This is a genomic window from Streptomyces calvus (assembly GCF_006782915.1).
GTDB classification, from domain to species: domain Bacteria; phylum Actinomycetota; class Actinomycetes; order Streptomycetales; family Streptomycetaceae; genus Streptomyces; species Streptomyces calvus.
In genome coordinates, this window is the sequence record NZ_VCNP01000043.1 from 1 (window position 1) to 55,594 (window position 55,594).

Here is a 55,594-nt window from a genome sequence, read left to right on the forward strand (position 1 = left end):
CACACCGGCGGCGGGTACGGCTACGACGACGACCAGGCCACCCAGCCCCTCGACACGCCGTTCGTCGGCGCACCGCGACCCCCCGGCGACGGCCCCCTGCTGCCCCCGATGCGCACGGCCGGCAGCGCCTACGACGAACCCGCCTACGCCCCGGCCCACGACAGCGGCTACGACGACGACCCCGACGACGAGTTCGGGACCACCGACCGGCGCGGCAGGCGCAACGGCGACGACCCGGCCCGGCACGCCTACTACCCCGGTCGCCGGATGAACCTCGGCGTCGTCCTGCTCCCGCTGCGCGTCTTCCTCGGCGGCATCTCCGTCTACGCCGGCATGAGCAAGCTCTGCGACCCGCTCTACTTCGAGGGCGGCGAACGGGGCTCCATGGTCAAGTGGCTGCACACCCTGCACCCGTGGGACATCGCCGAGCCGCTGCGGCAGTTCGCCCTGGAGCACCCCATCGGATCCGGGCTGGCCATCGCGTTCACCCAGGTCGTCGTCGGCGTGCTGACCGTCCTCGGCTGCTGGCAGCGGCTCGCCGCCGTCATCGGCGCGGCCCTCTCGGCGGCCCTGCTGGTCACCGTCAGCTGGAAGAGCGTCCCCGCCTACGAGACGCCCGACATCATCTACCTCGCCGCCTGGTCATCGCTGATCATCGCGGGCGCGCCCGTCTACTCCGTCGACGGCCGCCTCGCGGGCAGCGCCTGGCGCCGCCTCGGCCCCCGCGCCGACCTGTGGGACCTGCGCCGCCACGTGCTGCGCCGCGGCGCCCTGGTGACCGCGGTGGTGTGCGGGCTCACCATGCTCGTCGGCTCGCTGCTCGGCGGCGCCGTCCGCGACGCCGACCGCGTCGTCGTCCCCGGCCCCGGCGAGGGCCCGCGCAACGAACTGCCCGGCTCCCCGCTCCCGGAGGAGTCCGGTGAGAACGGTCGGGAACAGCGCGACCCGTCCGCCTCGACCTCGCCCACCCAGGGTGCCTCGGGCTCGCCGAGCCCGTCCGCCGGCACCACCAGCACACCCGGGGCGACCCAGGGCGCCGGTGCCGTCACGGGCGCCCCCAGCCAGACCCAGGGCAGCACCGGCCAGTCCCCGCCCCAGCAGTCTTCCCCGGGCGGCCAGGCACCGAGCACCACCTCCGGCCCGACCACGGGCGGCGGCGCCTCCGGAAGCGGCACGCCCAGCGAGGACGGCTCCTCCGGCGAACCCGGCCTCGTGGGCGGCCTCCTGGGGTAGGAACGCCTCACGCGTACGACGGTGGGGTCCCGCACGGACGGCGTGCGGGACCCCACGTGCGTGCGCCTGCGCGCCTGCCCGCGCGCGTGCGAGTGCGCAGGTCACGGTGACGGCGCGTGTGGGTGCGTGTGTGGGTGCGCAGGTCACGCGACGGCAGGTGCGGGTGCGCTGGTCACGGTGACGGCGGATGCGCGTGTGCGTGCGCCGGTGACGGGCACGGCGGGTGCGCGGGATGACGAGGCGTCAGCGGCTCTGCGCCGCCAGCTCCTTCGCGGCCTCTGTCAGGTCCTTCGCGGTGTCGATGGCCCGCCAGTAGGAGCCCTGGGGGATCGGGAACCCGGCCAGCCGCCGCTCGCGCGCCAGCCGCGGGAACGTGGTGCGCTCGTGGTCGCCGCGCTCCGGCAGCAGGGCGGCGAACCCGGCGGAGAAGACGTACACACCCGCGTTGATCTCGAACGTCGACGGCGGGGCCTCGATGAAGTCGGTGATGTGGCCGAAGCCGTCCGTGCGCACCGCACCCCACGGGATGCGCGGGCGGGCCAGGGCGAGGGTCGCGACGGCGTCCCGCTCGGTGTGGAAGTCCGCCATGTCGCGCAGCGAGAAACGGGTCCAGATGTCGCCGTTGGTGGCGTACCAGGGCTGGTCCGGGTGCGGGAGCCGGGCGGCGGCGAACTTCAGGCCGCCACCGCGGCCGAGGGGCTCGGGCTCCACGACGGTGGTGACGGAGAGGGGCAGATCGGCGCTCTCCAGCCACTGTTGCAGCACTTCGGCGAGGTGGCCGCAGGAGACCACCACGTCCGTCACGCCTTCCTCGGCGAGCCAGGAGAGCTGATGGCCGATGATCGGCGTTCCCGTGCCCGGGATCTCGACCATCGGCTTGGGCCGGTCGTCGGTGTACGGACGCAGCCGGGAGCCCTGGCCACCGGCCAGGACGACGGCTTGCACGGGGCGGGACGCGGCACGCGGATCGGTCATGCCCGCACTTTACGCGGCGGCCCGGCGCAGGGCGGGGGAGTGGTTCCGCGGCCGGGAGCGGACGCGGGGAGCCCGCGGGCGTGAACGGGCGGGATACGGCCCCCGGTCGGTGCCGGGAGCCGGGGCGGGCCGGGCGGTTGTGTCACATTCCCGCCCGCCTCACGACGGTCTAGCGGGCGGCGGTGACGACGCCCGTGGCGAAGGAGGTGTCGCAGACCGGGCGCGAGAAGGACTGGGCCTTGGTGGGTCCGTAGACGCGGACCGCGGCCTTGCCGAGGGCGCGGGCGATGGACGCGCAGTGCTTCGCCAGGGACGGCCGGTCGTTCACCGCCTGCTGGAGGTGGGTGAGCGCCACACCCGGGTCCTTCTGCTGCAGTTCGACCAGCAGCGCGTCGCGCAGCACCTCGTGCGGGGCGCGGGCGGCGGCCCGGGACGAGGCGCCGGAGGCGGTGGTCTCCGCCGCGGTGAGCACGGGGCTCGACGGGGTCCCCGACCAGTTGACCCGGGCGACGGCGAGGGTCCCGGAGAGCACCAGGACGACGGGCAGGACGAGGGCGAGGGAGCGGCCGATCCGGCGGGCGGGGCCCCGGCCGCGTCGCGTCTGAGGGGGAGTGGAGTGCTTCACGCGAGTGAGGGTAGCGCCCGGTAGTGAGGAGAAAACATTCCGTCACCGTTACGGGGGACGCGGAACGCTGAATTCCTCGCGGCATGTTGACGCGGCCGCCCGAAATGCCGGGTGTGCCGGGGTATTTGTCGACAACGCGAAGGGCCCCGCAGCGATCTGCGGGGCCCCTTCGGAGAACTGCGTCAGTCGGACAGGCGCGCACCGGTCGACGTCGAGAACACGTGGGTCTCACCCGCGCGCGGCACGACGTGCAGCTGGCTGCCCTTCTCCGGGACGTCACGGCCGCCGACACGGACCACCAGGTCCTTCGACTCGCCGCCGACGGTGGCGGTGCCGTAGACGAAGGCGTCGGAGCCGAGCTCCTCGACCACGTTCACGGTGACCGCGACACCCTGGTCGGAGTCGGCGCCGGCCACGTCGAAGTGCTCGGGACGGACACCCACGGTGACCGTCTTGTCGGAGGTGGCGGAGAGCGCGTCACGCTGCACCGGCACCACCGAGTTGCCGAACTTCACACCGCCGTCGGCGATCGGCACCTCGATCAGGTTCATGGCCGGGGAGCCGATGAAGCCGGCGACGAAGAGGTTCGCGGGCTTGTCGTACATGTTGCGCGGCGTGTCGACCTGCTGGAGCAGACCGTCCTTGAGGACCGCGACGCGGTCGCCCATGGTGAGGGCCTCCACCTGGTCGTGCGTGACGTACACGGTGGTGATGCCCAGGCGGCGCTGGAGCGAGGCGATCTGCGTACGCGTCGACACACGGAGCTTGGCGTCCAGGTTGGACAGCGGCTCGTCCATGAGGAACACCTGCGGCTCACGCACGATGGCGCGGCCCATGGCGACACGCTGGCGCTGACCACCGGAGAGCGCCTTCGGCTTGCGGTCCAGGTACTCGGTGAGGTCGAGGATCTTCGCGGCCTCCTCGACCTTCTGCCGGATCTCCGCCTTGTTGACGCCGGCGATCTTGAGCGCGAAGCCCATGTTGTCGGCGACCGTCATGTGCGGGTAGAGCGCGTAGTTCTGGAACACCATGGCGATGTCCCGGTCCTTGGGCGGCAGGTGCGTGACGTCGCGGTCACCGATGCGGATGGCGCCGCCGTTGACGTCCTCGAGCCCCGCGAGCATGCGGAGCGAGGTGGACTTGCCGCAACCGGACGGGCCGACCAGGACGAGGAACTCGCCGTCCGCGATCTCGATGTCCAGGGCGTCGACGGCGGGCTTGGTGGAACCCGGGTAGATCCGGGTCGCCTTGTCGAACGTGACAGTGGCCATGGTGAATGGTCCCCTTCTACCGGCAGGAACGTGCCGGACGATCCGAGTAGGAAGGCGGTGCCACGACGGGTGTTCCGTTGTGGTGTGGTCCACAGGAGTGAACTGGCTCAGGACGGTACCCGGCGTTCACCTGGTTGTCAGTAGTTCCAGGGCTGTGAATTTCGCGGAAACTTTCGACGGCGGAGCGACCCCTCGCCGTCGGCACGGTCAGGATCCCGACGCGTACCGGTCCGCCAGTACCGCCACCGCCGCCGCGACCGCCCGCCGCAGTCCGACCGGTGCGAGCACCTCCGCCTCGACGCCGAGCCGCAGCAGGTCGCCCGTCGCCACCGCCTCGGACTCCACGGGCAGTTCGACCTCCACCCAGCCCTGCGCGTCGGGCGGCCCGGCCTCCGCGAGCGCCCGCGCCCCCGCCGCCCCGAACTGCATCGGCAGCAGCTTCCTGCCGCGCGGCGAGAGCCGCAGCCGGGCGGTGTCCTGCCGCAGCGCCGCCTCCAGCCGCCGGGAGGACTCCGTCCAGTAGGCGGCCAGGTCGAACCCGGCGGGCCGGGTGAACTCCTCACCGGTCTCCGTCACCGACCGGAAACGCGCCACCCGGTAGGTGCGCACCGCGTCGTCCGCGAGTGCCGCGAGGTACCAGATGCCGCCCTTCAGTACGAGCCCCAGCGGACGCAGCTCCCGCCGCACCTCGCCGCGCCAGCGCCGGTAGTCGGTCCGCAGCACCCGCTGCTCCCACACCGCCCGCGCGACCGTCTCCAGGTGCGGCACCGGATCGGCGTCACGGAACCAGGCCGGCGCGTCCAGGTGGAACCGCTCGCGCACCCGCCGCGCCTGCCCGGCCGGTCCGTCCGGCAGGGCGGCCTCCACCTTCAGCTGTGCGCTCGCCAGCACGGCCCCCAGACCCAGGTCCCGGGCCGGCCCCGGCAGTCCGGCCAGGAACAGCGAACCGGCCTCGGCGTCGGTCATCCCGGTCAGCCGGGTGCGGTAGCCCTCCATCAGGCGGTAGCCGCCCTCCGGCCCGCGCTCGGCCCGCACCGGCACCCCGGAGGCGCCGAGCGCCTCGATGTCCCGGTAGACGGTGCGTACCGACACCTCCAGCTCGGCCGCGAGTTCGGGCGCGGTCATCCGGCCGCGGTTCTGCAGCAGCAGGAGCAGGGCGAGGAGCCGGTCGGCGCGCATGCGCGGCATTGTCCCGCGTACCTGACAGGAGGTGTCAGGTACGGCGGAAACGATGGCCGGACCAGGTCGGCGGCGGGACCGTCCGCGCCGACGGCCCGACGTGCCGCACACAAGCGACGAAACGCAAGGAAAGGGGACGCCCGTGCCCGCGATCACCGGTCACTTCACCTTCACCGACTGGAAGGAGAACCCCGTCACCGAGGAGGGCACCGTGCCCCGCCTCGCGCACGCCACGGTGACCAACACCTTCTCGGGCGGCATCGAGGCCGAGTCCACCACCTGCGACTACGCGATCGCCTACCTGACCGGGACGACCGGCGCCTTCACCGGCGCGGAGCTGGTCGGCGGCCGGGTCGACGGCCGCCCGGGCACCTTCGTGCTGGAGGAACGCGGGCGCTTCGAGGCCGACGGGAGCGTGCACTGCTCCTTCGAGGTGGTCGAGGGCTCGGGCACCGGGGAGCTGACGGGACTGCGCGGCAGCGGCGGGTTCACCTACCGGCACGGGCAGACGGAGGTGCCGTACACCTTCACGTACGAGCTGGAGTGAACGGGCGGTGAGCGCCCGGGGGCGACTCCGGTGCGCTCCCACAAGTGCGTGGCTCGGCACGAGCGGCTCTGTGTACAGTGGACCAGCCTTTGCGCGTGCCTCCTTAGCTCAGCCGGCCAGAGCAGGTCACTTGTAATGATCAGGTCGTCGGTTCGAATCCGACAGGGGGCTCCGGTGGATCCCGGGTCGGACCGTTTCCGGCCCGGGATTTCTCATGCCGTGCGGGCGCGCAGGCGGCGGGCGATCTCCAGGTCCGCCTCGTCCAGCGGGCGGCCGTCCTCGATCTCCCACAGGCAGTTCTGCAGCACCCGCCCGTACGTCCACGCGCGGGCCCGCGCGCGGTCGAGGCCGAGGACGTCGGTCATGGCGTCGAAGCGCCAGCCGATGTCGTCGGCGTCGAAGTTGTTGGCCAGGGCGGGCCACAGGTCGAACCCGGGGTCGCCGGCCAGTGGCTTGGGGTCGATGGCGAGCCAGGGTGCGCGGTCGGCGGCGAGGACGTTCTCGTCGTGCAGGTCCCAGTGGAGGAGGCGGTCGCCGGGTTCGTCGGCGACTTCGCGTACGGCGGCGGCGCAGTCGGCGACGAGGCGGCGGGCGGCCGGGTCGGGGATGTGTTCCAGGGCCCGGGGTGTCCGTTCCAGCAGGGCGGCGGCGATGTCGCGCAGGTGGCGCATGCCGGGGGGTGCGGGGGTGGTGTGGAGGTGGGCGAGGAGGCGTGCGATGACCAGGACGCCTTCGTGGACGTCGGGCTGGTGGGCGAGCATCCGGGAGGCGTCGAGGCGTTCCAGGAGCATGGTGCCGGTGGGTTCGTCGTGGTCGAGGAGGCGGACGGCGCCGTCTCCGTTCCACAGGCGCAGTGCGACCGGTTCGCCTTCGCTCTCGTGGTCGCGGATCTGGAGCTTCAGTACGGCGGGTGTGCCGTCCGTGCGGTCGACGGGGAGGACCAGGGCGCTCACGCCGTGCATGGGCGCCCCGGTGACGTGCAGTTCCCAGCGGTCCAGGAAGGTGGCGGCGAGGTCGGGCAGGGCGGCGATGAAGGCGCGGCCCGCTTCCTTGTTGAACTTCTCCTGGGCGGCGGCGAGTTCGGCGGGGATCTCGATCACGTGTCGCACGGTAGCGGGGTGGGGGCGGTCATGGCTCCAGGACGACTTTTCCGATGGTGTTGCGGTTCTGCAGTGCTCGGTGGGCGGCGGCTGCCTCGGCCAGGGGGAAACGGTGCACGGTGGGGGTGAGCCGGCCTTCGGCGGCTTCGGTGAGGGCGCGGAGTTCGAGGGTGCGGAGGGGGTCGGGGCCGCCGGCCTTTTCCAGCATGGCGGGGCCGAGGACGTTGGTGGAGACGCCTTCGACGAGGTGGGGGCGGCTGGTGTCGCGGATGCCCTGGGAGGACCAGCCGAAGACGATGTGGCGGCCGTCGGTGGCGAGGAGGCCGAGGGCCGTGCGGGTGATGTCGCCGCCCACGCCGTCGTAGACGACGGTGATCCGGCCGCGGTGTGCGTCGAGCCGTTCGGTCCAGGCGGGGTCGGTGTAGTCGACGGCGAGGTGGGCGCCGGTGGCGGTGACGTGTGCGGTTTTGGCGGGGCCGCCGGCCAGGCCGATGACGGTGGCGCCGGCGTTCCTGGCGTACTGGACGAGGAGGGTGCCGATGCCGCCGGCGGCGGCGGGGACGAGCACGGTGTCGGTGGGTCCGGGTTCGGCGAACTGCACGATGCCCATGGCGGTGCGGCCGGTGCCGATCATGGCGACGGCTTGGGCGTGGTCCAGGTTGCGGGGGATCTCGTGGAGGCGGGTGGCGTCGGTGACGGCCAGTTCGGCGTAGCCGCCGGGGGTGAATCCGAGGTGGGTGACGACGTGGCGGCCGAGCAGGTGCGGCGGGGCGCCGTCGCCGAGTGCGTCGACGACTCCGGCGACCTCGCGGCCGGGGACGGTCGGGAGGGTGAGCGGGGTGGGGGCCGGGCCCTGGACGCCTTCCCGCAGTGCGGTGTCGAGGAGGTGGACGCCGGCGGCGCGGACGGCGATGCGGACCTGGCCCGGGCCGGGTCGGGGGTCCTCGATCTCTTCGTAGGTGAGGTTCTCGGCCGGGCCGAAGGCGTGGAGTCGGACGGCGTGCATCGGTGGGTCCCCCCGGTGGGCTGTGTGGCCGGGCCGTGTGGCCCGTCGTGGCGTTCACTGTTCGGCCTCAAGCGGACTTGAGGTCAAGTTCGTGGCGGCCGAGGGCGAGGGAGACGGCCGTGAGGGCGCTGTTGAAGGAGACCTCGGAGAGGAGTCCGGGTGCGGCGACCTGGTCACCGGCGAGGTAGACGCCGTCGCCGCGGTCGATGGCGGGGCGGTCGCGCCAGCTGGTGCCGGGGAGGTCGACGGCGCCGGTGCGGCCGTTGGAGAGCGCGTCGCGTCGCCAGGTGAGCCGGTCGCGCCAGCCGTCGAAGGCCAGGTCGAGGAGTTCTTCGGCGCGGGCGGCGCCGTGGGCCTTGGTCTCGTGGGGGGCGATGGGGATCTGGCCCTGGATGAGTTGTTCGCCGGTGGGGGCGAGGGTGCGGTCCTGTGCGGTGAACCGTTCCAGCCAGCCGGGTGCGTCGAGGTCGGAGACGGCGAAGGCGTCGCCGCGGCGGGGGCGTACGGCGAGGTCGATCAGGACGGTGCGGCCGCTGGGCCAGGTCAGGGTGGGGTCGTCGAGGAGGCGGCGGGCCGAGTCGAGTGAGGTGGCGACGACGACGGGGGTGTCGGTGGGCAGGGTGTCGACGCGGGACAGGGTCTCCATGCGTACGCCGAGGTTCCAGGCGCGGGCGGCCATGCGGTCGACGAGTCCGCCCCAGCCGCCGCGCGGGTAGGTGGCTTCCGGGGGGAGCTTGGTGGCGCGGCGGAGGCGTTCCTGTACGAAGGCGGCGGAGAGGGAGCCGGGGTCGTGGTGGAAGAGGGCGACGGCGACGTAGTGGGCGGCGGCCCGTGCGGCTTCCTCGCCGGCGATGCCGGTGGCCCAGGTGCGGAAGTCGGTGTCGACGGGTGCTTCGGTGCCGTTTCGGCGCAGCAGCTTCAGCAGGGCGAGGGGTGGGGTGCGGCGCAGTGTGCCGCGGTGGCGCAGCCGCAGCCGGGCGGCCTCCAGGGGCGGGAGGGGGGCGAGCGGGCCGATGAGGCCGCGCTGTCGGAGCCAGGTCCAGTGCGGGCCGCCGTTGTAGAGGGCGTGGGGTCCGTCGTTGGTCCGGTAGCGGCCCTCGGCGGTGCGGGCGCGGCCGCCGAGGGTGTGGTGGGCCTCGTGGACGGTGACCTTGGCGCCTGCCTCGGCGGCGGTGATGGCCGCGGTGAGTCCGGCGAATCCGCCGCCGATGACGGTGATGCGGTGCATTGCTGGGTCTCCCTTGGTGGGGGTCGCCTTCCGGCTGGTGCCGCTGGGGCTGTGGCCGGCTGTCCGGGGGTATGACGCGGTGCGGCCTCCGGGATGTGACATGCGGGGTGTTTCCGCAGGTCGGGGTGGTTGTCAGTGGTGGGGTGCAGCATGGGGGCATGGTGCGGCGAGCGGTGGGTGGTCCGGGAGTGAGGGGGGCGCGGCGTCCGGAGGTGCGGCTGCCCGTGCTGGAGTGGTTCGAGGGGGGTGGGCTGGAGCCGGACGGGGACTACGACGGGCTGGAGTTCCGGGAGGCGGACCTGTCGGGGCAGGACGGCGGCGGGGCGCGTTTCATGGACTGTGCGCTACGGGGGTGCGCGCTGGACGGGACGCGGTTGTCGCGGGCGCGGGTGCTGGACTCGTCGTGGGCCGGTGTGCGGGGTGTGGGTACGGATCTGGCGGAGGCGACCTGGCGTGACGTGGAGCTGACGGATGCGCGTCTGGGCGGGACGCAGTTGCACGGGGCGGTGCTGGAGCGGGTGCTGGTCCGCGGCGGGAAGATCGACTTTCTGAACCTGCGGGGGGCCCGGCTGAAGGACGTGGTCTTCGAGGGCTGTGTGCTGGTCGAGCCGGACTTCGGCGGGGCGCGGCTGGAGCGGGTGGAGTTCGTCGACTGCGCCGTGAAGGGTGTGGAGTTCTCCGGGGCCGTGCTGAAGGACGTGGACCTGCGCGGTGCCGCCTCGCTGGAGATCGCGGGCGGGGTGGACCGGCTGTCGGGTGCGGTGATCAGCACGGCCCAACTGCTGGATCTGGCGCCGGTTCTGGCGGGGGAGCTGGGGATCAGGGTGGAGGGGTGAGGGGGGTCGGGGCGGGGGCGTCCGAGGTCATGGGCTCTCGTACCAGCCCTCGGCGCCGGCTCCTTCGGACGGGTCGAAGGACTGGTGCAGCGCGACGAGGGCGTTGACGAGTCGGGGGTCGACGGCGGAGGTCAGCAGCCGGAAGTCCTCGGCCACGGCGCGGAAGACCAGGTGGGCCCGGCCGGAGGTGTCGCGCCAGATGATCCGCCGGGGCGGGCGGATGCCGCCGTCGCTCTCGCCCAGGAGGCTGGTGACGAGCCATATGAGGCTGACGGGCAGTCCCAGGGGCCACCAGAGCGCCCACCACATCAGGCGGCCCTGGTATCCGTGGAGGTGCGGGCCGGTGACGGGGTGCACGGTCCACCGGGTGCGGCCGGGCCGGAAGGCGCGGCGGCGGCGCAGCTCGATGCGTCCGACCGGTGCGCCGGAGGGGTCGAGGACCAGGTAGACGGCGGGGCGTCCGCTCAGCCGTGAGCCGAGGGTCTGCTCGGTGACGACGCGGGCGAGCGGGGTGCCGTTCTCGGCGTGGAGGTGGAAGGCGCGTGCCGAGCGGAGGCGGTCGCGGGCGGGGCGGTCGGGGTCGGGGACGAGCCGGACGGCCGGGCCGAGGGCGTCCGGGGGTCCGTCCCGGACCACGGCCGTCGGTGACACCCCGGGGTGCAGCCGGTAGGTCACACGCTCCTGCGTCACTCGTCCTGCCCCCTTGGTCCTGCGCCGCCGGTCCTGCTCCGCCGGTTCTGTGTTCCCGGTCCTGCGCCGCCGGTTTTTGCCGCCGGTCCGTGTCACGGTCCTTCGGTCGGTCCGGTGCCGCCGGTCCTGCGCCGGTTCCCGGTCCTCGTGCCGCCGGTCCTGTGTCGTCGCTCCGGCAGCGATGTTCTCATCGTGGCGGCCGGGTGCCGTCAGGGGGTGCGGGGGAAGCGGGCCTGGAGGGTCCAGATGGCCGGGTTGTCGGCGAGGCCCTCGTGGAGGTCGGTCAGGTCGGCGATGAGGTCGTGCAGGAAGTCGCGGGCCTCGCGGCGGAGTGCGGTGTGCGGGAAGGTCAGCGGGGGTTCGGACGCCGGAAGCCATTCCGCCTCGATGTCCACCCAGCCGAAGCGGCGTTCGAACAGCAGGCGGTCGGTGGACTCGGTGAAGTCCAGCTCCGCCCGCTGGGGGCGGGAGGCGCGGGATCCGGCCGGGTCCCGGTCGATGCGCTCGACGATGTCGCACAGCGCCCACGCGAAGTCGAGCACCGGCACCCATCCCCAGGCTGTGGACAGCTCGCGGTCCGACTCGGTGTCGGCGAGGTACACGTCGCCGCAGAACAGGTCGTGGCGCAGGGCGTGGACGTCCGCGCGGCGGTAGTCGGTCTGCGGGGGGTCCGGGAACCGGTTGGAGAGGGCGTAGCCGATGTCGAGCACGGGGGTGATGGTGTCACGCCGGGACGTTCCGCCGGACCCGGCGTCCGACGTGGGCGGCCCGGCCTGACGACGCGGGCGGCCCCCGGGTGTCACGACGCGGGCGGTCTGGTCTGACGACGCGGGCGGTTCCGGTGTCACGACGTGGGCGACCTGGCCTGACGACGCGGGCGGACCCGCCGACCCGACGCGGGCGGTTCCGGGTGTCACGACATGGGCGGCCCGGCCTGACGACGTGACCGGACCCGCCGTGACGTCGTGGGCGGCCCCGGTGCGTGTCGCCGGGCGCGCCGGAGCCCCCGGCCTGTCCGGTGTGTCGGCGGCCGGGGGCTCCGGTGTGCGGGCGGGCGTCCGTCAGACGTTCACGCCGAAGTCCTGGGCGATGCCCACCAGGCCCGAGGCGTAGCCCTGGCCGACCGCGCGGAACTTCCACTCCGCGCCGTTGCGGTACAGCTCGCCGAAGACCATGGCGGTCTCGGTGGCGGCGTCCTCCGACAGGTCGTAGCGGGCGATCTCGGCGCCGCCGGCCTGGTTGATGATGCGGATGTAGGCGTTGCGCACCTGGCCGAAGTTCTGCGAGCGGTTCTCGGCGTCGTAGATCGACACCGGGAAGACGATCTTGTCGATGTCGGCCGGGAGGGCGGCGAGGTTGACGTTGATCGCCTCGTCGTCGCCGGCGCCCTCACCGGTGCGGTTGTCACCGGTGTGGACGATGGAGTTGTCCGGGGTCTGCTTGTTGTTGAAGAACACGAAGTGGGCGTCGGAGTACACCTTGCCCTGCGTGTTGACCGCGATCGCCGACGCGTCGAGGTCGAAGTCCGTGCCGGTGGTGGTGCGGACGTCCCAGCCGAGGCCCACGGTGACGGCGGTCAGGCCCGGAGCCTCCTTGGTGAGCGAGACGTTGCCACCCTTGGACAGGCTTACAGCCATTGTTGGGAGTCCCTTCCCTCGTTTACGTACGGCTAGAAGCTACAGCTACTCCATTGAACGCGGAGAGGGGTGCAAGAGGTTCCAGGTCTCTTTACTTTCTTTACTCGTGTCCCGGTTCCGGGTTCCGGCTCTGCTTCCGCATGCGGTTCCCGGTTGCCGGATCCGCGATATTCGGATGACGTGGACCGGTCAGAGGCGGGAACATGTACGGCATGTCCGGTCCCTATCCCATCCGCGGTTCCGTCCTCCTGCCCGAGGCCGAGCTCATGTGGCGTTTCTCGCGGTCCTCCGGGCCCGGCGGACAGCATGTGAACACCAGCGACTCCCAGGTCGAGCTGCGCTTCGACCTCGCCCGCACCGAGGCGCTGCCCGAGGTGTGGAAGCAGCGGGCGCTCGAGCGGCTGGCCGGGCGGCTGACGGACGGGGTGGTGACCGTACGGGCCTCCGAGCACCGTTCGCAGTGGCGCAACCGCGAGACCGCCGCCGTACGCCTCGCGGCGCTGCTCGCCGAGGCCACCGCGCCCCCTCCCAAGCCCCGCAGGCCGACCCGCATCCCGCGCGGCATCAACGAACGACGGCTGCGGGAGAAGAAGCAGCGCTCCGAGACGAAGCGGGGGCGGTCCGCGCGCGACTGGGGATGACCCGCGCGCGACTGGGGATGACCCGCGCGTGACTGAGGGTGATCCGCGGCGGGCGGCCGCTCAGGACAGGTCGAGCACGCCGACCGTCTCGTCCTCGACGACCTCGCCGTTCTTCCGGAAGCCCAGGCCCAGGTAGAAGTTCTCGGGGCCGTGGTCGCCGGGATGCCAGGAGACGTAGAGCTCCTTCGTGCCGCGGCGGCGCAGCTCCGCCGCCACCGCCTCCACGGCGAACCGTCCGTACCCCTTGCCCTGCTCGTCCGCCGCGATGTTCAGGCGCCACAGTCCGGAGCGGACGACGCTGCCGCCGTCCTCGTGCCAGTCGATGTCGAGGAACGCCATCAGGAAGCCGACCGCGCGGTCGCCGTCCATGATCAGGCGGGGCCAGGCGGCGTCGCGGTGGACGTACGCCTCGGCGAGGGACTTCACCACCGGCGCGACCGCGAATTCCTGGTCGGGGCGGACCCGTATGCCGAGGGCGGCGTCGAGGTTCTTCGAGGTGATCTCTTCGAGTCGCACAGTCGTGGTCGTCGTCGTCATCCGGGCACCCTAAGCGCGGAAATCACCGCGCGTAAAAGGGATTTCGGGCCCGGCGGCAAAGTCCGCGGGATGTTCAGCCCAACTGGCGGTAACGGCCCCGGAAATACGTGAGCGGACCGCCTTCCGCGCTCGGTACGCGGGCGGTCAGCACGCGGCCGATCACCAGGGTGTGGTCCCCGGCCGGCACCCGCTGTTCGGTGCGGCACTCCAGGGTCGCCAGCGCGCCGCCCACCAGCGGCGCCCCGCTGTACTCGCCGCGGGTGTACGGGATGTCGGCGAACAGCAGCCGGTCGCTGACCCGGCCCCGCATCGCGAAGCGGCCCGCGATGTGCCGCTGGCTCTCGGAGAGCACGGAGACCGCCCACAGCGGCTGTTCGTCCAGCAGTTCGTCCATGCGGGCGCCGGTGCGCAGGCTGACCAGCACCAGCGGCGGGTCCAGGGAGACCGACAGGAACGCGGTCGCGGTCATGCCGACGTCCTCGCCGGCCGGCGCCCCGGGGTCGTCCGGGTCCAGCGGCGGCTCCTGTGCGGTCACCAGGACCACGCCGGCGGCCAGACGGGACATCGCGGCGCGGAACTCGTCGTTGCTCACCCCCTCAGCATGCCGGGCGGCGGACGGAACGGTGATCGCTGACGGGGCGGGTGGAGTGTTCGGCACACCGGAAACGCTAATCTCCGCTCCGCGGCCACCGCATCGGGCCCCGGCCCGATGCGGGACCTAGGACCAGCGCCCGACCCGGGCACGGGTCGCGCACAACCTTCACAAAAAAGCGTTCGGCAAAGGCAGGGGAGAACCGCGGAAAGATCCCGCAATTGTTCACGTTTGCCTGTGACTTGAGTCACAAGGGGCAGTAATTGTTGACCCTGTGTACCGAGTGGGCAGCGCGCTGTGATTCAGTGGCGGGGAAGCTGCTGGGACGATACGCCGAAGAGAACCCTTGATTCGCTGCGAGGTCTCGGGGGGAGGGCGAGGATGGAGACCGAGTCGGAACCCTACGTCCGTCTTGCGTCGCTGCGACAACTGCACCGGGCCATGGCCGACATGAACACGGCCCGCAGCCTTGCGGACACGTTGCAGACGGTCGCCGACGGCGTCGTGGGCGCCCTCGGGTACGAGCTGGCCTGCGTCAACCTCGTACGCCCCGACGGTGACCTGGTGGTCGCCGCCCTGGCCGGCAACACCGCGGCCGAGGCCCTCATCACCGGCCGCGTCGGCTCCCGCGACTCCTGGGACCGGCGCCTGCACATGGGCGAACGCTGGGGCGACCTGGTCTTCATACCGCACACCGAGGGCTGGGTCCTCGACGACGACGACGTCCCGCAGTGGTACACCGACGGGCCCGCGCCGCGCTTCGAGGACGAGTGGCACCCCTCCGACCGCCTCTTCGCCCCGATGTACGCACCCGGCCCGCAGGGCGGCGGCACCTCCGGCGAACTGGTCGGCGTGCTCTCCGTGGACCGCCCGCGCAACGGCCGGCGGCCCGGCGCCTGGGGCCGCGAGGCCCTCCAGATGTACGCCTTCCAGGCCGCCATCGCGATCAGCAACGCCCGGCTGCGCTCCAACATGCAGCGCGCCCTGGTCCGCCTGGAGCGCGAGCAGCAGGCGCTGCGGGCCAGCGAGGAGAGCTTCCGGCAGGCCTTCGAGTACGCCCCCTCCGGCATGGCCATCGCCGAGATGGGCGGCGACCAGCACGGCCGGATCCTGCGCACCAACGACGCCCTGTGCCGGCTGCTCGGCCGCCCCGCCTCCGCGATGCGCCGCTACTCCTTCTCCGACCTGGTCCACCCCGAGGACATAGGCACCCTGCTCCGCACCTCCGCCGAGGGCGGCCGGGCCGAGCTGCGCCTGGGCCGCCGCGACGGCAGCTACGTCTGGGTCAGCCTGCGCAACTCCGTCGTCGCCGACGCCGCCGACGGCCCCCGCTTCCTCCTCACCCACGTCGAGGACATCGAGGAGCGCAAGCGCCGCGAGCTCCAGCTCGCCCACCGCGCCTCGCACGACTCGCTCACCGGACTGCCGAACTCCGCCGAGCTGCGCGCCCGGCTGTCCGCCCGGCTGTGCCGGCAGCCGCCGCACGGCGCGCTGCCCGCCGCCGTCGACTCCATGGCCCCCTACGAGTCCTTCGACTCCCAGGACGCCGCCTACGGCTCGGCCGCCTTCGACCGGGGCCACGACTTCGACTTCCCGCCCGGCAGCGAGGGCTTCGACGGCTACGACCACCACGTGCACACCGTCGCGCCCGCCGCGGACTACGACGACGGCACCAAAGGGCTCGCGGTGCTCTTCTGCGACCTCGACGGCTTCAAGTCGATCAACGACCGGTTCGGGCACAACGCGGGCGACGCGGTGCTCATCGAGGTCGCCCGCCGGCTCAGCAACGGCGTCCGCGACGGCGACACCGTCGCCCGGCTCGGCGGCGACGAGTTCGTGATCCTCGCCGACGGGCTCGGCCGGGCCGACGCCCAGGACCTCGCCGTCCGGCTGCGCAACGAGATCATCCAGCCCATCCGTGCCGAGGGACGGGCCGTCCGGGTCGGCGCCAGCTTCGGCATCGGGTGGGCGCACTGCGGAATGACGGCGGACGAAGTGCTGAAGTCCGCCGACGAGCGGATGTACGTCGAGAAACGATCTCGTCCCAAACAGCACAGACGCGCGGGATGAACCGCAGGTCAGCGAGTTGATGCGGTCTGCGTCACCCAATCGGGGGACGGGAAGCGGGTAGGCTCGCCATCTCACCACTCGTACCGCACCCGATCCGCAGCTAGGAGCACCAAGGGATGACGCCCGGCAACAACGGCGCGAGCACGCCCGAGGACGACGACCCGTTCGGTTACCTCTACGCCGACGGGCAGGCCAACGGGGCCCAGCCGCCGTCCGGTGGCTACGGCTACCCGAACTCGGTCAACCGGGTGCGGCCGGTCGGGTCCCGTCAGTACGGCCAGGCGGGGCCCGCTCCGCAGGCGCCGCAGCAGCAGGGTGTCTACGGCCAGCCGAGCGCGCACTACGCCGCCCCGGAGACGCTGCCCGGCGGCGCCACCACCGTCCAGTCGCACCAGCCCGGTCACAGCGGCGGACGCGGCGGCGGCCGGGGCCGCGGCCCGAACACCAAGGGCCTGCTCATCGGCGCCATCGCGGTGGTCGCGGCGGTCGTGATCGGCATCTCCGTCGCCATGATCGGCGGCGACGACGAGGACAACGGCGACAACCAGGCGGGCCCGACGCCGACCCAGTCCCAGGACACCTCCGAGCCCAGCTCGTCCGCGAGCGACGGCGAGGGCGAGGAGGTGAAGCTGCCGACGATCGACGCGAAGGCACTCCGCCTGGACGGCGGCGCGGTGACGGCCTCCGACATCAAGGGCGCCAAGGCCGACGGCGGCGTCTACGTGGCGGGCTTCAACAAGGTCGGCGCGAAGGTCACCTGGACTGTCAACGGTGTCAAGGAAGGCACCTACCGGCTCTACGTGGGCTACGGCACCCCGGGCGAGGACGCCAACGCCACCGTCGTGGTCAACGGCAAGGCCGAGACCCGTCCGCTGAACATGCAGAACTTCGGCGGCACGCCCAAGGGCGACTGGGAAAAGGGCTGGAAGACCACCTGGGCCAACGTCAACCTGACCGACGGCACCAACACCATCGAGCTGGCCTGCAACGAGGGCAACCAGTGCAACGCCGTCCTCGACCGGTTCTGGCTCGAAGCGGAAACGGGCGCCTGAGGCCTGTCCGGCCCAGGTCGCTAGGCCGCGTTCGCTTCCCGGGTCACCGTGACCTTGGCCAGCAGCTCCTCGTACGTGTCGTGGTCGAACTCGCCGGCCGTCGGGGAGACGACCGTTGCCGTGGACAGGGCGACCGCGCGGGTCAGGCGGTCGGGCCAGGGGCGGTGATCCGTCAGCGCCGACAGCAGGCCCGCGACGGCCGAGTCGCCGGCGCCGGTCGGGTTGCCGCGCAGGCGGGCCGGCGGGGCCGCGCGCCAGCGGCCCTCCGGGGTCACCGCGAGCAGGCCCTCCGCGCCCAGTGAGGCGACCACCGCGCGGGCCCCGCGCCGACGGGCGTCCTGGGTGGCGCGCAACGGCTCGTGGAACCCGGTCAGTTCGGCCAGTTCGTCGGCGTTCGGCTTGATGACGTCGGGCCGCCCGGCCACCCCACGGCGCAGCGCCGCCCCGCTGGTGTCCAGCAGCACCGGCACCCCGGCCGCACGCGCGGTGCGGACCAGCCCGGCGTAGGCGCCCACCGGGACGCCCGGCGGCAGGCTGCCGCACAGGGCCACCGCCGTCACGGACGCCAGCAGGTCCTCGTAGACCTCCTGGAAGGCGGACCACTCGGCGTGGCTGACGGTCGGACCGGGCTCGTTGAGCTGGGTGGTGCCGCCGGAGCGCTCGTCGACCACGGCGACGGTGCGCCGGGTGGTGCCCGATATCGGGACCAGCGCGTCCACCAGGCCCGGCACCTCGGTGAGCCGGTCCCGCAGGATCCGGCCGGTCGTGCCGCCGGTGAAGCCGGTGACCGTCACCTCGTGGCCGAGGGCGGCGAGGACACGGGCCACGTTGACGCCCTTGCCGCCGGGGCGTTCCGTCACCTCGGACACCCGGTGGGAGCCGCCCGGCCGCAGGGACGGCACGCGATAGGTGATGTCGAGAGCGGTGTTCAGCGTCACCGTGAGGATCACCGGGCCGACCTCCCCTTTTGTCTGCGCTCGCCGTGTGCCGCGGGGTCACGATCATGCCAAACGGACGGCGGTCGGCCCACCCCTCGGACCGGCTGCCGTCCGCCGGGCACGGGACGGATCAGCCCAGTTGGGGATCGACCACCCATTCCCCGCGGCGCATGACGCCCTTGAGGGTGAAGTCCTCGTCCAGCACCACCAGGTCGGCGTCCTTGCCGGGCTCCAGCGAGCCGATCCGGTCGTCCAGGCCGAGCAGCCGCGCCGGGTTGGCGGAGATCGCGGCGACGACGTCCTCCACGGGCAGCCCGTCCACCGTCACCGCCCGCTGGAAGGCGCGGTCCAGGGTGAGCGTGGAGCCGGCGATCGCGCCGCCCTCCACCAGCCGGGCCACACCGTCCGCGACCTCGACCTCCATGGGGCCGAGCATGTAGCGGCCGTCGCCGAAGCCGGCCGCGTCCATCGCGTCGGTGATGAAGGCGACCCGGGCGGCGCCCGCGCGGTGGAAGGCGAGCTGGAGCGAGGCCGGGTGCAGGTGCGTGCCGTCGTTGATCAGCTCGACGGTGACCCGCTCGTCCTCCAGCAGGGCGGCGACGGGGCCGGGGGCGCGGTGGCCGAGCGGCGGCATCGCGTTGAACAGGTGCGTGGCGACGGTGGCGCCCGCGTCGATGGCCTGCACCGTCTGCTCGTAGGTGGCGTCGGTGTGGCCGACGGCCGCGATCACGCCGTGCTCGGTGAGCAGCCGCACGGAGGCCAGGCCGCCCGGCAGTTCGGTGGCCAGCGTCATCATCCTGGCGTGGCCGTGCGCGGCGTCGATCAGCTTGCGGACCTCGGCCGGGTCGGGGTCGCGCAGCAGGTCCTCGTTGTGCGCGCCCTTGCGGCAGGGCGAGATGAACGGGCCCTCGAAGTGGATGCCGGCGATGTCGCCCTGCTCGGCCAGCTCCGCGAGCATCGCGGCGTGCCGGGCGAGGAAGTCCAGGTCGCCGGTGACGGCGGAGGCGACCACTGTGGTGGTGCCGTGGGCGCGGTGGGTGCGCACGCCGTGGAGGATGTCCTCGGCGGTGCCGCCCGCGAAGGAGCTGCCGCCGCCGCCGTGGTTGTGGAGGTCGACGAAGCCGGGGACCAGCCAGTGGCCGGACGCGTCGAGCGTTTCGGCGTGCTCGGGGGCCGTGGCGGCGATCCGCGTGCCCTCGACGATCACGCGGCCGTCGGTCACGGTCCCGGTGGGCAGGACCACCCGGGCACCGGTGAGAACCGTGGTGGGGGCCATCAGGTGGTTACCTCCGAGGGGTCGGTGGGATCGATCAGGTCCCAGGCGAGGAGTCCCGCGCCCAGGCATCCGGCGGTGTCCCCGAGCGCGGCGGGGACCAGGGACGGCAGCTTCTGGAAGGTGACCCGCCGCCGGACGGCCTCCCGCAGCGGTGTGAACAAGGTTTCCCCCGCCTCGGCGAGCCCGCCACCGATGATCAGCGTGCGCGGGTCCAGCAGGGTGAGCGCGGTGACCAGCCCGTCGGCCAGGGCGTCGACCGCCTCCTGCCACACCTCGATGGCGCGTGCGTCACCGGACGCGACGGCCTTGGCACAGTCGGCGGCGTCCGCGCCGGGGTCGCCGCAGGCCGCGGCCCACGCCTCGCTCACCGCCGAGGCGGACGCGAACCGCTCCAGGCAGCCGCGCTGACCGCACGGGCAGGGGGCGCCGCCGGGCCGTACGACGATGTGGCCGATCTCGCCCGCGAAGCCGTGCGCGCCCGCCTCGACCCGGCCGTCGATGCCGATGGCGCCCGCGATGCCGGTGCCCAGCGGCACGAACAGGAACCGGTCGGCGCCCCGGCCCGCGCCGATGCGGCCCTCGGCGAGCCCGCCGGCGCGCACGTCGTGGCCGAGGGCGACGGGGATGCCGCCGAGCCGTTCGGCGAGCAGAGCGCGCAGCGGGACGTCCCGCCAGCCGAGGTTGGCCGCGTAGACGGCGACGCCGTCGGCCTCGTCGACGATCCCGGGGACGGCGACGCCGGCGGCGGACGCCGGTTCGCCGTACCGGTCGATGCCGTGGGCGCGCAGGTCGCGGGCGAAGACGAGGATGTCGGCGACCACCGCGTCCGGGCCGCGCTCGCGGCCGGTGGCCCGGCGGGCGCGGTGCAGCAGCTCGCCGTCCGCCCCGACCAGGGCGGCCTTCATCCCGGTGCCGCCCACATCGAGGGCGATGACATGTCTCACGGGAACAGTGTGGCCCGGCCACCCACAAGAGGTCTAGTCCACTCACGTGGTGTAGACCTTAATCCGACTATCGAAAACGTTTCGGATGGCGCGGGTGCGCCGGGGCAGGAGTACGAGCACGTGCAGCGGCGGGTCAGGACAAGGACGATCGCGGTGGTGTCCGCACTGGGACTGATGGGAGTCCTCGGCGGATGCGGCGTCGGCGGCGGCTCGTCGGACGTGACGCTGAAGCTCGTCGCCGCCGACTACGGCGACAGCGCCGCCAACAGCTCCAAGAAGTACTGGGACGAACTGGTCCAGCGGTACGAGTCGGAGCACCCGGACGTGAACATCGACGTCAGCGTCTACTCCTGGACCGACGTCGACCGCGAGGTCAAGGAGATGGTCGACGCGGGCAACCCGCCGGACATGGCGCAGATCGGCGCGTACGCCGACTACGCGGCCGAGGGGAAGCTGTACAAGGTCGGCGACCTGCTCTCCATACCCGTCCAGGCGGACTTCCTCTCGCAGCTCGCCACCGCGGGCGAGGTCAACAGCGTCCAGTACGGCATGCCGTTCGCCTCCTCCACCCGCCTGCTCTTCTACAACAAGAAGCTGTTCCGCGAGGCCGGCCTCACGCCGCCGCAGACCTGGGACGAACTCGCCGCGGCCGCCGAGGCGTTGCAGGACCTGGGCGTGAAGTACCCGTACGCGCTGCCGCTCGGCCCGGAGGAGGCGCAGGCCGAGACCATGCAGTGGCTGCTCAGCGGCGACGGCGGCTACAGCGACATCACGAGCACCTACAGCATCGACTCGGTGCAGAACGTGCAGACCTTCACCTGGCTGAAGGACGAACTGGTCGGCAAGGGCCTCACCGGGCCCGTCGCACCGGGGAAGCTGGACCGGGCCGAGGCGTTCGCCGCGTTCGCCGCCGGCGACGTCGGCATGCTCAACGGCCATCCCTCGCTGATGGAGATCGCCGGGAAGAAGGGCGTGGAGTACGGCATGGTGCCCACACCGGGCGTCGACGGCGAGAGCCCCACCACGCTCGGCGTCGCCGACTGGATGATGGCCTTCAACCACAACGGCCACCGCGACCAGGTCGGCGACTTCCTCGACTTCGTCTACAGCGAGGAGAACGTGCTCGACTTCTCCCGCGACTACAACCTGCTGCCGGTCACCAACTCCGCCTCCCGTGCGATGGCCGCGTCCGCCGAGGACAAGGACCTCAAGCCGTTCCTCGACCAGCTGCCGACCTCCGAGCTCTACCCGGTCGGCAACACCTCCTGGGCCACGGTCAACGCGGCGATCAAGAAGGAGATCGGCAAGGCGGTCGCGCCCAACGGCAGCCCCGAGGGCGTCCTCGGCGGCCTCCAGGCGACGGCGACGCGCGCGGAGAACGCGGAGTAGCCTGCGCACCATGGAGATGGGGGACATGGGGGACGCCGCCGGGGACGCGGGTGACGGCAGGCACGAGGAGCGCGAGTCCGGCCGGCTGGCCCGGCGCGAGCAGGACATCCTCGCGCTGGAACGCCGCGGCTTCGCCGGCCCCGGTGTGAAGGAGCGGGCGATACGCGAGGATCTGGGCCTGGCGCCGGTGCGCTACTACCAGCTCCTCAACGCCCTCCTCGACGACCCGCGCGCCCTCGCCCACGACCCGGTCACCGTCAATCGCCTCCGCCGCGTCCGCGACACCCGCCGCGCCGAACGCTGACGACGATCGCGCCGCGACCGAGCGTCGAGCCCCCTCACGTCGCGAACGCCGAGGTCCGTCCCGCCGCGCGGAACGGGGAACGCGGAGGCGCCGTCGCGCCGTGCGGAACGCGGAGCACTGAGGCCGGTCCCGCCGCGACCGAACGTCGAGGCCCGTCGCGCCGCGCGGAACGCCGAACGCTGAGGCCCGTGGCGCCGCGGCCGAACGCCGAGGTCCGTCCCGCAGCGGCCGAACGCGGAGGCTCGTCCCGCAGCGGCCGAACGCCAGAGGCCATCCCGCCGCGCCGGACGCCGAGGCCCGTCAGTCGAGCCGGTCCGCCAGCGCCCGCAGCAGGCGTACGACCCCGGCGGGGCCGTCGACCACCACGTCGGCGCGGTCCCGCACCTCCGTGACCTCGTCGCTGCCGCTGCACACCAGCAGGCCCGGGGTGCCGGCGGCGCGCAGTTCGTCGACGGCGGTGAAGGCGGGCAGGTCGCCCAGGTCGTCACCGGCGTACAGGACCGACGCGGCGCCGATGTCCCGGGCGTACTCGGTCAGCGCGACGCCCTTGTCCATGCCGGGCGGGCGCAGCTCCAGCACCATGCGGCCGGGCTCCACGATCAGTCCGTGCCGCCCGGCGAGGTCGGCCAGCGGGCCGCCCAGCGCCTCGAAGGCGGCCTGCGGGTCGTCGGCGCGGCGGGTGTGCACCGCCACCGCCCGGCCCTTCTCCTCCACCCAGGTGCCCTGCCCCGCGCCGGACCGGTCCAGCAGCCCCGGCAGCTCGGCGCGCACGGCGGCGACACCGGGGTGCGGGGCGGGCGCGGTGACCGTGCCGGTGGCGGCCTCCCAGCGTTCGGCGCCGTAGTGGCCGAGCACGACGAGGTGCTCGAGACCGGCGACGCCCGCGAAACCGCCGTTGCGCACGGCCACTTCGGCCGGTCGGCCGGTGACGACCGCCACGGAGGCCACCTTCGGCGCGAGCGCGGCGAGCACCGGCACCGCGTCGGGGTGCGCGCGGGCCTGCTCGGGGTCGGCCACGATCGGCGCGATCGTGCCGTCGAAGTCGAACGCGATCAGCGCCTCGCCCGGCCGCGCGAGCAGCGCGTCCAGCCCTTCCCGCCCGGCCCGCGTGCCGGGCACCGGCAGGTCGCCGCCCCCGTCCCGCGTGTCCGTGTCCTTCGGTTCCGTGGAATCCGTGTGGCTGCCCATACCGCCAACCTATCCACGCCCGCCCGTCCGCACGCCTGTGTGAGGGGCCATACCGGTCAGTCCCGCGCGCCGTCCCGCAGCGCGTCGAGCTGGTCCAGGAACCAGCGGGCCGGCGGCAGCGCGGTCGCCGCCGCGGCCAGGCGTTTGGCGCGTTCCGCACGGTCCGCCGGGCTCATCGTCAGCGCCTCGTGGAGGGCGCGGGCGGTCTCGGTGACGTCGTACGGGTTGACCGTGACCGCGTCCTCGCCCAGCTCCTCGTGGGCGCCCGCCTCCCGTGACAGCACCAGCGCGCAGCCCGCCTCGGAGATCACCGGGACCTCCTTGGCGACGAGGTTCATGCCGTCGCGGATCGGGTTGACCAGGGCCACGTCCGCCAGCCGGTACGCGGCCAGCGAGCGCGCGAAGTCGTCCTTGACGTGCAGCACGACCGGGCGCCAGCCGGGCGTGCCGAACCGCTCGTTGATCTCCTCCGCCACCCGCTGCACCTCGGCGGTGTAGTCGCGGTACACGGCGAGGTCCTGCCGGGACGGGTAGGCGAAGGCGACGTGCACCACGCGCTCGCGCCACTCCGGGCGGTCCTCCAGCAGCTGCCGGTACGCCAGCAGTCCGCGCACGATGTTCTTCGACAGCTCGGTGCGGTCCACCCGCACGACCGTCCGGCGGGGCGTGCCGTCGGGAGCCGTGCCGATCTCCTCCCGCAGCGCGACGATCCGCTCCTCGACGTCCGCCTCGTGCGCGCGGGCGCGCAGGAAGTCCGCGTCCGCGCCCAGCCCGTGCACCCCGATCCGGGTGCCGCCGAGCCCGCCCGCGAACCGCTCGCAGCACGCGGTGAACGCGTCCGCCCAGCGGCGGGTGAGGAAGCCCAGCCGGTCCGCGCCCAGCATGCCGCGCAGCACCTGGCCCGCGATGTCGTCCGGCAGCATCCGGAAGTACTCCGGCGGCGCCCACGGCGTGTGCGAGAAGTGACCGATGCGCAGGTCGGGGCGGAGTTCGCGGAGCATGCCGGGGACCAGCGTCAGGTGGTAGTCCTGCACGACCACCGCGGCGCCCTGCGCCGCCTCCTCGGCCAGCGCCTGCGCGAACGCCCGGTTGTAGGTCTCGTACGACGCCCACTGCCGGCGGAACTCCGCGTCGAACACCGGCTCCAGCGGCGTCTGGTACAGCATGTGGTGCACGAACCACAGCACCGAGTTGGCGATGCCGTTGTACGCGTCCGCGTGCACGTCCGCGGGGATGTCCAGCATCCGCACGCCGTCCTCGCCGACGCCGCGGCGCACGGCCTCGCGGTCGCCGTCGGACAGCGCCGAGCACACCCACAGCGCCCCCGTGTCCGGCCCGATCGCCGACAGCCCGGACACCAGTCCGCCACCGCCCCGCTTGGCGCGCAGCGAACCGTCCTCACGCACCTCGTACGACACCGGTCCCCGGTTGGAGGCGACCAGTACCTGAGCAGCACCGAAGCTTGCAGCCATACGCCTCAACCTAGCCCGGCCCCGGAGCACTCAAACGTACCGGCCGACCGGATACGGGGGTCAGGCCACGCGGCGCGCCTGGTACTCCGCGATCTCCGTCATCGGCGGGCGCTCCTCGGTGTCGACGGAGTACGTGCGGGGTTCGAAGGCGTCGCCCGAGCGCTCGAACTGGGTGAGGGACGGCCGGATCAGATGGCCGCGGGCCAGGCGGAGCTGGGCGGTGCGGTAGATCGCGGCGGCCATCCGGCCGAGGGCCTGCCCGTCCTGGTGGCGGTGCCTGCGCACCCCGACGTCCACCTGGGCCAGGGCGTCGAGGCCCACCAGGTGCAGCGCGTCGACCAGCATGCCGAGCTCGACGCCGTACCCGACGGGGAAGGGCAGCTGTTCCAGCAGGGTGCGGCGGGCCGCGTACTCGCCGCCGAGCGGCTGGACGAAGCCGGCCAGCCGGGGCCAGTGCATGTTCAGCAGCGGGCGGGCCATCAGCTCCGTGACCCGGCCGCCCTGGCCGGCCGCCGTGCCGCCGGGACCGTCGGACACCGTGAGCGGGCGGTCGTACATCGCCTTGACCAGGTGCACGTCCGGCTCGGTGAGCAGCGGGCCGACGATGCCGGTGACGAAGTCGGAGGAGAAGTCCCGCAGGTCCGCGTCGACGAAGCAGACGATGTCGCCGGACGTGACCAGCAGCGAACGCCACAACACCTCGCCCTTGCCGGGCACCGCCGGGATGCGCGGCAGGATCGCGTCCCGGTGCACCACCGTCGCGCCCGCCGCCGCCGCGCGCTCCGCGGTGCGGTCGGTGGAGCCGGAGTCGACCACCACGACCTCGTCGACCAGCGGGGCCCCGACCACCAGATCGCGCCGGATGACCGACACGATCTCGCCGACCGTCGCCTCCTCGTTGAGCGCGGGCAGCACCACGCTCACCGTCTGACCCGTGGCCCGTTTCGCGGCCAGGACCCGGTGGAGCGGCCGGTCGGCCACCGACCAGGAACGGTCGGTCAGCCAGCGCTCGACTTCTTCCAGCACGGTCCCCGGCTCCTCACTGGCCTGTGATCCATCTCGCGGTTCGGACGGCTATCTCCACCATGCAGGCCTTCGGTTACAGTCTTGAACAACGCCGATGACCACCGCATGCCGGGGTCGTGGCGCCGACAACTGAACACCGCTCATCCAGAGGGGCAGAGGGACACGGCCCGATGAAGCCCCGGCAACCCTCCAGTCGGTTCTTGTCACACGGACGTGGCGAGGCTCCCGACTAGGGAAGGTGCCAAATCCGTCTCACGGCGAGATGCGTCGTGAGGAAGATGAGGAGAAAGGGCCTCGCCTCACATGGCTGTGCAGACCGTTGCAAGCACCACCGACTCCGCCGCCGGCACCTCCGTCGACCTGGGCCCCGCCGCCGCGCTCTCCTGCCGCGAATGCGGGCACCGCGTCCCCCTCGGCCCCGTCTTCGCCTGCGAGGAGTGTTTCGGCCCGCTGGAGATCGCCTACGACTTCTCGGCCTACGACACCGAGGAGCTCCGCAAGCGGATCGAGGCGGGCCCCGCGAACATCTGGCGCTACGCGCCGCTGCTGCCCGTCCCGGCGGACGTGGCCACCAAGCCGAACCTCAACCCCGGCTGGACCAAGCTCGTCAAGGCCGACAACCTCGCCCGCGAACTCGGCGTCGACGCCGGCAAGCTGTTCGTGAAGGACGACTCCGGCAACCCGACGCACTCCTTCAAGGACCGCGTGGTCGCCCAGGCCCTGGAAGCGGCCCGCGCCTTCGGCTTCACCACCCTGTCCTGCTCCTCCACCGGCAACCTGGCCGGCGCGGTCGGCGCCGCCGCCGCGCGGGCCGGCTTCCGCTCCTGCGTGTTCATCCCGCACGACCTGGAGCAGGGCAAGGTCGTCATGGCCGCCGTCTACGGCGGCGAGCTGGTCGGCATCGAAGGCAACTACGACGACGTGAACCGCTTCTGCTCCGAGCTGATCGGCGACCCGGCCGGCGAGGGCTGGGGCTTCGTCAACGTCAACCTGCGGCCGTACTACGCCGAGGGCTCCAAGACGCTGGCGTACGAGATCTGCGAGCAGCTCGGCTGGCAGCTGCCGGACCAGATTGTCGTCCCGATCGCCTCCGGCTCCCAGCTCACGAAGATCGACAAGGGTCTGCAGGAGCTGATCAAGCTCGGTCTTGTCGAGGACAGGCCGTACAAGATCTTCGGTGCGCAGGCCGAGGGCTGCTCGCCGGTGTCCACCGCGTACAAGGCCGGTCACGACGTCGTGCGCCCGCAGAAGCCGAACACCATCGCCAAGTCGCTGGCGATCGGCAACCCGGCGGACGGGCCGTACGTGCTCGACATCGCGCGGCGCACCGGTGGCGCGGTGGAGGACGTGACGGACGAGCAGGTCGTCGACGCGATCAAGTTGCTCGCCCGGACGGAAGGGATCTTCGCGGAGACCGCGGGCGGTGTCACGGTCGGCGTGACCAGGAAGCTGCTGGAGAGCGGTGCGCTGGACCCGTCGCTGACGACGGTCGTCCTCAACACGGGCGACGGTCTGAAGACGCTGGACGCGGTGGCGGGTACGGGACTCACGGCGACGATCCGTCCCAGCCTCGACTCCTTCCGCGAGGCCGGTCTCGCGTGACCGTCGTCTGTTCGCTCGTCCACGGGCCGGTGGGGCCGGTCGCCCCCCGCGTCCCCGCTGTCTCATCCGACCGGAGGTTCTGAAGTGAGCGTTACTGTCCGCATCCCGACCATCCTGCGCACCTACACCGGTGGGCAGTCCGAGGTGAGCGCCGAGGGCGCCACGCTGGGCGAGGTCATCGAGGACCTGGAGAAGAACCACACCGGGATCGCCGCCCGGGTCCTGGACGACCAGGGCAAGCTGCGCCGGTTCGTCAACGTCTACGTCAACGACGACGACGTCCGCTTCGAGCAGGGCCTGCAGACGGCGACCCCGGACGGCGCCGGTGTCTCCATCATCCCGGCGGTCGCCGGCGGCTGATCATTACCTTCGGTAATGACCGTTACCGAACGTTCGGGGAACTGCCCCCTCCGTGAGAGAAGCGGAGGGGGCAATTCCATGGGATTGAGCACGGTAGAGTTGGGGAACGCGGTCCCGACCCCCTGATCGGGAACCTTGAATTCCTGCCGCCCGTCCGACTGGATGTAGCCAAAGTGTGGGCGTCTTTCGCGGCATTTGTGGCCTTTGTGTGGCCCGACTTGCCCTGAATTCAGGCGAATTCTCGCCATATTCCGGACCGGCGTCGTCCAGATTTCTCGTCCGATTGACCTGTTGCAGACGGCAGTTGGACAGATACATTCGGCCGCGGTCGACGCGTTCCGGCGCACGCCCCCAACCGTTGGGGGGTGAGGTCTGACCCGGATCCGCGAAGTGTGGATCTGTGCAAGGGCCAGTAATAGGGGAGTTAGGCATGGCTCAGGGCACCGTCAAGTGGTTCAACGCGGAGAAGGGGTACGGCTTCATCGCGGTCGACGGTGGTGCGGATGTTTTCGTCCACTACAGTGCGATCCAGATGGACGGCTACCGCACCCTGGAAGAGGGCCAGCGGGTCGAGTTCGAGATCTCGCAGGGCCAGAAGGGCCCGCAGGCCGACATGGTTCGCGTCACCGCCTGAACGCGCTACCAGCCGCAAGGAATCTTTCTGCCGGTGAAGGGCCCGCACCCGAGGGGTGCGGGCCCTTCACCGTGTTCGCGCGCGGCGGAGCGCCCAGGTCGGCCCCCCGGCACCGCCCGGAAACGGCTCCCGCTTCGCGGGCGCGCCTTGCACTCGGGAGGGGCGAGTGCTAATCATTGCGTTAGCACTCTGAAGGTGAGAGTGACAACGTAAGGACCGGGTCGGTGAGGCCCGCGGGCCAGTGGGGCAAGGAACCACAGGGTCCTGCGAGCCGTCCGTCGCGGGCGCGGGCGCGGTCCGAAGGAATCACCCCCAGTCCTGGAGGGACCACTTCACATGGCCAAGATCATCGCGTTCGACGAGGAGGCGCGGCGCGGCCTCGAGCGCGGCATGAACCAGCTCGCGGACGCCGTGAAGGTGACGCTCGGCCCCAAGGGCCGCAACGTCGTCCTCGAGAAGAAGTGGGGCGCCCCCACGATCACCAACGACGGTGTCTCCATCGCCAAGGAGATCGAGCTCGAGGACCCGTACGAGAAGATCGGCGCCGAGCTGGTCAAGGAAGTCGCCAAGAAGACGGACGACGTCGCCGGTGACGGTACGACCACCGCGACCGTTCTCGCCCAGGCCCTGGTCAAGGAGGGCCTGCGCAACGTCGCCGCCGGTGCCAACCCGATGGCTCTGAAGCGCGGTATCGAGAAGGCCGTCGAGGCCGTCTCCGGTGCCCTGCTGGAGCAGGCGAAGGATGTCGAGACCAAGGAGCAGATCGCCTCCACGGCCTCCATCTCCGCCGCCGACACCCAGATCGGCGAGCTCATCGCCGAGGCCATGGACAAGGTCGGCAAGGAAGGCGTCATCACCGTCGAGGAGTCCCAGACCTTCGGTCTGGAGCTGGAGCTCACCGAGGGTATGCGCTTCGACAAGGGCTACATCTCGGCGTACTTCGCCACCGACATGGAGCGTATGGAGGCCGTCCTCGACGACCCGTACATCCTGATCGCGAACTCCAAGATCTCCAACGTCAAGGACCTGCTCCCGCTCCTGGAGAAGGTCATGCAGTCGGGCAAGCCGCTGCTGATCATCGCCGAGGACGTCGAGGGCGAGGCCCTGTCGACCCTGGTCGTCAACAAGATCCGCGGCACCTTCAAGTCCGTCGCCGTCAAGGCCCCGGGCTTCGGCGACCGCCGCAAGGCCATGCTCGGCGACATCGCCATCCTCACCGGCGGCGAGGTCATCTCCGAGGAGGTCGGTCTCAAGCTGGAGAACGCCACCCTCGACCTGCTGGGCAAGGCCCGCAAGGTGGTCATCACCAAGGACGAGACCACCATCGTCGACGGTGCCGGCTCGGCCGACCAGGTCCAGGGCCGTGTGAACCAGATCCGCGCCGAGATCGAGAACAGCGACTCGGACTACGACCGCGAGAAGCTGCAGGAGCGCCTGGCGAAGCTCGCCGGCGGTGTCGCGGTCATCAAGGCCGGTGCCGCCACCGAGGTGGAGCTCAAGGAGCGCAAGCACCGCATCGAGGACGCCGTGCGCAACGCCAAGGCGGCCGTCGAGGAGGGCATCGTCGCCGGTGGTGGCGTGGCCCTGCTCCAGGCCTCCCAGGTGTTCGAGAAGCTGGAGCTCGAGGGTGACGAGGCGACCGGCGCCAACGCCGTGCGCATCGCCCTGGAGGCCCCGCTGAAGCAGATCGCCGTCAACGCCGGCCTCGAGGGCGGTGTCGTGGTGGAGAAGGTGCGCAACCTGACCCCGGGCCACGGCCTGAACGCCGCGACCGGCGAGTACGTCGACCTGGTCAAGGAAGGCATCATCGACCCGGCGAAGGTGACCCGCTCTGCCCTGCAGAACGCCGCCTCCATCGCCGCGCTCTTCCTCACCACCGAGGCCGTCATCGCCGACAAGCCGGAGAAGGCCGCGGCCCCGGCCGGCGGCGGCATGCCGGGCGGTGACATGGACTTCTGATCCTTCCGAGGATCGGATCCGTCCGTCGCGTACCGAGGGCGGCACTCCCTGTTCGACAGGGGGTGCCGCCCTCGGGCGTGTCAGGAGACGCACCAGGGCACGCGGCACACGTGCGGTTCCGCGCCCTCCGGGCACAGGCCGCGCAGCACCGCCTTGCGGACGGCGCGCCAGGTGCGCAGCGAGCACACCAGCCGGACGCGCAGCTCGACCGGTTCGCGCCCGCCGGCGTCGTGGCCCGGGTGCTCCAGGGCCCACTGCTCCGCCAGGTCGTCGTAGAGGTGCGCGGTCGCCGTCGAGCTGCCGGGCAGGACGCGCAGGACGGTCCGCTCCACGAGCCGGGCGCGCCGCGCCGCCACGGCCTCGTCCACGAGCGCACCCGCCCACGCCAGTCCCGCCTCGTCCGCGTACAGGCCGAGGCGCAGGGTGCGGGTCCGGCTCATGCGGTGCCGGTCCGGAGGCGCGCGGCGGTCATGCCGGTCATCGTGCGCCCGATGCGTCCGCCGGTGCCAGAGGTTTTCTTGCGGTGATCGGGATCACACACGGGTGACCGCGGGTCGACGGAATGTCTTCCGCCGCATCCCCGTTGGCGTGGGAGGTGCATTCGATGCATACGCACATACCAATCGGTACCCCCCGATAAGGAGCCCCCACGTGACCGTCACCGCTTCGGACACCGCGGCCCGAGCCGCCGCCATCCTGTCCCGGCCCGCCGTGATCAACGGCCTGACCGTCCCCAACCGCATCGCCATGGCGCCGATGACCCGCATGTTCTCGCCGGGCGGCGTGCCCGGTGAGGACGTCGTGTCGTACTACTCCCGCCGTGCCGCCGCCGGTGTCGGACTGATCGTCACCGAGGGCACGTACGTCGGCCACGAGTCCGCCGGGCAGAGCGACCGGGTGCCGCGGTTCCACGGGGAGGAGCAGCTGGCGGGCTGGGCGAAGGTCGCCGAGGCGGTGCACGCGGCGGGCGGCACGATCGTGCCGCAGCTGTGGCACATCGGCATGGTCCGCGAGCAGGGCCAGGCGCCCTACCCGGACGCCCCGGCGGTCGGCCCGTCCGGTGTGCGCACGGACGGCACCGAGGGCAAGGGCAAGGCGATGACGCAGGGCGACATCGACGCGGTCGTCGCCGCGTTCGCCCAGGCCGCCGCCGACGCCGAGCGCATCGGCTTCGACGGCGTCGAGCTGCACGGCGCCCACGGCTACCTCATCGACCAGTTCCTGTGGGCCGGCACCAACCGCCGCACCGACGCCTACGGCGGCGACCCGGTCGCCCGCGCCACGTTCGCGGCGGAGATCGTCGCGGCCGTGCGCGAGCGGGTCTCGCCGGAGTTCCCCGTGATCTTCCGCTACTCGCAGTGGAAGCAGGACGCCTACGACGCGCGCCTCGCCGAGACGCCCCAGGAGCTGGAGGCGATCCTCGCCCCGCTCGCCGCGGCCGGCGTCGACGCCTTCCACGCCTCCACGCGCCGCTACTGGACCCCCGAGTTCGACGGCTCCGACCTGAACCTGGCCGGCTGGACGAAGAAGCTGACCGGCAAGCCCGCGATCACGGTCGGCTCGGTCGGCCTGAACGGCGAGTTCCTCAAGGCGTTCCAGGGGGAGGGCGCCGAGCTGGGCGACCTCGACAACCTGCTGGACCGCATGGAGCGCGACGAGTTCGACCTCGTCGCCGTGGGCCGCGCGCTGCTCCAGGACCCGCAGTGGGCGGCCAAGGTCCTGGCCGGCCGCTTCGACGAACTGGCGCCGTACGACGCGGCGTCCCTGCAGACCCTGAGCTGACGACCGGGGCCGGGCGCCTCCCGACTCCGGGGGAGCCGCCCGGTGCGCACGGCACGCCGGTGCCGCGGGGCGGGCCGGTCAGGGATCCAGCGGCAGCGCCACCTGCTCCGCGGCCTGTCCCAGGTACGTGTACTCGGTGGCGCGTGCGATGCCGACGGCATCCAGGCGTTGCCTGAACCGAATCCGGAAGTGGACGTTGTCCCCGAGGACCGGGCGCATGCGGATCAGGACTTCGGGGTCCTCGAAGTGGACGTCGTAGGCGGGAGCGTTCTTGGCGGTGCCCGTCTTCACCTTGACCCAGCCGCTCTCCCGCAGTTCCGTGATGCGGCCGGAGACGGTGATCTCCTGGTCGCGGGGCCGGGTGCCACGAAGACGCCCGACGTACTGCCGGCCGCGTTCGCCGAGCCGTGCGCTGCGCATGCCCCCGTTCGCGTCGTACCAGGTCACGTCCAGGTCCAGGGCGTACTTGTCCAGCGCGCGTGCCACGGCGTCCACGGAGTCGAAGAGCCGGGACCACTCGCGGATGTCCTCCTCGGACTCCAGTGCGTCCAGGAGCCTGGTGAAGGTCTGCATGCCGGTGCTCGTGGCAGAGGTGGCGGGAGCGTCCAGCGCCGGCTCGTCCGGTGCGTACGCCGCAGCGACGGGGCGGGCGTGGATCACGGTGCTGCCCGCCGAGAGGCCGGTGAGCTCCAACTGGACCGGGGTCCCTGCCGCGGCCGAGACGGCCTTCTCGACGGGGTCGAGGAGAGCGTCGCCCCACTGGAAGCGCAGGGCGCCGCCCTCGGTGTCCGGGCCGGTGAGCCGGAGTCGTAGTTCCTCGTCCAGGTGGGCGTTCGGCTCGTACTGCCGTGCGGCCGCCAGTCGACTTGCCCGGTGGTCGGCCTCGACCGCGTCGTCGTCCCGCTCTTCCGTCCCCATCTCCTCCAGGAGCCGCTGTGCGCGGGCGGTGGCGTTCGGGTCGTTCCGGAGCAGGGCGCGCCTGCGTTCGCGCCAGCTGTCGCCGGTCGTCACAGTCGCACCTCCAGGTACCCGCGTGCCGGGACGGCACTGGCCTCGGACGGAGAGCGGTCCGCCTGGTCAGGCAGCCGGCACCGCTGCCACCAGTCGTCCCACACCCCTCTGTGCATGAAGTATGTCCGTTCCTCGGCGGTCATGTGCTCCGGCCGGAAGACGTGCCCCACCGGTTGGTATCCGACTCTGACCGGGGAGACACCGTATTTCCGTCTGATGCTGTCCCTGCTCTTGAACGCATCGGTCAGCCACTTCGAGCCCGGCCTGCCGCGGACCGCTCGTTCGGCCCGGACGTCGATCAGGAGGGTGGCGTCGATGTTGCCGGGGTCGACCTTCGTGCTGACGAAGCTGCCGCCGAGCCACAGCCTGTGGATGAGCGGGAGACCCTGGAGGACGTCGTGGTAGGTGTCCTCCAAGGTCAGGAAGCGATCGAGATAGTCGTGCAGTCCGTCCCACAGGCCGGTCCGGGTGGCCGAGTCCGCGAACTCCGGCGCGCTGACCAGTAGCGATTCGGCGTCCCCGAAGGAGACCGAGAAGCGGCCCAGCGGGAGGAAGCCGGTGACGGTGAAGGAGGGCAGCACGTGGATCCTGTGGGCGGTGTGGGTGCGGAAGGGCGGCGGCGGTGAGGGTCGACCCTCAGACAGGCGGGCGGTGGGGCGACTTGAGGTCCCCGCCGGGAGCCCGCGCGCCGACGGCGAGCGAGGGGACGTGGCAGCCGAGGCCTGCCACCGGTGTGGTGACGCGATCGGGTGGGATTGCTGTGTGCGGCTGACCGGGCGCGCGGGGGCGCGCTAGGTTTCGTGCATCCATCGGGAAGGTGCTGCTTCCTTGGTGGTCAGGCCCTCGCACCGGGATTGCAGTCCCGGCGAGGGCCGACGTCTTTGGGGGAGTGAGGTGCGCTGAGCGTAGGCGAGTCGAGGGCGCGCGGATCCTGCGGAGCCGGTGATGTTCACCCGCCCGAGTGATCGCGGGCCTCGGGCGGTCAGGGCCTGCTCGGGAAGGCGCCGAGGCACCGGAGCCTCAGGACGTGGGTTCCGTTGGAGTGAGGCGCAGTTCGGCCCAGACGGTCTTGCGGGGGAAGCGGTCCTCGGCGACGCCCCAGCGGTCCGCGAGCGCGTCCACGAGCAGCAGGCCGCGGCCCGACTCCGCGTCGGCAGTGGGCGGTTGGAGCTCGGGCAGGCGTTCGCTGCGGGTGTCGGTGACCTCGATGCGGAGCGTGCCGTCGATCACGTAGAGCGCGAGACGGAAGTCCCGGCCCGGGACACGGCCGTGGGTGGCGGCGTTGACGGCCAGTTCGGCCACGACCTGGCGCGCGGCCTCCGAGTCGTACCCCCAGTCGCGGAGGTGGGCGTCCGCGAGGAGCCGGGCGAGGCGGGCGCTGCGCGGGGTGGCGGACAGCAACACGCTGAAGTGGGGGAAGGGGCTGGTCGGTTGAGCCGTGACGGCGGCGGTTTCCTGGTGCACGGCACCCAGGGTGGTGGCCGACGTGCGTCGCCGTGCGTGATTGCGGGGGTGCGTACGGCGACTGTCGGTGAGGTGTACGGCGGCGTCGGCGTTGTCGGTGGGGGCTCAGATGTGAGGGGTGTGAGCGGTGCCGAGCGATGCGTTGACGGGCGGTGGGGGAGGGGCCTGGAGGCGGGCGGAGGTCGGGGCCGGTCGGTGATGGCATGGCGCCTCTCGAACGTGTGAATTGTGCGTTCGGCGCCTCCGGTGGTGCCTTCCGCGCTCCAGCATGCTTCGTGACGCGTGACCGTGTGCGGTGACTGTCCGCCGGTTGTCCGGTGCTGTCCGGACGGTCGGGGTGGTTGGTGCCGGTAGGGCGTCGCGGTACGGCGCGGGACGACGGAGGGGCGCGACATGACGGTGGACGGCGAGGCGGTACGGGCCGGGAGCGAGGCGGACGAGCCCGGGTGGGAGGTGGACCCGGACGACGAGTGGGGCATCGCCGTCATCACCACGGTGGGCCGGCAGTTGAAGCTGCGGCGCGAGGCGGTGGGCATGCGGGCCGCCGAGTTCGGGGCGGCGGTGGGGTACGGAGAGGACCTCGTCTACAAGGTCGAGGGCGGAAAGCGGATTCCCCGGCAGGAGTATCTGGACAGGGCGGACGAGGTGTTGGGGGCGGGCGGACTCATCTCGGCGACCTGGGAGGACGTGAAGAGGGTCCGGTATCCGAAGAGCGTGCGGGCACTGGCGGCACTGGAGGCCAAGGCGGTCGAGCTGGGTGTGTACGTCGGGCTCAGTATTCACGGCTTGCTGCAGACACCGGAGCATGCGCGCGCCCTGTTCGAAGCGTGGCTGCCGCCGTACTCGGAAGAGGAGTCGGAGAGCTTGGTTGCTGCCCGTATGGCCCGGAAGTCCATCTTCGAGCGGTCTCCTGCTCCGGCTCTCAGCTTCGTCCTGGAAGAGGCGACTCTGCGTCGGCGCGTTGGAGGCACAATGGTGTGGCGACAGCAGCTCGAACACCTGCTGGAGGTGGGGAAGTTGCGCAACGTCACCTTGCAGGTAATGCCTACCGGCGCGGGGGCTCACCCCGGCCTGGACGGCAGAATCGAGGTGCTGAAGCTCGCCGACGGCACGGCGGCAGGTCGTTCCGACGGTGCATTCAGCGGCCGACCGACTTTCGATCCGAAACAACTGCGGATCCTCGAGCTGCGGTACGGGGCGATCCGGGCCCAGGCTCTCACCCCGCGGGAGTCGCTGGCCTTCATCGAGCAAGTGCTGGGAGAGACATGATCCGCAAGGCTTCTGCCGGGGACGTTCCCGAACTGGTCTGGTTCAAGAGCAGCTACAGCGACGGCCCCGATGGCAACTCCTGCGTGGAAGTGGCGATAGCGCCCGACGCCGTTCACGTCCGCGACTCCAAGGACCTCATGGGTCCTCGACTCGCGCTCGCGCCGGGTGCGTGGGGGAGTTTCGTGGCGTACGCGTCTGAACGCTGACCGCGTAGCGGTACGTGCGCCCCGTGCCCGGGTGGTGTCGGGTGCGGGGCGGACGGTGGTTTGCGGGGCGTGTGGCGGCCGTCTCCGGGCGTCCACTTGCTCAAGTCCGTCCTGCTCATGGACCAGGTCCGGCACTTCGTGCCGGCGTTCCGCGTCATCGGCGCCGGCATCGGCTTCACCTACGGCGCGAATGACCACGCGGTTCGGCTCCCACGTGCTGCCCGGCGAGGACGGCTTCCGTACCGTCCTGGCGCTCGGCGCCGGGGCCGCGCTGGTCGGCTTCGCCATCGCCGCGTTCATCCCGCGGCAGCGTCCGGCCGGCCCCGACGCCCTGCCCGCCGCCGACCCGGCCCGCGCCGCCGAGGCCACCGGGGCGCAGGCGTAGGGTCGTTGACCGATCGGCGGCCGCCGCCCGGATGCGTACCGGGCGGCGGCCGAGGCGGACGGACACGCGTCGCCCGCCCGTCCCACCGGCTCGTAGTGAGGAGACCCCGATGACGACGTCCACGCCCCGACCGCCGGCGGACCCGGCCGGACCCGTGGTGCGCACCGCCTCCGGTGCCGTACGGGGACGCCACGAGCAGGGCCTGTCGGTCTTCCGCGGCATACCGTTCGCCGAACCGCCGGTCGGTGAGGCCCGGTTCGCCGCGCCGCGTCCGCGGCGTGCCTGGGACGGCGTGCGGGAGGCGTACGCGTTCGGCCCGCCGCCCCCGCAGGAACCCGGTTTCGTCCAGGGCCGCACCGTCCCCGCCGTCCCCGCCGGCGACGACTGGCTCACCGTCAACGTCTGGACGCCCGAACCCGTCCCCGCCGCCCGCCGCCCCGTCATGGTGTGGATCTACGGCGGCGCCTACCGGCTCGGCCACGGCGGCAGCCCCGGCTACGACGCCTCGCGCCTCGCACACGACGGCGACCTCGTCGTCGTCACCTTCAACTACCGCGTCGGCATGGAGGGGTTCGCCCACATCGAGGGCGCGCCCGCCAACCGGGGCCTGCTCGACCAGGTGGCCGCCCTGGAGTGGGTGCGGGACAACATCACGGCGTTCGGCGGCGACCCCGGACAGGTCACCGTGTTCGGCGAGTCGGCGGGCGCCGGTTCCGTCGCGGCGCTGCTGGCCATGGACCGCGCGGCCGGACTGTTCCACCGGGCGATCGCGCAGAGCGTGCCCGGCACCTACTTCTCCGACGCCCTCGCCCGGGACATCGGCACCGCGCTCGCCGCCGAGGCGGGACTGCGGCCGACGGTGGCGGAGCTGTCCGCCGTGGACCCGGCCAAGCTGACCGCCGTGGGACAGTCGCTCGGCGCCCGGATGATCCAGTACGCGGACCGCTGGGGGCAGGCCGCGCCCACGGCCACGCCGTACGCGCCGGTCGTCGACGGCGACGTCCTGCCGGTCACGCCCTGGCAGGCGCTCGCGGCCGGGGCGGCCCGCGACGTGGACCTGCTCACCGGGCACAACCGGGACGAGTTCCGCCTGTTCCTGGCGCTGGCCGGCCGCCTCGGACGGATCACCGAGGAGCAGGCCATGGCGGCCCTGCGGATGTACGCGCCCGGCCCGGACGGCGAACGCGCCTACCGCGCCGCCTTCCCCGGCGCGTCCGCCTCCGACCTGTGCGAACGGGTCCAGACGGACTGGCTGTTCGCGATGCCCACCCTGCGGCTGGCCGAGGCGCAGACCGCCGGCGGCGGCCGGGCCCACCTCTACGAGCTGACCTGGCCGGCCCCGGGCGAGAACGGCGCCCTCGGCGCCTGCCACGGCCTGGACATCCCGCTGCTCTTCGGCACCTTCGAGGCGGACCTCGGGCTGCTGCTGTTCGCCGGGGCCGAGCCGACGGACGAGGCCCGCCGGCTGTCGGCGGAGTTCCGCGCCGCCTGGACGGCGTTCGCCCGGACCGGCGACCCAGGCTGGCCCGCGTACGACACCGGCACCCGGCCGGTGCGGGTGCTGGACGCGGAGCCCACCGTGGCGCCGTACCCGGAGGAGGTCTCGCGCCGCCTGTGGGACGGCCACGACTTCGCGCCGCTGCCCCTGCTGTGAGCAGCCGCTGCCGCTGCGGTGAGCAGCCGCTGCCGCTGCGGTGAGCAGCCGCTGCCCGCAGAAGGCCGCGGTCAGGCGTTGCCCATCGGTTCGATGTCGACCCGCACCGGCGTCCCCCACACGCGCAACACCTCGTAGTCGGTGAACTCGTGCACGATCCGGTACGCCATGGCGGGCCGGGGCCCGCGCCGCTGCGCCGCGATGTACAGCTCCGCCTCGCGCCGGTCCCGGCGCGGGGTCCCGCACAGCTGCCACGCCTGGCCGTTCCACAGCTCCGGCAGCCAGCGCTGCTGCGGCTGCGGCCGGTCCCCGCGCACCCCGTACCGGGAGGGGGCGGGGTCGGCGGGCCGGTGCTGCGGGGCCGGGCCGTTGAACTCGGCGCGGCGGGCGGCGCGGCGGCGGGTCTCGCAGAGCAGGCACAGGTCCGGGGCGCTCTCGTCGACCGGTCCCGTGGGGTGCTCGGCGCAGCGGGTGCTGGGCGCGGCCGTGGTGACGCTCTCCTCCAGCAGGTCCAGGGCGCGCCGCAGGTCGTCCTTCACTTCGTGCAGCCGGGCGTCCGGGGTGTCGGCGGACAGCGCCTCGCCGTGCTCACCGAGGACCCGCAGGGCGCGGCCCAGGGCCGTGAGCTGCGCGTGGTTCATGGTGGTCTCCGTGTCGGGTGGGTCCAGTATCCCAGCGTGCACGGGTGCGGGTCCGCGCGGTCAGTCGCGCGTCTGCGCCTTGGCCAGCGCCGCGCGCAGATGACCGGCGGACTCGCCGAGGAGACGGGCGGCCGTCGGGCCGTCCACGCCGGCCAGGATCACCAGGATGGCGTTCTTGACCTCGCCGTCCGTGGCGGCCAGGGCACGCTCGATGGCGTCGTCCTCCGCCCCGGTCACCTGGGCGACGATACGGCGGGAGCGGGCCCGCAGCTTGTCGTTGGAGGCGCGCACGTCGACCATCAGGTTCCCGTACGTCTTGCCCAGCCGGATCATCGTGATCGTCGACAGCATGTTGAGGACGAGTTTCTGCGCCGTACCGGCCTTGAGGCGGGTGGAGCCGGTGAGGAACTCCGGGCCCACCACCACCTCGATGCCGTGCTCGGCGGCCGCCGCCAGCGCGCTGCCCCGGTTGCAGGCCAGGCCCACGGTGAGGGCGCCGCGGGAACGGGCGTACTCGACGGCGCCGATGGCGTAGGGGGTGCGGCCGGAGGCGGAGATGCCGACCACCGTGTCGTCGGCGGTCAGTCCCAGCCCGGCCAGGTCCGCATGGGCCAGCTCGCGGGAGTCCTCGGCGCCCTCCACCGAGGTGACCAGCGCGTCGGGGCCGCCCGCGATCAGGCCGACGACTCTGGACGGGTCGGTGTTGAAGGTCGGCGGGCACTCGGAGGCGTCCAGCACGCCCAGCCGGCCGGCGGTGCCCGCGCCCGCGTAGACCAGCCGGCCGCCCCGGTCCATCCGGTCGGCGATCGCGTCGATCGCGGCGGCGATCCGCGGCAGCTGCTCGGTGACGGCGCCGGCCACCGTGGCGTCCTCGCTGTTCATCAGCCGGGCGATGTCGAGGGTGGGCAGCCGGTCGACGTCCGCCAGTTCGGGGCGGAACGCCTCGGTGGTCATGGTCTCCAGCTGGGAGCGGAGGTCCTCGTTCGGGGGGGTGGCAGTCATGGCGGTGTCTTTCCGGTCTGGGGTGGTCGGCATGTCCTGGGGCGCGGGGCCGTGTCGTGGTACGGCCCCGCCGCGCAGGGGCAGCTCAGTCACGGACACTGCGGATCTCCACGACGACGCGGCGCTACGGTCCCTTGCGCGCCGCCTGGTGCCGGTGCGCCAGCGCCTCGTACGACGCGGCCAGCGCCGGTGCCGCCGACTCGTACGTCCGCTGGGCGACCCCGACGAACAGGCAGTCGACGACCAGCAGTTGGCCGGTGCGGGACGACATGGCGGCCGGGCGCAGCTCGCTCTCGCGGGCCGTGGACGTGGTCAGCACGTGGTCGGCGTACTGCGTGACGGGACTGTCCGGGCGGCCGGTGACCGCCACCGTCGTCGCACCGTGCTCGAACGCCACCCGCAGCGGTTCGATGACGTCACCGGTCGTCCCGGAGTGGGTGATGGCGATCGCCACGTCACCGGAGCGCAGCTGCACCGCGTTGGTGACGGCGAGGTGCGGGTCGCTGTGGGCGTGCGCCAGCAGGCCTATGCGCAGCAGCTTCTGGGTGAGGTCCTGGGCGACCAGACCCGAGGCGCCGACGCCGTACACGTCGGTGCGGCGGGCGCCGGCCAGGGCGGCCACGGCCGCGGTGAGCTGCACGGTGTCCAGGCCGGCCGCGGTGTCGGCGAGGGTCTGCTGCTCGTCGTAGGCGAGCTTGGCCACGACGTCGGCGATGGGGTCGTCGACCGCGATGTCCGTGGTGATGGCGGGCGCCCGGCCGGACTGCTGCTGGGCGGCGAGGCCGGCCAGGGCCAGCCGCAGGTCGCGGTAGCCGGGGTAGCCGAGCAGGCGGGCGGTGCGGACGACGGTGGCCTCGCTGGTGCCGGTGAGCTCGGCGAGGCCGGTGACCGTGAGGGCCGCGCAGCCGGCCGGATCGTCGGCGACGGCCTCGGCGACCCGCTGCATGGAGCGGGTCATCGACGGCGCCAGCGTGCGCACCTTGGCCGCGAGGGCGGCGGGAGCGGGCAGCGCGGCGGGGGAGCCGCCACCCGCGAAAATTTCCTTCACTTCATTGGTCACAGTATGAAAGATATTTTCGGCTCGGCCGTGCGGTCAAGAGTGCGCACAATAGGGGCATGGACCCCCACGGTGGAACGGGCGCCCCTTCGGTCGGCCCGCTGGAGCAGGCGCTGCACGCGGCGCGCGCCCTCGTCCTCGCCGACCTCGTCGCGCGCGAGGTCGCCGAGGCCGACGTGGTGTCCCTGGTGGAGGAGTCCGTCACGCACCGCCGCTGGTGGGTGGAGCAGTGGCCGGAGGGCGCCGGTTTCCTCGCCGGCCTGGTCGCCCAGGACGTGCAGGACGCGCTGCTGGAGCGCTACGGGCGCTGGCCGCTGTGCCCGGTGTGCGGCTCCGGCGATCCGCACGCGCTGGAGGTGCAGCCCGAACTCGGCCCCGATCCGCACTGGGTGTGCCACAAGGCAGGCGTGAAGGTCGCGGCCGTGGGCGCGCTGGGCCGGGCCACGGGCGGAGCGGCCGATTCGTGACCGTCTACATCGACCCGCCCACCTGGCCGGGCCACGGCCGGATGTGGTCCCACCTGGTCAGCGACCTCTCCTACGACGAACTGCACGCCTTCGCCGACCGGCTGGGCGTACCGCGCCGCGCCTTCGAACGCGACCACTACGACATCCCCGAGCACCGGTACGCCGACGTGGTGCGCGCCGGTGCCGTCGAGGTCAGCAGCCGCGAGGTGGTGCGGCTGCTGCACGGGGCGGGGCTGCGGCGGCGCAAGGGCGCGCTTCAGCCGCGCAGTTCGTAGGTGATCTGCCCGTCCTGCCGGGACACCTCGGTGAAACCGGCCCGGGCGACGACGTTCCGCGACGGCACGTTCTCGTCCTCGACGACCGCCCGCACGGTGTGCACACCGTCCTGGTCGAGCGCCCACGCCGACAGGGTGCGCAGGGCCTCGGTGGCGTAGCCGCGGCCGCGGGCGTCCACGGAGAGGTCGTAGCCGATCTCCACCTCGCCCGCCGCGGGCGCGCCGTGGAATCCCATCGCGCCCACCGCGCGGTCGTCCGCACGGCCGACCAGGACGTACATGGCCCACTCCGGCCGGAACACGCCCTCCTCGTACTGCTTGACGAGCATCCCGGCACCCTCGCGCGTGCCCTCGAACGGCCCCGACGCCACCCAGTCGAACCCGCCGTCCCCGCCGAGGGCCAGATCGGCCGCGGCGGCCGGGGTGACGCCCTCCAGGGTGAGCCGCTCGGAGCGCAGCACCGGGTTGTTGCTCCAGCGCCAGCCGGTGACGGGCTCCCGGCCCGGCAGGTCGCCGCGGCCGGTCGCCCACAGCAGGGTCCGCCAGGGAGTGGGGCCGGGGCGGACCTCGGGGAAGATGCGGGTGAGGACGAACGAGGCCAGCTCGGCGGGCGGTTCGTACGGCGTGCCGCCCAGGCCCTCGGTGATGTCGTGGGTGTGCAGCAGCACCTCGGCCACGCCCATCGCGGCGAAGCCCTCGCGGTTGGCGTGCCGGAACGGGTACGGGTGGAAGGCGCGCACGGCGCGCGGCGTGGTGCGGACGGCGGCGGCGAGCAGGGCGCCGGTCGTGCGGAGCACGCGCAACACGCCCGCGTTGTCGGTGCCGTCCACGAAGCGCAGCTCGAACGGCGCGTAGCCCTCGGTGGCGCGTTCGGCCAGCTGGCTCGCGTATCCGATGAGGACCTCGGCCAGGTGCAGGGCCGTCTCCCGGCAGTCCCACTCCAGCCGTCCGGCCCGCACCGCCTCCCAGTCGCGGTCGGCGACCGGCTCCAGCGCCGCCACGCAGTGCGCGACGGCTTCCTCCACCTGTTCCGCTCCCAAGGCATGCATGACGGGCAGGTTAGGCGGGGGCCGGAGGTGCGGTCGACAGGATTTCCAGCTCGCCGCGCAGGTTGTAGCGGGCGGTGGCCTCCCAGTGCTCGCGCCCGTACGGGGTGCGGAACAGGCGCGGCAGCGCGAGGAGTTGGCGCAGCACGTCGGCGCGGCCCGCGCGGAAGGCGTCGTTCGGCACGAAGTGGTACTCCTCGCGGACGGCGGCCGTGTAGGCGGCGTACGCCGACGGCGGCGAGGCGAGGACCGCCAGGTCGGCGTCGCACAGCACCTGGCCGTCGCGGTCGTCGTCGGCGGGGTCGTGCGTGACGGTGAGCCGGACCAGCCGGGCCACCTCGGCGGTCCTGTCCGCGGACACCCCGGCCTCGGTGAGGGCGCGTTCGGCGAGGCGCGCGGAACGCTCCTCGTTCTCGGAGCGGTCGGGCAGGTAGACGGCGTCGTGGAACCAGGCGGCCAGCCGGACCACGTCCGGATCGTCGGCGTACTCCTCCAGCGCGTCGACGTGGTCCAGGACGGCGGTCAGGTGGTCGAGCGTGTGGTAGTGCCGCTGCGGTTCGCGCCAGCGGTCGAGCAGGTTGTCGGCGTACGGCGCGGGGTCGGGGCCGCCGCCGGGGCCGCGGGCGCCTTCCAGGGCGCGGGCGAATCGGGCACGCAGGGCATCGGTGTCGGCCATGGGGCCATTGTCGCCGTGTTCCGCGTGCGTGGCCGCTCCGCGTCCCCGGTGGGGGGAGGGAGGCGGCGGTCGGGGTGCCGGCCCGCCGGCGGGCGCGGCCGGATACGGCGGGCTGGATGCGGGGTGGCTGGATACGGGGTGGCCGGAAACGGGATGGTCCGGAAACGGTGTAGTACGGATGATCTTCCGCTGGGTAGGGTGATCCGCCCGAGCGCGAACCATTCTCCGCACGCCGCCCACCGGGACCTCCCGCCCGGCCGTGGCCCGCGTGCGGCCGACATCAGGGAGACCGGGGCATGCCCAGTCAGGCGCGACCGACGTTCGTCCTCGTCCACGGAGCCTTCGCGAACTCCTTCTCCTTCGCGCCGCTGCAGGCCGAACTCGGCCTCCTCGGGCACCGTTCGGTCGCCGTCGACCTGCCCGGCCACGGCTTCGGTGCCACCTACACCCGCGCCTACCAGGCACCGCAGGACCCCGAAGGGCTCGCCACCGCACCCGGCGCGATCAAGGGGGTCACGCTCGCCGACAACGCCGCGCACCTGATCGGGATCCTGGAGCGGGCCAAGGGGAACGGCCCGGTGATCCTCGTCGCGCACAGCCGCGGCGGCGTCACGGCGACGGCCGCGGCCAACGCGCGGCCGGACCTGATCGACCGGATCGTCTACGTCTCCGCCTGGTGCCCGGTCGCCCTGGACGTCAACGACTACTACGCCGAGCCGGAGATGGCCACGGTCGACGCCGCCTCCCTCGGCCTGGCGATGGCCGGGAACCCGGCCGAACTCGGCCTGCTCCGCGTCAACTTCCGCACCGCGGACCCGGCCGCCCTCGCGGCGTTCAAGGCGGCCTTCCTCGCCGACGGCACCGACGAGGAGTTCCTGACCTTCCTCAACACCTTCCAGCCCGACGAGAACCTGGACGTCGGCACCTCCGCCGACCGGGCGCAGGCCGCGACCTGGGGCCGCGTCCCGAAGACCTTCGTCCGGCTGGCCGACGACGCGAGCATGCCGCTCGCCATGCAGGACCGGCTGATCCGCGAGGGCGACGAGCTGACGCCGGACAACCCGTACGACGTCCGCACCCTCGGCGGCAGCCACCTGAAGTGGCTGGTCGACCCGGCGCCGGCGGCCCGGGTCCTGGGCGACCTCGCCGAGCTGCACTGACGGCGGCGCCGCCCGCCACGCCGGCCCGGACACGGGGCGCGCACGCGCACGGCTCCACGGCCGCACGGACCGCGCGGGCGCCCCGGAGTTAATTGCGTATCCGTAGGCAACAGCTTCCGGATAGTGGGGTTCCCGGGGCGGCCGTAGGTTCCTGCCACCGGTTCGCCGAACGTTCAACCAGTGCACCGCACGCCGTTGCGGGCGCGTTCGGCCGAGACGGTCGTGCTTGCCCGCGGCCCCCCACCAGGTTGCCGAACCTGTTCTCTCCCCCGAGGCAGCCTGCCGGGGCAAGCCCGGGTGTTTGTCATGGACAGAACCACCGCTGGTGCCGCGTGTCCGGCCCCAGCTCGTGAAAGGCAGCCCCACCTTGAACGGTTCCAGACGCCTGCGCATATCCCTGCTGGCGGTGACGACGGCCGCGCTCCTCGGTTCAGGACTGACGGCGGCCGTCGCCGCGCCCGCCGCACAGCCCGCCCCGGCCACCCCGAAGGCCGCCGACGACGCCCCCGTCGAGCGCCTGATCGTCGGCTACGAGAAGAAGGCCGCCGAGGCCAGGTCCGACGCCGAGGCCAGGAAGGACGCCCGGGCCAAGGGCGTGAGGGCCGGCGAGAGCCTCGCCTTCGAACGCCGGCTGGGCACCGGCGCCGCGCTCGTCGACCTCGGTGACGAACTGAAGGGCGGCTCCCTCCAGGACGTCATCGACACCTTCGAGGCCGACGCCGACGTCGCGTACGTCGCCCGCGACACCCGCATGTACGCGATGTCCGGCCCCGACGACACGTACTACTCCAGCCAGTGGGACCTCTTCGAGGCCACCGCCGGCATGAACGTCGAGAACGCCTGGACCGGCGGCGCCTCCGGCCAGGGCGTCACCGTCGCCGTCATCGACACCGGCCACGTCCCGCACTCCGACCTCGACGCCAACGTCGTCGCCGGATACGACTTCATCTCCGACGCCTGGAGCGCCCGCGACGGCGGCGGCCGGGACGGCAACCCCCGCGACGAGGGCGACTGGACGCTCGAGAACGAGTGCTACTCCGGCTCCCGCGCGAGCAACTCCTCCTGGCACGGCACGCACGTCGCCGGCACGGTCGCCGCCGTCGCCGGCAACGGCAAGGGCGTGGCCGGCGTCGCGTTCGACGCGTCCGTCCAGCCCGTCCGCGTCCTCGGCCGGTGCGGCGGCAGCACCGCCGACATCGCCGACGCCATCGTGTGGGCCTCCGGCGGCTCCGTGCCCGGCGTGCCGTCCAACCCCACCCCGGCCGACGTCATCAACCTCAGCCTCGGCGGCTCCGGCTCCTGCCAGACCGTCACCCAGGACGCCATCAACGGCGCCGTGAGCCGCGGCACCACCGTGGTCGTCGCCGCCGGCAACTCCAACACCGACGCCTCCGGCTTCACCCCGGCCAACTGCGGCAACGTCGTCACCGTCGCCGCCGGCGACCGCGAGGGCAACCGCGCGAGTTACTCCAACTACGGCTCGATCGTCGACATCACCGCGCCCGGCGGCGAGACGGCCGCCGGCTCCGCCAACGGCATCCTGTCCACGCTGAACAGCAGCACCACCACGCCCGGCTCCGAGACCTACCGGGCCTACCAGGGCACCAGCATGGCCGCCCCGCACATCGCCGGCCTCGCGGCGCTGATGCACGAGAAGGACCCGGCCCTCACCCCGAGCGCCGTCGAGGCCGCCCTCAAGAACAACGCCCGTGCCCTGCCCGGCTCCTGCTCCGGCGGCTGCGGCCACGGCCTCGCGGACGCCGCGCGCACCCTCGACGCGCTCGGCGGAGGCGGCACCGACCCGGGCGGCCAGGTCTTCACCAACTCCGAGAACTGGAACATCCCGGACGCCGACGGCCGCTACGTCTACTCGAACATCGCGGTGAGCGGCATCAGCGGCCACGCGCCGTCCGACCTCAAGGTCTCCGTGGACATCAAGCACACCTACCGCGGTGACCTGAAGGTCCAGCTCTTCGCGCCCGACGGCACCTCGTGGACGCTGAAGAACACCAGCTCCTCCGACAGCGCCGACCACGTCGTCGCGCTGTACACGGTCAACGCCTCGTCCGTGCCGGCGTCCGGGACCTGGCAGCTGCGGGTGACCGACGTCTACTCGGGCGACACCGGGTACATCGACTCCTGGAGCCTGACCTTCTGACGTACGGCCGGGTGAGAGGACGAGCAGGGCCTGCCGGTGCCGGGGGGCACCGGCAGGCCCTGCGCCGCGCCCCGGGCCCGATCGGCCCGGCAGGCCCTACCGTGGACGGCATGACGACTCCTGCGGATGTGCACGACGTACGGGACCCGGAACTGCCCGGACGGCTGCTGGCCGTCGAGCGGGACGAGCTGGTCCCGCTGCTGCGCGGGCGGGCCGACGCGGACTTCGCGCTGCCGGTGGCCGCCTGTCCGGGCTGGACGGTGCGGGACGTGCTGGCGCACTGCGCGGCCGCGTTCACGCGGGTGCGGGAGCGCCGGTTCGAGGAGGGCGTGTTCTCGCCCGAGGCCAACGACCGGGACATCGCCGAGCGGGCCGAATGGAGCGACCAGCGCGTCGTCGACGAGCTGGAGCGCGGGATGACCGAGGCCGGGCCGCTGATCGCCGGGGCGGGCGGGGCGCTGGACGCCCTCGCGCTCGGCGAGTGGGTGCACGCCGGTGATGTGCGCGAGGCACTCGGGGAGCCGGGCGCGTACGCGGGCGCGGGACTGCCGTACGCGCTCACCCTGCTGGCGCAGGTGACCGGCCGGCGCGGCCACCTCCCGCTCCACGCCGACCTGGACGACGCCGACGAGCCGCTGCGGCTGGGCGACTTCTCGGGTGAGCGGCCTCCGGCGCGCTACATCGGCGACGGGCCGACGCTGGTCAGGCTGTACACGGGACGGCCGGTGCACGCGGCGGCGTACGAACTGGCCGGGGTGGAGGCGCAGGAGCTGAACATCTTCGGCGGGTGAGCCGGGGTGAGGGGCCCGGACGGTCGGGCGTAGGCTTGGATTGGACTAGACCTGTAGAGCCGACCGAGCCCGACGAATGGGGTCCCATGAGCAAGCGTGCAGTCCTGGAGGTGATCGCCCTCGACGTCGAGGACGCGGTCGCTGCCCGGGCCGGAGGTGCGGACCGCCTCGAGCTGGTCGCCGACATGGCGGCGGACGGGCTGACGCCGGCGGCGGCGACCGTCGAGAAGATCCGTGCGGCCGTGGACCTGCCGGTACGGGTGATGGTGCGGCTCGCGGACGGTTTCGCGGCGGGCGACGTCGAGCGTCTGGTGCGGGCGGCGCGCGAGATGCGCGCGGCCGGTGCGCAGGAGTTCGTGCTCGGGTTCCTGGACGCGGACGGGTGCGTGGACCTGGCGGCGGTGGAGCGGGTCGTCGGCGAGCTGGACGGCTGCCGCTGGACCTTCCACCGCGCGATCGACCGGGCCGCCGACCGGGACGCCCTGCGCAAGCGGCTGGACGGGCTGCCGGGGCTGGACACGTACCTCACGGCCGGGGCGGCCGAGGGCGTGGACGCGGGGCTGCCGACGCTGCTCGCCGAGGCGGGGCGGCGTGGGGAGCCGGGGTACGGGCCGCAGTTGCTGGTGGGCGGCGGGCTGCGGCTGGAGCACGTGCCGCAGCTGCTGGCCGCGGGGATCGACGGCTTCCACATCGGCGGTGCGGCCCGGCCCCGAGGATGGGACGGGCCGGTGTCGGCGGAGGCCGTCGCCGCCTGGCGGGACGCGCTGGACGGCTGAGCGGCTGGGCCGCCGCCGTGCAGGTCCGCGCGTGCGGCCCGCCCCGGCGGCATTGCTTCCCGCGACCGCGGCATCCCCTCCCACGGCCGCAGCGGGCCGCGCCGGTCGCCCCGCTGCCGCTACCCCAGCTGCTCCGGCAGCGGCGCGGCGTGGGTGACGACCAAGCCGGAGACCGCTCGGGTCAGGGCCACGTACAGGCGGCGCAGGCCGGTGCGTTCGTCGGGCTCGGCGTCGACGACGGCGCGCGGCTCGTCCAGCACCACGTAGTCGTACTCCAGGCCCTTCGCCAGGGACGCCGGGACCAGGGTGAGACGGGTATCGTGCGTCGTCTCCTCACCGGGGGCGACGAAGGTGATGCCCGCCGCCGCCAGCCGCTCCGCCAGCTCCGGAACGCGGGCGTCCGCCGCGATGAGGCCGGTCGAGCCCTCGTTGCGGAGCAGTTCGCGGCAGGCGTCGACCACCTCGCCGGCGTCTTCGATCCGGCGCACCTCGAAGAAGCCCGGGTTCTCACGGATCGACGCCACCGGGGTCAGACCGGGCGCGATGTGCGGGAGCAGCCGGGAGGCGTAGGCGATGACGTCCGTCGGGACGCGGAAACCGGCCGTCAGCTCCTCGACCACCGCGTCCGGCTTGCCCAGGTGCTCCAGCGCCTCCTGCCAGCTCCGGGTCGCCCACGGCGTGGTGCCTTGCGCCAGGTCGCCGAGGACGGTCGCCGAACCGGTGGTGCAGCGGCGGCCCACCGCCCGGTACTGCATCGGGGAGAGGTCCTGCGCCTCGTCGAGCACCACGTGCCCGAGCGAGTGCGTGCGCTGGATCAGGTCGGCCGCCTCGTCGATCAGCACGGCGTCCGCGGACGACCACTTCGCCGACTTCACCGACCGGGCCGGCCTGGCCCACAGGATCGCCTTGCGTTCCTCCTCGTCGAGCAGCCCTTCGGCGTGCTCGGCCAGGAACTCCGCGTCGCTCAGCAGCCGCAGCACCAGTTTCGCCGGGTCGACGGCCGGCCAGACGGCCTTCACCGCCGCCTTCACCGCGCTGTTGCGGGCCACCGCGTCCTGCACCCGGTCGTCCGGCGCCTCCCCGGCCCGTTCCATCTGCACCAGCACGGCGTGCGCGATGCGCTGCGGCAGTGCGTCGCGGGCGGCGCCGTAGCGGATGTCGCGGTCGAGCAACTGGCGCACGATGTCCTGAAGTTCGTACGCCGCCACGCGCCAGCGGCGTGAGCCGCGCACCACCACGACCGGCTCGGTGGGCATGGTGACGTGCGAGTAGAGCGCCCGGCGCAGCACCTGCGCCATGCGTGCGTCCCCCTTGACGACCGCCGCCGCCGCGTCGTCCGTGCCGCGCACCTCCACGTGCGCCACCAGGTCGTCCACGGTCGCCTGCGCGACGGTCAGTTCGCCCAGCGCGGGCAGCACCTGCTCGATGTAGTGCAGGAAGGACCGGTTCGGGCCGACGACGAGCGTGCCGGTGCGGGCCAGCCGCTCGCGGTGGGCGTAGAGGAGGTAGGCGACCCGGTGCAGGCCGACGGCGGTCTTCCCGGTCCCGGGACCTCCCTGCACGCACACGCTGCCGGACAGGCCGGACCGTACGATCTCGTCCTGCTCGGGCTGGATGGTGGCGACGATGTCCCGCATCGGGCCGACGCGCGGCCGTTCGATCTCCTGCTGGAGCAGTCTGCTGGTGGTGGTCGCCTCCGCCGGGTCGGTGAGGTGCTCGTCCTCGTACGCGGTGAGGTCGCCGCCGGTGTAGCCGAAGCGGCGGCGCAGCGCGACGTCCTGCGGGTCCTTCCGGGACGCCCGGTAGAACGGCTGCGACACCGGCGCGCGCCAGTCGATCACCATCGGATCGCCGTCCGCGTCGTGCACGTGCCGGCGCCCGATGTAGAAGCGTTCGCCCTCCGCGCCCTCGGCCTGTCCGGCGCCGGGTGAGTGCAGGTAGTCGAGGCGGCCGAAGAACAGCGGGGTGTCGCTGAGGTCGGCCAGCGCCTTGATGCGCTCCTCGATCTGGCGTTCCAGCACGGCCGCGTTGACCCAGTTCGCGGTGACGTCGGTGATGTCGAGGGACTCGACGTCCTCGCGCATCGCGCGCAGTGCGGCCCGGGAGGCGGAGAGGTGGGCGCGTTCGCGGGAGAGGGGGTCGTCGGCGGGGTCGTTCACGAAATCGCGCACGGGCGTGGACGCGGACAAGGGGGTGCCTCCGGTGGGCCTGCTGGCTGGTTGCGATGACTCGCTGCTGGGTGCTGCGTCGTGCCGGCCGGTTTCCGTCCGGGCGGCGGCGCTCCGCGAGGGGAGGCGGGGAAGAGCGGAGATTCTAGGGCGGCGGCCCGGCGGTCTCCAAACGATTTACGCGCCACGCGCGTCCCCGGTCGTGTGCGCTCCCCGGATGTGTGCGCTCCCCGGTCGGGTGCGCTCCTCGGTCGGGTGCGCTCCTCGGTCGTGGCGACCCCCGTCGTGTCCGCCTCCCCTAGGGTCTGTCGTTTGGATCAGGTCGGCTGGGAGACGCAGCGCTTCTCAGCCCACCCGAGCGGGGCGTGGTGCGTGCAGCTGCAAGGCGGAGGAGGGCGGCGACGCGGAGCGTCGACAACCGACGACAACGCAGCAGATGTGCGTGCCACGCCCCGCGAAACCGACATGATCCAAACGACAGGCCCTAGGGGACGGGCCCGTCCTGCCTGCGGGGGACGGCTCGTACCGCAGGCGTACCCCGGGGGCCGGCGGACCGGTCCCCGAGGTGGACCACGGGGCCCGGCGGACCGGTCCCTGCGGCCGATGCCCGTTCCGGGGCCGGAGAGCAACCATGGAGACATGAGCGCAGCCACCGTCAACCCAGCCCCGCCGCCGGTCCGGCCGGCCGGCGCGACCGCCGTCCAGGGCAGTCACCCGCACCGTCTCGGTGACGCCCTGCGCGCGGTGAAGGTCTTCCTCGGCGCCGCCTTCGACGTGATCGTCCTCGGCGAGTACGGCGAGGAGGCGGGCGTCCGCCGGAGGTAGCGGCCGCCCGGATGAGTACGGGCGCGCGCCCGGCTGAGTACCCGCGCTGGTGCGCCGGCCGCCGCGGCGCGGCTTCACTGCTCCCATGAGCCCTCACCGCCCCGCCGCCGCACCGTCCGTCCGGCAGTACCGGGCCGAGCGGGACCGCCGCGCCTAGGTGGCCCCCACCGTCGCGACCGTGCTCGGGGCGGTCCTGACCCCGTGGGCGGTGCTGCTCGCAGCGATGTCGGTCATGGCGACCGACGGCTGCGGGCCCGACGACTGCTCGCAGGCGCTGACGACCGCCCTGTCCCTGATCTACGGCACCCTGTTCATCGGCGGAATCCTCACCACGGGCGCCTGGTTCGCCGCCTGGCTGCTGCCGTGGACCCGCCGCTGGTCGGTCCTGCGTGCCTGGCTGGCCGGCTTCTCGCTGCTGCCGCCGGTGCTGGTCCTGGTGATGGTGTTCATGCTGCCGGCAGGGTGACGTTGAGGGCGGCCCGTCACGGCCGTCACGGCCGCCGGTTCACCGCCCGTGCGGCGGCAGCGCGCACGCTGCCGGCCGCGTGACGGGCGGCGCGCCTTCGCTCAGCTCTCGGTGAGCAGTTCGTCCGCGTCCATGATCCGGTACGCGTACCCCTGCTCCGCCAGGAACCGCTGGCGGTGGGCCGCGAAGTCCTGGTCGATGGTGTCCCGGGCGACCACGGAGTAGAAGTGCGCCTGGTGCCCGTCCGCCTTGGGCCGCAGCACCCGGCCGAGCCGCTGCGCCTCCTCCTGCCGCGACCCGAAGGTGCCCGACACCTGGATGGCGACCGTCGCCTCCGGCAGGTCGATCGAGAAGTTCGCGACCTTGGACACCACCAGGACGCTGATCTCCCCCTCACGGAACGCGTCGAACAGCTTCTCCCGCTGCGCGTTCGACGTCTCGCCCTTGATCACCGGCGCGTTCAGGTGCTCGCCCAGCTCGTCCAGCTGGTCGATGTACTGCCCGATGACGAGGATCTGCTGCCCGGCGAACCGCCGGACGATCGCCTCGGTCACCTTCTGCTTGGTCGCCGTCGTCGAGCAGTAGCGGTACTTCTCCTCCTGCTCCGCGGTCGCGTACGCCAGCCGCTCGGAGTCGGTGAGGCTGACCCGCACCTCCACGCAGTCGGCCGGGGCGATGTAGCCCTGCGCCTCGATCTCCTTCCAGGGCGCGTCGAACCGCTTCGGCCCGATCAGCGAGAACACGTCCGACTCGCGGCCGTCCTCCCGCACCAGCGTCGCCGTCAGCCCGAGCCGCCGCCGGGCCTGGAGGTCCGCCGTGAACTTGAAGACGGGCGCGGGCAGCAGGTGCACCTCGTCGTAGAGGATCAGGCCCCAGTCCCGGGAGTCGAACAGCTCCAGGTGCGGGTAGACGCCCTTCCGCCGGGTGGTCAGCACCTGGTACGTGGCGATGGTGACGGGCCGGATCTCCTTCCGCGTCCCGCTGTACTCGCCGATCTCGTCCTCGGTCAGCGAGGTCCGCTTCACCAGCTCGTGCTTCCACTGCCGGGCCGAGACGGTGTTGGTGACGAGGATGAGCGTGGTCGACTTGGCCTGCGCCATGGCCCCGGCGCCGACCAGCGTCTTGCCGGCGCCGCAGGGCAGCACGACCACGCCGGAGCCGCCGTGCCAGAAGTTCTCCACGGCCTGCTTCTGGTACGGCCGCAGCGCCCACCCGTCCTCGCGCAGCTCGATGGCGTGCGCCTCGCCGTCCACGTACCCGGCGAGGTCCTCGGCCGGCCAGCCCAGCTTCAGCAGCACCTGCTTGATCTGGCCGCGCTCCGAGGGGTGCACGACGACCGTGTCCGGGTCGATGCGGGCGCCGACCAGCGGCGTGATCCGCTTGGAGCGCAGCACCTCCTCCAGGACGGGCCGGTCGGTCGTGGTCAGCACGAGGCCGTGCGCCGGGTGCTTGACCAGGCTGAGCCGGCCGTAGCGGTCCATGGTGTCGGCGATGTCCACGAGCAGCGCGTGCGGCACCGGGTAGCGGCTGTACTGCACCAGCGCGTCGACGACCTGCTCGGCGTCGTGCCCGGCCGCGCGCGCGTTCCACAGGCCCAGCGGGGTCACCCGGTAGGTGTGGATGTGCTCCGGGGCCCGCTCCAGTTCGGCGAACGGCGCGATGACCCGACGGCAGTCGTCGGCCTGCTCGTGGTCGACCTCCAGGAGCAGGGTCTTGTCGGACTGGACGATGAGCGGACCATTCACGCGCGGCTGCCTTTCTGCGGCTCGGCGACGGACGCGGCACGGGCACTGCACGAGCACTGCACGGCCAAACGTCCAGTTTGCCTGATCGCTCACCGCAGGTGTCCCGAACGGACCCGGCTACTTCAGCGAGGGCAGCGTGAGGTTGTTCACCAGCGGCCCTTCGACGATCACCCCCTCGGTGAGGAGCGGCTCCACGCCGGCGACCGGGACCGGCAGCGGCAGTGCGGTGGCGGCGGGAGCGAGAACCGTGACGAGCGCGACGGCGGTGAGACAGCCGACGACGGCCCGGGACAGGGAACGCATGGTGCACCTTCCGGTCGACGGGGGCGGGCCGGTCCCGGGGACAGGGACCGGCCCGCGAGAAACGGAGAGAAACGCGAGAAACGGACGAACGCAAGAGAGCACGAGAAACGCGAAACGCTGGATGCGGAACGCTGGACGCGTGACCCGTGACCCGTGACCCGTGACGCGAGACGCGAGACGCGAGACGCGTCAGAGGATCGGGAGATCCCGGGATCGGAGGGTCAGAGGGTCAGGCCCCCGCCGAGGTCGATCCCGACCGCGGCGGCCTCGGCGGCGAACGCTCCGAGCAGGGCGACCGTGGAGGTCAGGACGGCGGCGACACGACGAACGGCACGCATGAAGACTTCCTCTCTGTGGTGCGCGAACGGTCCCCGGTGGTCTCCGGGCCCGTTCAGGACACCCAGTGGCTGCCCCCGCGCCGGCCGCCCGATGCGCGGCGGCCCGCAGGCTCGCTCATCAGGTGGAAGCTCCCGGCGTGGCGTGCATGAAGCCCGTCGTACACCCGAAGGAGTCAGCTCTCGTCGTCCGACAGCTCCGCGACGCCCGTGATCCTGTGGAGCGGATACGTACGCACCTCGTCGGCAGTGTGGTCGTACGCCGTGACGAAGCCGCCCTCGACGCGGACCGGGGCGATGACGCGCTGGCTCGCCGCGCCCTCGGCGTTGACGTAGCCGATCCACAGCGACGCGCCGGTGAGGACGGCGGCCTGCACGGTGGCGAGGGTCTCGGCGGACGTGGTGCGGGGCAGTTCGCCGCGGTCCGGCCCGTCCCCGGCGCCCGGTTTGCGCGGGGCGGTGGAGGCGAGGTCCCCGGCGCGGATGGCCCGGATCGCCGCCGTGAGCAGGGTGTCGTCAGGGACCGGCGGCCCGTCCGGGACCGGCTCGGGCGCGCTGCGCGGCGGGGTGCGGTGGGCGTCGGCGCGGGCGATCAGGACGTCGCCCTCGGCCGACTCGGCGGCCGGCGCGAACCCCATCGCGCGCAGCCCTTCCAGCAGGCCCGCCGGACCGGCCTGCGCGGCCAGCACGGTCGGCGCGAGCCGGCGCAGGCCCAGGCCGGCGGCGCGCTTGTCGGCGAGGATCTCGTTGAGCACCGCGTCGTCGTCGCAGCGGACGTACGCCGAGGCGGCGCCCACCCGCAGGTGCCCGTGCCGCCGGGCCACGTCGTCGATGAGGTACGCGAGCGGCTGCGGCACCGGCGTACGGGAGTGCGCGGCGAGGAAGGCGTGCAGGTCGGCGGCGGTCTGTCCGGCGTCGAGGGCGCGGCGCACGGAGCCGGGCGTGAACCGGTAGACGGTCGCGCCGCCCTTGGACTCCACGTCGGCGAGGACGCTCAGCATGTCGGCGAGCGGCCGCTCCAGCGGGCCCGGCGCGACCGCCGTCAGGTCGGCCTGGAGGAGCACGTGGTCCAAGGGCTCGGGCAGCAGCGGCGCGAGCAGCCGGGCGGCGGTCGCGGCGGCGGTGGCCCGGTCGGCGGGGGAGAGGGGGGCCGGGGGCGGGGTGGGGCGGTGGTGCACGGGCAGCTTGTCGCCCGGACCCTCGGGCTCCGTTTCCGCTTCGGGTTTCCGGGGCGCGGGCGCGCCGATCAGGGCCCGCCCGTGCGCGGAGAGCGCGCCGCGCCCGGTGACGCCCAGCATCTCCGCCTCGGACAGCGCCCACCGGGCCAGCCGCGACCGCAGGTCCTCCTCACCGTCCCCGGCCCGCACACCGCCCACAGTCCCGCGCCCGCCGTCGCCCGCAGCCGCCGACGCCCCGCGTCCGCCCTCCGCCGCCGAGCCACCGGCCGTGCCGGGCCCCGCGCCGCCCCGCCCGCCGCGCGGCGGGCGTTCCCAGCTCAGGCGGGCCAGGACCGACTCGGTCACCGGCGCGGCTCCCTCCGGCAGCCCGGCCAGCAGCGTCAGCACCCGGTGCCGTACCTCCGGCGCCGCCGAGCGGTCCAGTCCCGGGCCCAGCGCCGACA

Annotated in this window: 56 protein-coding genes, 1 tRNA gene and 1 riboswitch (1 of these 58 cut by a window edge); of the genes, 26 read left to right on the plus strand and 31 right to left on the minus strand. The window is 72.9% G+C overall.

The genetic code is table 11. The features are described from left to right. The coding region (locus FGW31_RS18850; RefSeq protein WP_142194613.1) for a DoxX family membrane protein at positions 1-1,233 on the plus strand (1,233 nt) is incomplete at its 5' end. A 243-nt stretch (positions 1,234-1,476) separates the two neighbouring features. On the opposite strand, the gene FGW31_RS18855 is transcribed toward FGW31_RS18850, so the two are convergent. The 4 genes from FGW31_RS18855 to FGW31_RS18870 form a co-directional block, all read right to left on the minus strand. Next, positions 1,477-2,208, minus strand: coding sequence for a nucleotidyltransferase family protein (locus FGW31_RS18855; protein ID WP_142194614.1), 732 nt, complete (start codon positions 2,206-2,208; stop codon positions 1,477-1,479). A gap of 169 nt (positions 2,209-2,377) precedes the next feature. After that, positions 2,378-2,833, minus strand: coding sequence for a hypothetical protein (locus tag FGW31_RS18860; protein ID WP_142194615.1), 456 nt, complete (start codon positions 2,831-2,833; stop codon positions 2,378-2,380). A gap of 182 nt (positions 2,834-3,015) precedes the next feature. Beyond that, the gene (locus FGW31_RS18865) at positions 3,016-4,104 is read right to left on the minus strand and encodes an ABC transporter ATP-binding protein (protein WP_142194616.1); all 1,089 of its coding nucleotides are present in this window, start codon (positions 4,102-4,104) and stop codon (positions 3,016-3,018) included. A 207-nt stretch (positions 4,105-4,311) separates the two neighbouring features. Continuing rightward, on the minus strand, positions 4,312-5,283 hold the full coding sequence (locus FGW31_RS18870; RefSeq protein WP_182675108.1) for a helix-turn-helix transcriptional regulator: 972 nt from the start codon (positions 5,281-5,283) through the stop codon (positions 4,312-4,314). Positions 5,284-5,425: 142 nt separating this feature from the next. Here FGW31_RS18870 and FGW31_RS18875 point away from each other — a divergent pair, with 142 nt between their 5' ends. Together FGW31_RS18875 and FGW31_RS18880 are read left to right on the plus strand one after the other, a co-directional pair. Beyond that, on the plus strand, positions 5,426-5,830 hold the full coding sequence (locus FGW31_RS18875) for a DUF3224 domain-containing protein (protein WP_233288602.1): 405 nt from the start codon (positions 5,426-5,428) through the stop codon (positions 5,828-5,830). 97 nt (positions 5,831-5,927) lie between these two features. Next, positions 5,928-6,001: transfer RNA gene (locus tag FGW31_RS18880), tRNA-Thr, on the plus strand. Positions 6,002-6,042: 41 nt separating this feature from the next. Here FGW31_RS18880 and FGW31_RS18885 read toward each other — a convergent pair. The 3 genes from FGW31_RS18885 to FGW31_RS18895 all read right to left on the minus strand — a co-directional run bounded on the left by FGW31_RS18885 (position 6,043) and on the right by FGW31_RS18895 (position 9,164). Continuing rightward, a complete protein-coding gene (locus FGW31_RS18885; protein ID WP_142194619.1) occupies positions 6,043-6,939 on the minus strand; it encodes an aminoglycoside phosphotransferase family protein in 897 nt (298 codons plus the stop codon). Positions 6,940-6,958: 19 nt separating this feature from the next. After that, positions 6,959-7,936 (minus strand): zinc-binding dehydrogenase, encoded by a 978-nt coding sequence (locus tag FGW31_RS18890; protein ID WP_142194620.1) that lies wholly within the window; start codon positions 7,934-7,936, stop codon positions 6,959-6,961. Positions 7,937-8,003: 67 nt separating this feature from the next. After that, positions 8,004-9,164 (minus strand): NAD(P)-binding protein, encoded by a 1,161-nt coding sequence (locus FGW31_RS18895; RefSeq protein WP_142194621.1) that lies wholly within the window; start codon positions 9,162-9,164, stop codon positions 8,004-8,006. 158 nt (positions 9,165-9,322) lie between these two features. On the opposite strand from FGW31_RS18895, the gene FGW31_RS18900 reads away from it, so the two are divergent. Then, positions 9,323-10,000, plus strand: a complete 678-nt coding sequence (locus FGW31_RS18900; protein WP_233452519.1) for a pentapeptide repeat-containing protein — start codon at positions 9,323-9,325, stop codon at positions 9,998-10,000. Positions 10,001-10,027: 27 nt separating this feature from the next. On the opposite strand, the gene FGW31_RS18905 is transcribed toward FGW31_RS18900, so the two are convergent. The 3 genes from FGW31_RS18905 to FGW31_RS18915 form a co-directional block, all read right to left on the minus strand. Further along, complete coding sequence (locus tag FGW31_RS18905) at positions 10,028-10,690, minus strand: hypothetical protein (protein WP_142194623.1); 663 nt, start codon at positions 10,688-10,690, stop codon at positions 10,028-10,030. Positions 10,691-10,899: 209 nt separating this feature from the next. Next, on the minus strand, positions 10,900-11,400 hold the full coding sequence (locus tag FGW31_RS18910) for a hypothetical protein (RefSeq protein WP_142194624.1): 501 nt from the start codon (positions 11,398-11,400) through the stop codon (positions 10,900-10,902). 351 nt (positions 11,401-11,751) lie between these two features. Then, complete coding sequence (locus FGW31_RS18915; protein WP_142194625.1) at positions 11,752-12,327, minus strand: TerD family protein; 576 nt, start codon at positions 12,325-12,327, stop codon at positions 11,752-11,754. 203 nt (positions 12,328-12,530) lie between these two features. Here FGW31_RS18915 and arfB point away from each other — a divergent pair, with 203 nt between their 5' ends. Further along, positions 12,531-12,968: an alternative ribosome rescue aminoacyl-tRNA hydrolase ArfB gene (arfB, locus tag FGW31_RS18920; protein ID WP_142194626.1), complete on the plus strand. Its 438-nt coding sequence runs from the start codon at positions 12,531-12,533 to the stop codon at positions 12,966-12,968. Between the two features lie 60 nt (positions 12,969-13,028). Here arfB and FGW31_RS18925 read toward each other — a convergent pair whose 3' ends face one another. Together FGW31_RS18925 and FGW31_RS18930 are read right to left on the minus strand one after the other, a co-directional pair. Continuing rightward, on the minus strand, positions 13,029-13,505 hold the full coding sequence (locus FGW31_RS18925; protein WP_142194627.1) for a GNAT family N-acetyltransferase: 477 nt from the start codon (positions 13,503-13,505) through the stop codon (positions 13,029-13,031). Positions 13,506-13,578: 73 nt separating this feature from the next. After that, positions 13,579-14,163 (minus strand): flavin reductase family protein, encoded by a 585-nt coding sequence (locus FGW31_RS18930; protein ID WP_182675112.1) that lies wholly within the window; start codon positions 14,161-14,163, stop codon positions 13,579-13,581. A gap of 315 nt (positions 14,164-14,478) precedes the next feature. Between FGW31_RS18930 and cdgB the strand changes: the two genes are divergently transcribed. Together cdgB and FGW31_RS18940 are read left to right on the plus strand one after the other, a co-directional pair. Further along, a complete protein-coding gene (gene cdgB / locus FGW31_RS18935; protein WP_142194628.1) occupies positions 14,479-16,167 on the plus strand; it encodes a diguanylate cyclase CdgB in 1,689 nt (562 codons plus the stop codon). A gap of 116 nt (positions 16,168-16,283) precedes the next feature. Beyond that, entirely contained in the window at positions 16,284-17,219 is a 936-nt protein-coding gene (locus tag FGW31_RS18940) for a carbohydrate-binding protein (protein WP_142194629.1), read from the plus strand. 20 nt (positions 17,220-17,239) lie between these two features. Here the strand turns inward: FGW31_RS18940 and FGW31_RS18945 are convergent, their stop codons facing one another. The 3 genes from FGW31_RS18945 to FGW31_RS18955 form a co-directional block, all read right to left on the minus strand. After that, entirely contained in the window at positions 17,240-18,169 is a 930-nt protein-coding gene (locus FGW31_RS18945) for a 1-phosphofructokinase family hexose kinase (RefSeq protein WP_142194630.1), read from the minus strand. 118 nt (positions 18,170-18,287) lie between these two features. Further along, complete coding sequence (gene nagA / locus FGW31_RS18950; RefSeq protein WP_142194631.1) at positions 18,288-19,433, minus strand: N-acetylglucosamine-6-phosphate deacetylase; 1,146 nt, start codon at positions 19,431-19,433, stop codon at positions 18,288-18,290. Beyond that, the gene (locus FGW31_RS18955; protein ID WP_142194632.1) at positions 19,433-20,377 is read right to left on the minus strand and encodes an ROK family protein; all 945 of its coding nucleotides are present in this window, start codon (positions 20,375-20,377) and stop codon (positions 19,433-19,435) included. Before FGW31_RS18955 ends, nagA begins: the two co-directional genes overlap by 1 nt. Before the next feature lie 120 nt (positions 20,378-20,497). Between FGW31_RS18955 and FGW31_RS18960 the strand changes: the two genes are divergently transcribed. Continuing rightward, positions 20,498-21,766 (plus strand): extracellular solute-binding protein, encoded by a 1,269-nt coding sequence (locus tag FGW31_RS18960; RefSeq protein ID WP_142194633.1) that lies wholly within the window; start codon positions 20,498-20,500, stop codon positions 21,764-21,766. Between the two features lie 25 nt (positions 21,767-21,791). Next, positions 21,792-22,070 carry a DUF3263 domain-containing protein gene (locus FGW31_RS18965; protein ID WP_142194973.1) on the plus strand — a complete coding sequence of 93 codons (279 nt, stop codon included), beginning with the start codon at positions 21,792-21,794 and terminating at the stop codon, positions 22,068-22,070. A gap of 300 nt (positions 22,071-22,370) precedes the next feature. Here the strand turns inward: FGW31_RS18965 and otsB are convergent, their stop codons facing one another. The 3 genes from otsB to FGW31_RS18980 are packed head-to-tail and all read right to left on the minus strand — an operon-like array spanning position 22,371 to position 25,756. After that, the gene (gene otsB, locus FGW31_RS18970) at positions 22,371-23,258 is read right to left on the minus strand and encodes a trehalose-phosphatase (protein ID WP_142194634.1); all 888 of its coding nucleotides are present in this window, start codon (positions 23,256-23,258) and stop codon (positions 22,371-22,373) included. A gap of 56 nt (positions 23,259-23,314) precedes the next feature. After that, positions 23,315-24,730: an alpha,alpha-trehalose-phosphate synthase (UDP-forming) gene (locus tag FGW31_RS18975; RefSeq protein WP_142194635.1), complete on the minus strand. Its 1,416-nt coding sequence runs from the start codon at positions 24,728-24,730 to the stop codon at positions 23,315-23,317. A gap of 60 nt (positions 24,731-24,790) precedes the next feature. Beyond that, a complete protein-coding gene (locus FGW31_RS18980; protein WP_142194636.1) occupies positions 24,791-25,756 on the minus strand; it encodes a glucosyl-3-phosphoglycerate synthase in 966 nt (321 codons plus the stop codon). Between the two features lie 137 nt (positions 25,757-25,893). Then, a riboswitch (SAM riboswitch) is annotated at positions 25,894-26,041 on the plus strand. A gap of 18 nt (positions 26,042-26,059) precedes the next feature. Here FGW31_RS18980 and thrC point away from each other — a divergent pair. The 4 genes from thrC (at position 26,060) to groL (ending at position 30,311) form a co-directional block, all read left to right on the plus strand. Next, entirely contained in the window at positions 26,060-27,358 is a 1,299-nt protein-coding gene (thrC, locus tag FGW31_RS18985; protein ID WP_142194637.1) for a threonine synthase, read from the plus strand. Positions 27,359-27,442: 84 nt separating this feature from the next. Next, a complete protein-coding gene (locus FGW31_RS18990) occupies positions 27,443-27,718 on the plus strand; it encodes a ubiquitin-like small modifier protein 1 (RefSeq protein WP_142194638.1) in 276 nt (91 codons plus the stop codon). Positions 27,719-28,148: 430 nt separating this feature from the next. After that, positions 28,149-28,352, plus strand: coding sequence for a cold-shock protein (locus FGW31_RS18995; RefSeq protein ID WP_004986573.1), 204 nt, complete (start codon positions 28,149-28,151; stop codon positions 28,350-28,352). Positions 28,353-28,688: 336 nt separating this feature from the next. Further along, positions 28,689-30,311, plus strand: a complete 1,623-nt coding sequence (groL, locus tag FGW31_RS19000) for a chaperonin GroEL (RefSeq protein WP_142194639.1) — start codon at positions 28,689-28,691, stop codon at positions 30,309-30,311. Between the two features lie 80 nt (positions 30,312-30,391). Here groL and FGW31_RS19005 read toward each other — a convergent pair whose 3' ends face one another. Continuing rightward, entirely contained in the window at positions 30,392-30,751 is a 360-nt protein-coding gene (locus tag FGW31_RS19005) for a hypothetical protein (protein ID WP_142194640.1), read from the minus strand. 211 nt (positions 30,752-30,962) lie between these two features. Here FGW31_RS19005 and FGW31_RS19010 point away from each other — a divergent pair, with 211 nt between their 5' ends. Next, the gene (locus FGW31_RS19010; protein ID WP_142194641.1) at positions 30,963-32,093 is read left to right on the plus strand and encodes an NADH:flavin oxidoreductase; all 1,131 of its coding nucleotides are present in this window, start codon (positions 30,963-30,965) and stop codon (positions 32,091-32,093) included. A gap of 78 nt (positions 32,094-32,171) precedes the next feature. On the opposite strand, the gene FGW31_RS19015 is transcribed toward FGW31_RS19010, so the two are convergent. From FGW31_RS19015 to FGW31_RS19025, 3 genes are all read right to left on the minus strand, one after another. Continuing rightward, positions 32,172-33,104: a hypothetical protein gene (locus FGW31_RS19015; RefSeq protein ID WP_142194642.1), complete on the minus strand. Its 933-nt coding sequence runs from the start codon at positions 33,102-33,104 to the stop codon at positions 32,172-32,174. After that, positions 33,101-33,685 (minus strand): DUF6932 family protein, encoded by a 585-nt coding sequence (locus FGW31_RS19020; RefSeq protein WP_142194643.1) that lies wholly within the window; start codon positions 33,683-33,685, stop codon positions 33,101-33,103. The genes FGW31_RS19015 and FGW31_RS19020 overlap by 4 nt, the downstream gene beginning before the upstream one ends. Before the next feature lie 439 nt (positions 33,686-34,124). Continuing rightward, a complete protein-coding gene (locus FGW31_RS19025; protein ID WP_142194644.1) occupies positions 34,125-34,568 on the minus strand; it encodes an ATP-binding protein in 444 nt (147 codons plus the stop codon). A gap of 393 nt (positions 34,569-34,961) precedes the next feature. Between FGW31_RS19025 and FGW31_RS19030 the strand changes: the two genes are divergently transcribed. The 4 genes from FGW31_RS19030 to FGW31_RS19045 all read left to right on the plus strand — a co-directional run bounded on the left by FGW31_RS19030 (position 34,962) and on the right by FGW31_RS19045 (position 38,082). Further along, complete coding sequence (locus FGW31_RS19030; protein WP_142194645.1) at positions 34,962-35,837, plus strand: helix-turn-helix domain-containing protein; 876 nt, start codon at positions 34,962-34,964, stop codon at positions 35,835-35,837. Beyond that, complete coding sequence (locus FGW31_RS19035; protein WP_142194646.1) at positions 35,834-36,043, plus strand: DUF397 domain-containing protein; 210 nt, start codon at positions 35,834-35,836, stop codon at positions 36,041-36,043. Before FGW31_RS19030 ends, FGW31_RS19035 begins: the two co-directional genes overlap by 4 nt. A 190-nt stretch (positions 36,044-36,233) precedes the next feature. Continuing rightward, positions 36,234-36,428, plus strand: a complete 195-nt coding sequence (locus FGW31_RS19040) for a hypothetical protein (protein ID WP_233452520.1) — start codon at positions 36,234-36,236, stop codon at positions 36,426-36,428. A 109-nt stretch (positions 36,429-36,537) separates the two neighbouring features. After that, positions 36,538-38,082: a carboxylesterase/lipase family protein gene (locus FGW31_RS19045; protein ID WP_142194647.1), complete on the plus strand. Its 1,545-nt coding sequence runs from the start codon at positions 36,538-36,540 to the stop codon at positions 38,080-38,082. A 71-nt stretch (positions 38,083-38,153) separates the two neighbouring features. On the opposite strand, the gene FGW31_RS19050 is transcribed toward FGW31_RS19045, so the two are convergent. The 3 genes from FGW31_RS19050 to FGW31_RS19060 form a co-directional block, all read right to left on the minus strand. Next, complete coding sequence (locus FGW31_RS19050) at positions 38,154-38,723, minus strand: hypothetical protein (RefSeq protein WP_142194648.1); 570 nt, start codon at positions 38,721-38,723, stop codon at positions 38,154-38,156. A gap of 60 nt (positions 38,724-38,783) precedes the next feature. Further along, positions 38,784-39,725: an N-acetylmuramic acid 6-phosphate etherase gene (murQ, locus tag FGW31_RS19055; protein WP_142194649.1), complete on the minus strand. Its 942-nt coding sequence runs from the start codon at positions 39,723-39,725 to the stop codon at positions 38,784-38,786. 124 nt (positions 39,726-39,849) lie between these two features. Continuing rightward, positions 39,850-40,785 (minus strand): MurR/RpiR family transcriptional regulator, encoded by a 936-nt coding sequence (locus FGW31_RS19060; protein ID WP_142194650.1) that lies wholly within the window; start codon positions 40,783-40,785, stop codon positions 39,850-39,852. Positions 40,786-40,841: 56 nt separating this feature from the next. Between FGW31_RS19060 and FGW31_RS19065 the strand changes: the two genes are divergently transcribed. Then, the gene (locus FGW31_RS19065; RefSeq protein WP_142194651.1) at positions 40,842-41,249 is read left to right on the plus strand and encodes a hypothetical protein; all 408 of its coding nucleotides are present in this window, start codon (positions 40,842-40,844) and stop codon (positions 41,247-41,249) included. Continuing rightward, positions 41,246-41,524, plus strand: coding sequence for a DUF4031 domain-containing protein (locus FGW31_RS19070; RefSeq protein WP_142194652.1), 279 nt, complete (start codon positions 41,246-41,248; stop codon positions 41,522-41,524). The genes FGW31_RS19065 and FGW31_RS19070 overlap by 4 nt, the downstream gene beginning before the upstream one ends. Here the strand turns inward: FGW31_RS19070 and FGW31_RS19075 are convergent. Continuing rightward, on the minus strand, positions 41,506-42,573 hold the full coding sequence (locus FGW31_RS19075) for a GNAT family N-acetyltransferase (protein WP_142194653.1): 1,068 nt from the start codon (positions 42,571-42,573) through the stop codon (positions 41,506-41,508). The two genes, FGW31_RS19070 and FGW31_RS19075, sit on opposite strands and share 19 nt — an antisense overlap. A 10-nt stretch (positions 42,574-42,583) precedes the next feature. Further along, positions 42,584-43,246, minus strand: a complete 663-nt coding sequence (locus FGW31_RS19080; protein ID WP_142194654.1) for an HD domain-containing protein — start codon at positions 43,244-43,246, stop codon at positions 42,584-42,586. A 296-nt stretch (positions 43,247-43,542) separates the two neighbouring features. Between FGW31_RS19080 and FGW31_RS19085 the strand changes: the two genes are divergently transcribed. The 4 genes from FGW31_RS19085 (at position 43,543) to FGW31_RS19100 (ending at position 48,131) form a co-directional block, all read left to right on the plus strand. Continuing rightward, positions 43,543-44,406, plus strand: a complete 864-nt coding sequence (locus FGW31_RS19085; RefSeq protein ID WP_142194655.1) for an alpha/beta hydrolase — start codon at positions 43,543-43,545, stop codon at positions 44,404-44,406. A gap of 367 nt (positions 44,407-44,773) precedes the next feature. After that, complete coding sequence (locus tag FGW31_RS19090) at positions 44,774-46,564, plus strand: S8 family peptidase (RefSeq protein ID WP_233452521.1); 1,791 nt, start codon at positions 44,774-44,776, stop codon at positions 46,562-46,564. Between the two features lie 110 nt (positions 46,565-46,674). Then, complete coding sequence (locus FGW31_RS19095) at positions 46,675-47,355, plus strand: maleylpyruvate isomerase family mycothiol-dependent enzyme (protein ID WP_142194656.1); 681 nt, start codon at positions 46,675-46,677, stop codon at positions 47,353-47,355. An 86-nt stretch (positions 47,356-47,441) separates the two neighbouring features. Continuing rightward, complete coding sequence (locus tag FGW31_RS19100; protein WP_142194657.1) at positions 47,442-48,131, plus strand: copper homeostasis protein CutC; 690 nt, start codon at positions 47,442-47,444, stop codon at positions 48,129-48,131. Positions 48,132-48,250: 119 nt separating this feature from the next. On the opposite strand, the gene FGW31_RS19105 is transcribed toward FGW31_RS19100, so the two are convergent. Continuing rightward, entirely contained in the window at positions 48,251-50,320 is a 2,070-nt protein-coding gene (locus tag FGW31_RS19105) for a HelD family protein (RefSeq protein ID WP_202432023.1), read from the minus strand. A gap of 618 nt (positions 50,321-50,938) precedes the next feature. Here FGW31_RS19105 and FGW31_RS19115 point away from each other — a divergent pair. Together FGW31_RS19115 and FGW31_RS19120 are read left to right on the plus strand one after the other, a co-directional pair. Beyond that, entirely contained in the window at positions 50,939-51,124 is a 186-nt protein-coding gene (locus tag FGW31_RS19115) for a hypothetical protein (RefSeq protein WP_161174926.1), read from the plus strand. Positions 51,125-51,302: 178 nt separating this feature from the next. Then, a complete protein-coding gene (locus FGW31_RS19120) occupies positions 51,303-51,590 on the plus strand; it encodes a hypothetical protein (protein ID WP_233452522.1) in 288 nt (95 codons plus the stop codon). Between the two features lie 101 nt (positions 51,591-51,691). Here FGW31_RS19120 and FGW31_RS19125 read toward each other — a convergent pair whose 3' ends face one another. The 3 genes from FGW31_RS19125 to FGW31_RS19140 form a co-directional block, all read right to left on the minus strand. Beyond that, entirely contained in the window at positions 51,692-53,335 is a 1,644-nt protein-coding gene (locus tag FGW31_RS19125; protein WP_142194658.1) for a DNA repair helicase XPB, read from the minus strand. Positions 53,336-53,452: 117 nt separating this feature from the next. Next, positions 53,453-53,638 carry a hypothetical protein gene (locus FGW31_RS19130; RefSeq protein WP_142194659.1) on the minus strand — a complete coding sequence of 62 codons (186 nt, stop codon included), beginning with the start codon at positions 53,636-53,638 and terminating at the stop codon, positions 53,453-53,455. A gap of 511 nt (positions 53,639-54,149) precedes the next feature. Further along, a protein-coding gene (locus FGW31_RS19140) for a helicase C-terminal domain-containing protein (RefSeq protein ID WP_142194661.1) crosses the window boundary here: on the minus strand, positions 54,150-55,594 show its 3' portion. Its footprint extends 1,213 nt past the window's final position; 1,445 of the gene's 2,658 nt are visible here — the last part of the coding sequence; its start codon lies off the right edge, out of view; it ends in the stop codon at positions 54,150-54,152.

Bases quoted from the DNA above. Each gene is read 5' to 3' on its own strand.
- FGW31_RS18855 (WP_142194614.1), bottom strand. From the start codon at position 2,208: ATGACCGATCCGCGTGCCGCGTCCCGCCCCGTGCAAGCCGTCGTCCTG.
- FGW31_RS18865 (WP_142194616.1), bottom strand. From the start codon at position 4,104: ATGGCCACTGTCACGTTCGACAAGGCGACCCGGATCTACCCGGGTTCC.
- FGW31_RS18870 (WP_182675108.1), bottom strand. From the start codon at position 5,283: ATGCGCGCCGACCGGCTCCTCGCCCTGCTCCTGCTGCTGCAGAACCGC.
- FGW31_RS18890 (WP_142194620.1), bottom strand. From the start codon at position 7,936: ATGCACGCCGTCCGACTCCACGCCTTCGGCCCGGCCGAGAACCTCACC.
- FGW31_RS18895 (WP_142194621.1), bottom strand. From the start codon at position 9,164: ATGCACCGCATCACCGTCATCGGCGGCGGATTCGCCGGACTCACCGCG.
- FGW31_RS18900 (WP_233452519.1), top strand. From the start codon at position 9,323: ATGGTGCGGCGAGCGGTGGGTGGTCCGGGAGTGAGGGGGGCGCGGCGT.
- FGW31_RS18915 (WP_142194625.1), bottom strand. From the start codon at position 12,327: ATGGCTGTAAGCCTGTCCAAGGGTGGCAACGTCTCGCTCACCAAGGAG.
- arfB (WP_142194626.1), top strand. From the start codon at position 12,531: ATGTACGGCATGTCCGGTCCCTATCCCATCCGCGGTTCCGTCCTCCTG.
- FGW31_RS18925 (WP_142194627.1), bottom strand. From the start codon at position 13,505: ATGACGACGACGACCACGACTGTGCGACTCGAAGAGATCACCTCGAAG.
- cdgB (WP_142194628.1), top strand. From the start codon at position 14,479: ATGGAGACCGAGTCGGAACCCTACGTCCGTCTTGCGTCGCTGCGACAA.
- FGW31_RS18940 (WP_142194629.1), top strand. From the start codon at position 16,284: ATGACGCCCGGCAACAACGGCGCGAGCACGCCCGAGGACGACGACCCG.
- nagA (WP_142194631.1), bottom strand. From the start codon at position 19,433: ATGGCCCCCACCACGGTTCTCACCGGTGCCCGGGTGGTCCTGCCCACC.
- FGW31_RS18965 (WP_142194973.1), top strand. From the start codon at position 21,792: ATGGGGGACGCCGCCGGGGACGCGGGTGACGGCAGGCACGAGGAGCGC.
- otsB (WP_142194634.1), bottom strand. From the start codon at position 23,258: ATGGGCAGCCACACGGATTCCACGGAACCGAAGGACACGGACACGCGG.
- FGW31_RS18975 (WP_142194635.1), bottom strand. From the start codon at position 24,730: ATGGCTGCAAGCTTCGGTGCTGCTCAGGTACTGGTCGCCTCCAACCGG.
- thrC (WP_142194637.1), top strand. From the start codon at position 26,060: ATGGCTGTGCAGACCGTTGCAAGCACCACCGACTCCGCCGCCGGCACC.
- FGW31_RS18995 (WP_004986573.1), top strand. From the start codon at position 28,149: ATGGCTCAGGGCACCGTCAAGTGGTTCAACGCGGAGAAGGGGTACGGC.
- groL (WP_142194639.1), top strand. From the start codon at position 28,689: ATGGCCAAGATCATCGCGTTCGACGAGGAGGCGCGGCGCGGCCTCGAG.
- FGW31_RS19005 (WP_142194640.1), bottom strand. From the start codon at position 30,751: ATGAGCCGGACCCGCACCCTGCGCCTCGGCCTGTACGCGGACGAGGCG.
- FGW31_RS19030 (WP_142194645.1), top strand. From the start codon at position 34,962: ATGACGGTGGACGGCGAGGCGGTACGGGCCGGGAGCGAGGCGGACGAG.
- FGW31_RS19035 (WP_142194646.1), top strand. From the start codon at position 35,834: ATGATCCGCAAGGCTTCTGCCGGGGACGTTCCCGAACTGGTCTGGTTC.
- FGW31_RS19040 (WP_233452520.1), top strand. From the start codon at position 36,234: ATGACCACGCGGTTCGGCTCCCACGTGCTGCCCGGCGAGGACGGCTTC.
- FGW31_RS19045 (WP_142194647.1), top strand. From the start codon at position 36,538: ATGACGACGTCCACGCCCCGACCGCCGGCGGACCCGGCCGGACCCGTG.
- FGW31_RS19050 (WP_142194648.1), bottom strand. From the start codon at position 38,723: ATGAACCACGCGCAGCTCACGGCCCTGGGCCGCGCCCTGCGGGTCCTC.
- murQ (WP_142194649.1), bottom strand. From the start codon at position 39,725: ATGACTGCCACCCCCCCGAACGAGGACCTCCGCTCCCAGCTGGAGACC.
- FGW31_RS19065 (WP_142194651.1), top strand. From the start codon at position 40,842: ATGGACCCCCACGGTGGAACGGGCGCCCCTTCGGTCGGCCCGCTGGAG.
- FGW31_RS19075 (WP_142194653.1), bottom strand. From the start codon at position 42,573: ATGCATGCCTTGGGAGCGGAACAGGTGGAGGAAGCCGTCGCGCACTGC.
- FGW31_RS19080 (WP_142194654.1), bottom strand. From the start codon at position 43,246: ATGGCCGACACCGATGCCCTGCGTGCCCGATTCGCCCGCGCCCTGGAA.
- FGW31_RS19085 (WP_142194655.1), top strand. From the start codon at position 43,543: ATGCCCAGTCAGGCGCGACCGACGTTCGTCCTCGTCCACGGAGCCTTC.
- FGW31_RS19095 (WP_142194656.1), top strand. From the start codon at position 46,675: ATGACGACTCCTGCGGATGTGCACGACGTACGGGACCCGGAACTGCCC.
- FGW31_RS19100 (WP_142194657.1), top strand. From the start codon at position 47,442: ATGAGCAAGCGTGCAGTCCTGGAGGTGATCGCCCTCGACGTCGAGGAC.
- FGW31_RS19115 (WP_161174926.1), top strand. From the start codon at position 50,939: ATGAGCGCAGCCACCGTCAACCCAGCCCCGCCGCCGGTCCGGCCGGCC.
- FGW31_RS19130 (WP_142194659.1), bottom strand. From the start codon at position 53,638: ATGCGTTCCCTGTCCCGGGCCGTCGTCGGCTGTCTCACCGCCGTCGCG.